Source organism: Kineosporia babensis, assembly GCF_021129305.1.
GTDB classification, from domain to species: Bacteria; Actinomycetota; Actinomycetes; order Actinomycetales; family Kineosporiaceae; genus Kineosporia; species Kineosporia babensis.
The window spans coordinates 344,688-402,358 of record NZ_JAJOMB010000003.1 but is presented as its reverse complement, the minus strand read 5'-3'; the positions used below and the strand labels follow the sequence as shown (position 1 = coordinate 402,358).

The 57,671-nt window shown below is 69.1% G+C and carries 48 protein-coding genes (2 of these 48 cut by a window edge); 28 read left to right on the top strand and 20 right to left on the bottom strand.

Annotated features, from left to right (window positions below; all coding sequences use genetic code 11):
* Together LR394_RS07680 and LR394_RS07675 are read left to right on the top strand one after the other, a co-directional pair.
* Positions 1–1,041 carry the 3' portion of an aminotransferase class V-fold PLP-dependent enzyme gene (locus tag LR394_RS07680; RefSeq protein ID WP_231439945.1) on the top strand. It extends 51 nt beyond the left edge of the window, so the window shows 1,041 of its 1,092 coding nt (coding positions 52–1,092); its start codon lies beyond the left edge, outside the window; its stop codon occupies positions 1,039–1,041.
* Positions 1,042–1,120: 79 nt separating this feature from the next.
* The gene (locus LR394_RS07675) at positions 1,121–1,624 is read left to right on the top strand and encodes a DUF4188 domain-containing protein (RefSeq protein WP_231439944.1); all 504 of its coding nucleotides are present in this window, start codon (positions 1,121–1,123) and stop codon (positions 1,622–1,624) included.
* Here LR394_RS07675 and LR394_RS07670 read toward each other — a convergent pair.
* Positions 1,607–2,452: a helix-turn-helix transcriptional regulator gene (locus tag LR394_RS07670; RefSeq protein WP_231439942.1), complete on the bottom strand. Its 846-nt coding sequence runs from the start codon at positions 2,450–2,452 to the stop codon at positions 1,607–1,609. The genes LR394_RS07675 and LR394_RS07670 overlap by 18 nt on opposite strands.
* A 145-nt stretch (positions 2,453–2,597) precedes the next feature.
* On the opposite strand from LR394_RS07670, the gene LR394_RS07665 reads away from it, so the two are divergent.
* A complete protein-coding gene (locus LR394_RS07665; RefSeq protein ID WP_231439940.1) occupies positions 2,598–3,125 on the top strand; it encodes a YbhB/YbcL family Raf kinase inhibitor-like protein in 528 nt (175 codons plus the stop codon).
* Between the two features lie 42 nt (positions 3,126–3,167).
* Here the strand turns inward: LR394_RS07665 and LR394_RS07660 are convergent, their stop codons facing one another.
* Positions 3,168–3,425 (bottom strand): hypothetical protein, encoded by a 258-nt coding sequence (locus LR394_RS07660; RefSeq protein ID WP_231439938.1) that lies wholly within the window; start codon positions 3,423–3,425, stop codon positions 3,168–3,170.
* Positions 3,426–4,109: 684 nt separating this feature from the next.
* Here LR394_RS07660 and LR394_RS07655 point away from each other — a divergent pair.
* From LR394_RS07655 to LR394_RS07645, 3 genes are all read left to right on the top strand, one after another.
* Positions 4,110–5,117, top strand: a complete 1,008-nt coding sequence (locus LR394_RS07655; protein WP_231439936.1) for a class I SAM-dependent methyltransferase — start codon at positions 4,110–4,112, stop codon at positions 5,115–5,117.
* A gap of 247 nt (positions 5,118–5,364) precedes the next feature.
* Positions 5,365–6,708, top strand: a complete 1,344-nt coding sequence (locus tag LR394_RS07650) for a reverse transcriptase family protein (RefSeq protein WP_231439934.1) — start codon at positions 5,365–5,367, stop codon at positions 6,706–6,708.
* Positions 6,709–6,718: 10 nt separating this feature from the next.
* The gene (locus tag LR394_RS07645) at positions 6,719–7,048 is read left to right on the top strand and encodes a rhodanese-like domain-containing protein (RefSeq protein WP_231439932.1); all 330 of its coding nucleotides are present in this window, start codon (positions 6,719–6,721) and stop codon (positions 7,046–7,048) included.
* A gap of 39 nt (positions 7,049–7,087) precedes the next feature.
* On the opposite strand, the gene LR394_RS07640 is transcribed toward LR394_RS07645, so the two are convergent.
* On the bottom strand, positions 7,088–7,816 hold the full coding sequence (locus tag LR394_RS07640; protein ID WP_231439930.1) for a hypothetical protein: 729 nt from the start codon (positions 7,814–7,816) through the stop codon (positions 7,088–7,090).
* Positions 7,817–8,017: 201 nt separating this feature from the next.
* Between LR394_RS07640 and LR394_RS07635 the strand changes: the two genes are divergently transcribed.
* The 4 genes from LR394_RS07635 (at position 8,018) to LR394_RS42765 (ending at position 17,846) form a co-directional block, all read left to right on the top strand.
* The gene (locus tag LR394_RS07635) at positions 8,018–13,486 is read left to right on the top strand and encodes a DUF3320 domain-containing protein (RefSeq protein ID WP_231439928.1); all 5,469 of its coding nucleotides are present in this window, start codon (positions 8,018–8,020) and stop codon (positions 13,484–13,486) included.
* Positions 13,483–13,764, top strand: a complete 282-nt coding sequence (locus LR394_RS07630; protein ID WP_231439926.1) for a hypothetical protein — start codon at positions 13,483–13,485, stop codon at positions 13,762–13,764. Before LR394_RS07635 ends, LR394_RS07630 begins: the two co-directional genes overlap by 4 nt.
* 154 nt (positions 13,765–13,918) lie before the next feature.
* A complete protein-coding gene (locus tag LR394_RS07625) occupies positions 13,919–16,123 on the top strand; it encodes a discoidin domain-containing protein (RefSeq protein ID WP_231439924.1) in 2,205 nt (734 codons plus the stop codon).
* Positions 16,124–16,292: 169 nt separating this feature from the next.
* The gene (locus tag LR394_RS42765; protein WP_231439922.1) at positions 16,293–17,846 is read left to right on the top strand and encodes a GGDEF domain-containing protein; all 1,554 of its coding nucleotides are present in this window, start codon (positions 16,293–16,295) and stop codon (positions 17,844–17,846) included.
* Here the strand turns inward: LR394_RS42765 and LR394_RS07615 are convergent.
* Positions 17,835–18,065, bottom strand: coding sequence for a hypothetical protein (locus tag LR394_RS07615; RefSeq protein WP_231439920.1), 231 nt, complete (start codon positions 18,063–18,065; stop codon positions 17,835–17,837). The genes LR394_RS42765 and LR394_RS07615 overlap by 12 nt on opposite strands.
* Before the next feature lie 119 nt (positions 18,066–18,184).
* Entirely contained in the window at positions 18,185–18,670 is a 486-nt protein-coding gene (locus tag LR394_RS07610) for an Lrp/AsnC family transcriptional regulator (protein WP_231439917.1), read from the bottom strand.
* Positions 18,671–18,809: 139 nt separating this feature from the next.
* Here LR394_RS07610 and ald point away from each other — a divergent pair, with 139 nt between their 5' ends.
* The gene (gene ald / locus LR394_RS07605; RefSeq protein ID WP_231439915.1) at positions 18,810–19,925 is read left to right on the top strand and encodes an alanine dehydrogenase; all 1,116 of its coding nucleotides are present in this window, start codon (positions 18,810–18,812) and stop codon (positions 19,923–19,925) included.
* 9 nt (positions 19,926–19,934) lie between these two features.
* Here ald and LR394_RS07600 read toward each other — a convergent pair whose 3' ends face one another.
* A complete protein-coding gene (locus LR394_RS07600; protein ID WP_231439913.1) occupies positions 19,935–20,645 on the bottom strand; it encodes a hypothetical protein in 711 nt (236 codons plus the stop codon).
* Positions 20,646–20,777: 132 nt separating this feature from the next.
* On the opposite strand from LR394_RS07600, the gene LR394_RS07595 reads away from it, so the two are divergent.
* The gene (locus LR394_RS07595; protein WP_231439911.1) at positions 20,778–21,755 is read left to right on the top strand and encodes an LLM class flavin-dependent oxidoreductase; all 978 of its coding nucleotides are present in this window, start codon (positions 20,778–20,780) and stop codon (positions 21,753–21,755) included.
* 71 nt (positions 21,756–21,826) lie between these two features.
* Entirely contained in the window at positions 21,827–22,948 is a 1,122-nt protein-coding gene (locus LR394_RS07590; protein ID WP_231439909.1) for an NDMA-dependent alcohol dehydrogenase, read from the top strand.
* A gap of 3 nt (positions 22,949–22,951) precedes the next feature.
* On the opposite strand, the gene LR394_RS07585 is transcribed toward LR394_RS07590, so the two are convergent.
* The 6 genes from LR394_RS07585 to LR394_RS07555 are packed head-to-tail and all read right to left on the bottom strand — an operon-like array spanning position 22,952 to position 28,842.
* Positions 22,952–24,148 carry a WD40 repeat domain-containing protein gene (locus LR394_RS07585; protein ID WP_231439907.1) on the bottom strand — a complete coding sequence of 399 codons (1,197 nt, stop codon included), beginning with the start codon at positions 24,146–24,148 and terminating at the stop codon, positions 22,952–22,954.
* 14 nt (positions 24,149–24,162) lie between these two features.
* A complete protein-coding gene (locus tag LR394_RS07580; protein ID WP_231439905.1) occupies positions 24,163–25,308 on the bottom strand; it encodes an NAD(P)/FAD-dependent oxidoreductase in 1,146 nt (381 codons plus the stop codon).
* Positions 25,305–26,678, bottom strand: a complete 1,374-nt coding sequence (locus tag LR394_RS41330) for an FAD-dependent oxidoreductase (RefSeq protein ID WP_331283050.1) — start codon at positions 26,676–26,678, stop codon at positions 25,305–25,307. The genes LR394_RS07580 and LR394_RS41330 overlap by 4 nt, the downstream gene beginning before the upstream one ends.
* The gene (locus tag LR394_RS07565) at positions 26,675–26,923 is read right to left on the bottom strand and encodes a (2Fe-2S)-binding protein (protein WP_231439903.1); all 249 of its coding nucleotides are present in this window, start codon (positions 26,921–26,923) and stop codon (positions 26,675–26,677) included. Before LR394_RS07565 ends, LR394_RS41330 begins: the two co-directional genes overlap by 4 nt.
* A complete protein-coding gene (locus LR394_RS07560; protein ID WP_231439902.1) occupies positions 26,920–27,801 on the bottom strand; it encodes an aminodeoxychorismate lyase in 882 nt (293 codons plus the stop codon). The genes LR394_RS07565 and LR394_RS07560 overlap by 4 nt, the downstream gene beginning before the upstream one ends.
* 24 nt (positions 27,802–27,825) lie before the next feature.
* Positions 27,826–28,842: a LacI family DNA-binding transcriptional regulator gene (locus LR394_RS07555; RefSeq protein WP_231439900.1), complete on the bottom strand. Its 1,017-nt coding sequence runs from the start codon at positions 28,840–28,842 to the stop codon at positions 27,826–27,828.
* A 256-nt stretch (positions 28,843–29,098) separates the two neighbouring features.
* Between LR394_RS07555 and LR394_RS07550 the strand changes: the two genes are divergently transcribed.
* The 10 genes from LR394_RS07550 (at position 29,099) to hydA (ending at position 41,729) form a co-directional block, all read left to right on the top strand.
* Complete coding sequence (locus LR394_RS07550) at positions 29,099–30,049, top strand: dihydrodipicolinate synthase family protein (RefSeq protein ID WP_231439898.1); 951 nt, start codon at positions 29,099–29,101, stop codon at positions 30,047–30,049.
* A 3-nt stretch (positions 30,050–30,052) separates the two neighbouring features.
* Complete coding sequence (locus LR394_RS07545; RefSeq protein ID WP_231439896.1) at positions 30,053–31,360, top strand: amidohydrolase family protein; 1,308 nt, start codon at positions 30,053–30,055, stop codon at positions 31,358–31,360.
* Positions 31,357–33,396: a hydantoinase/oxoprolinase family protein gene (locus tag LR394_RS07540; protein ID WP_231439894.1), complete on the top strand. Its 2,040-nt coding sequence runs from the start codon at positions 31,357–31,359 to the stop codon at positions 33,394–33,396. The genes LR394_RS07545 and LR394_RS07540 overlap by 4 nt, the downstream gene beginning before the upstream one ends.
* On the top strand, positions 33,393–35,117 hold the full coding sequence (locus LR394_RS07535) for a hydantoinase B/oxoprolinase family protein (RefSeq protein ID WP_231439892.1): 1,725 nt from the start codon (positions 33,393–33,395) through the stop codon (positions 35,115–35,117). Before LR394_RS07540 ends, LR394_RS07535 begins: the two co-directional genes overlap by 4 nt.
* 113 nt (positions 35,118–35,230) lie before the next feature.
* Complete coding sequence (locus LR394_RS07530) at positions 35,231–36,793, top strand: ABC transporter substrate-binding protein (protein ID WP_231439890.1); 1,563 nt, start codon at positions 35,231–35,233, stop codon at positions 36,791–36,793.
* Between the two features lie 68 nt (positions 36,794–36,861).
* A complete protein-coding gene (locus tag LR394_RS07525) occupies positions 36,862–37,905 on the top strand; it encodes an ABC transporter permease (protein ID WP_231439888.1) in 1,044 nt (347 codons plus the stop codon).
* A complete protein-coding gene (locus LR394_RS07520) occupies positions 37,902–38,747 on the top strand; it encodes an ABC transporter permease (RefSeq protein ID WP_231439886.1) in 846 nt (281 codons plus the stop codon). Before LR394_RS07525 ends, LR394_RS07520 begins: the two co-directional genes overlap by 4 nt.
* Entirely contained in the window at positions 38,747–39,565 is an 819-nt protein-coding gene (locus LR394_RS07515) for an ABC transporter ATP-binding protein (RefSeq protein ID WP_231439884.1), read from the top strand. The genes LR394_RS07520 and LR394_RS07515 overlap by 1 nt, the downstream gene beginning before the upstream one ends.
* Complete coding sequence (locus LR394_RS07510) at positions 39,562–40,362, top strand: ATP-binding cassette domain-containing protein (RefSeq protein ID WP_231439882.1); 801 nt, start codon at positions 39,562–39,564, stop codon at positions 40,360–40,362. The genes LR394_RS07515 and LR394_RS07510 overlap by 4 nt, the downstream gene beginning before the upstream one ends.
* Positions 40,359–41,729 (top strand): dihydropyrimidinase, encoded by a 1,371-nt coding sequence (gene hydA / locus LR394_RS07505; RefSeq protein WP_231439880.1) that lies wholly within the window; start codon positions 40,359–40,361, stop codon positions 41,727–41,729. The genes LR394_RS07510 and hydA overlap by 4 nt, the downstream gene beginning before the upstream one ends.
* A gap of 6 nt (positions 41,730–41,735) precedes the next feature.
* Here the strand turns inward: hydA and LR394_RS07500 are convergent, their stop codons facing one another.
* Positions 41,736–45,998: a WD40 repeat domain-containing protein gene (locus tag LR394_RS07500; RefSeq protein ID WP_231439878.1), complete on the bottom strand. Its 4,263-nt coding sequence runs from the start codon at positions 45,996–45,998 to the stop codon at positions 41,736–41,738.
* A 279-nt stretch (positions 45,999–46,277) separates the two neighbouring features.
* Here LR394_RS07500 and LR394_RS07495 point away from each other — a divergent pair, with 279 nt between their 5' ends.
* Positions 46,278–47,327, top strand: a complete 1,050-nt coding sequence (locus LR394_RS07495) for a hypothetical protein (protein WP_231439876.1) — start codon at positions 46,278–46,280, stop codon at positions 47,325–47,327.
* Here LR394_RS07495 and otsB read toward each other — a convergent pair.
* From otsB to LR394_RS07480, 3 genes are read right to left on the bottom strand one after another with little or no spacing between them, the layout of a single operon-like run.
* Positions 47,324–48,097: a trehalose-phosphatase gene (otsB, locus tag LR394_RS07490; RefSeq protein ID WP_231439874.1), complete on the bottom strand. Its 774-nt coding sequence runs from the start codon at positions 48,095–48,097 to the stop codon at positions 47,324–47,326. The genes LR394_RS07495 and otsB overlap by 4 nt on opposite strands.
* 45 nt (positions 48,098–48,142) lie before the next feature.
* Positions 48,143–48,802 (bottom strand): YigZ family protein, encoded by a 660-nt coding sequence (locus tag LR394_RS07485; RefSeq protein WP_231439872.1) that lies wholly within the window; start codon positions 48,800–48,802, stop codon positions 48,143–48,145.
* Between the two features lie 7 nt (positions 48,803–48,809).
* A complete protein-coding gene (locus LR394_RS07480) occupies positions 48,810–48,977 on the bottom strand; it encodes a hypothetical protein (RefSeq protein WP_231439870.1) in 168 nt (55 codons plus the stop codon).
* Between the two features lie 208 nt (positions 48,978–49,185).
* Between LR394_RS07480 and LR394_RS07475 the strand changes: the two genes are divergently transcribed.
* A complete protein-coding gene (locus LR394_RS07475; protein ID WP_231439867.1) occupies positions 49,186–49,662 on the top strand; it encodes an SAM-dependent methyltransferase in 477 nt (158 codons plus the stop codon).
* On the opposite strand, the gene LR394_RS07470 is transcribed toward LR394_RS07475, so the two are convergent.
* The 3 genes from LR394_RS07470 to LR394_RS07460 form a co-directional block, all read right to left on the bottom strand.
* Positions 49,659–50,495: an aldo/keto reductase gene (locus tag LR394_RS07470; protein WP_231439865.1), complete on the bottom strand. Its 837-nt coding sequence runs from the start codon at positions 50,493–50,495 to the stop codon at positions 49,659–49,661. The genes LR394_RS07475 and LR394_RS07470 overlap by 4 nt on opposite strands.
* Before the next feature lie 126 nt (positions 50,496–50,621).
* Positions 50,622–52,847 (bottom strand): glycoside hydrolase family 3 C-terminal domain-containing protein, encoded by a 2,226-nt coding sequence (locus LR394_RS07465; RefSeq protein WP_231439864.1) that lies wholly within the window; start codon positions 52,845–52,847, stop codon positions 50,622–50,624.
* A 35-nt stretch (positions 52,848–52,882) separates the two neighbouring features.
* The gene (locus tag LR394_RS07460) at positions 52,883–54,187 is read right to left on the bottom strand and encodes an MFS transporter (RefSeq protein WP_231439862.1); all 1,305 of its coding nucleotides are present in this window, start codon (positions 54,185–54,187) and stop codon (positions 52,883–52,885) included.
* Positions 54,188–54,340: 153 nt separating this feature from the next.
* On the opposite strand from LR394_RS07460, the gene LR394_RS07455 reads away from it, so the two are divergent.
* The 3 genes from LR394_RS07455 (at position 54,341) to LR394_RS07445 (ending at position 56,495) form a co-directional block, all read left to right on the top strand.
* Positions 54,341–54,961: a TetR/AcrR family transcriptional regulator gene (locus tag LR394_RS07455; protein WP_231439860.1), complete on the top strand. Its 621-nt coding sequence runs from the start codon at positions 54,341–54,343 to the stop codon at positions 54,959–54,961.
* Between the two features lie 51 nt (positions 54,962–55,012).
* Entirely contained in the window at positions 55,013–55,825 is an 813-nt protein-coding gene (locus LR394_RS07450) for a class I SAM-dependent methyltransferase (RefSeq protein ID WP_231439858.1), read from the top strand.
* 109 nt (positions 55,826–55,934) lie between these two features.
* Positions 55,935–56,495, top strand: a complete 561-nt coding sequence (locus LR394_RS07445) for a hypothetical protein (protein WP_231439856.1) — start codon at positions 55,935–55,937, stop codon at positions 56,493–56,495.
* 90 nt (positions 56,496–56,585) lie between these two features.
* Here the strand turns inward: LR394_RS07445 and LR394_RS07440 are convergent, their stop codons facing one another.
* On the bottom strand, positions 56,586–57,671 hold the 3' end of the coding sequence (locus LR394_RS07440; protein WP_231439854.1) for a putative Ig domain-containing protein. 2,034 nt of this gene lie beyond the right edge of the window; the window shows 1,086 of its 3,120 coding nt (coding positions 2,035–3,120); its start codon lies beyond the right edge, outside the window — the gene reads right to left on this strand; the stop codon is at positions 56,586–56,588.

Sequence of the window (57,671 nt, the reverse complement as noted above, 5' to 3'; positions counted from 1 at the left end):
GCCAGCTTCGGGCCGCCGTCCCTGGCCGTGCAGAATGCCATCGGCGCAGCGGTTTCGCAGGCCGTGCTGGGCGGTTCCAGCGCGGTCCTGCACGCGGCCGACCAGCGGGCGCTGGCCGCGATCGCCCGGCTGACCGGTTTCCCGGAGCAGGCCTGCACCTTGGCCACCAGCACCTCGGCCGGGCTGCAGCAGATCGCTTTCGGGATGCCGGCCGGCGAGGTGTTGGTCAGCGGCGACGAGTTCCCGTCCAACCTGTATCCGTGGTGGCGGGCGCAAGAGGCCGGGCTGCTGAGCGTGCGGGCGCTCGAGCGGGCCGAGCCGGAGTGTCCGCTGCAGGTCACGCCGGAGGTGATCGCCGCCGCGCTGCGCCCGGAAACGGTGGCGGTGGCGATCAGCGCGGTGGACTTCCGCACCGGGTACCGCGCCGACCTGGCCGGTCTGCGCCAGGTGATCGGCGATCGTCTGCTGGTGGTCGACGGGATCCAGGGCTTCGGGGTGCTCGATCAGGACTGGACGCACGCCGACGCCTTGGCGGTCGGCGGGCAGAAGTGGCTGCGAGCCGGGTGGGGGACCGGCTTCCTGGCCCTCTCGCCCCGCGGACTGGACCGCATTCGTCCGTTGCTGGGCAGTTGGACCGGTGTCGAGGAACCGTCGGTCTACGACGGGCAGGAGCACGCGCCGCTGGCGGGCGCGCGCAGCCTGTCGGTGACGAACCTGTCGCCGTTCAGTTCGGCTGCTCTGGGCGCTGCGCTGGAACTCTTGGAGACCGTCGGAGTGGCGGCGGTGCAGGACCGGATCGAGCAGTCGGTCAAGGTCCTGCGAGCCGAACTTCAGGATCTGCCGCTGCTTTCGCCCGAGGAGCCGCAGCAGCGAGCGGGCATCCTGGTGGTCGGCGTGGCCGACGCCCAGCAGGCCCTGGCGGCTCTGGCCGAGACCGGGATCACCGCAACCGCGCACGGCCACGACCGGGTCCGCCTCAGCGTGCACGCGACCACCGATCCGGCGGTTTTCCCCCTGGTGGCAAGCATTCTCGGCAGATAGGCCGAAGCCCGGGTGGTTCCTTGACTCCAAGGTCGGGGCTGTCTACGTTAACGTGCGTCACTCTCTGCAAGGAGGCGCGATGGCACGGAACGGTCCCGGGCGGATGATGCACCGGCACGACGGTGACCTTGTCGTCTTCCACATCGGGATGACGCTCAACCGCTGGTGGCGGCCGGACCTGTGGCTGCCGGTGATGCTGGGCATGCCGCGGATGCTGGCCGAACTGGAGCGCGACAAGAATTCCGGGCTGCTGGGGTACGAGGTGCTGATCGGGCGCGGCGGACCGTACACGGTGCAGTACTGGACGTCGGCCGAGAAGCTCGCTGCCTACGCCTCGGCCCCCGGCGCCCAGCATCTGCCGGCCTGGTCGAGGTTCAACGCGATGGCCCGCAAGCATCCGGGGGCCGTGGGGATCTGGCACGAGACGTTCGTGGTCGAGCGGGCCGAGAGCCTGTACATCGGAACCCGGCCGATGGGCCTGCCGAAGGCCACCACGGCGGTCCCGGTCGGCCCGCAGCACCGCCGTGCCCAGGCCCGGCTGAAAGACGGCGCGACCGGCGGCCGGTCAGCCGACCACGCGTAGCCCGCTGGTGCGGGCCACCAGGGAGCGCAGCACCTCCTCGGCGTGCGCGTCGGCCGGGGTGACCACGCTCAGCCGGTGGTCCGAGCCGTCCTGCACGGCCAGCACGTCGTAGCGCAGGGTGAGGACGCCGCCGGCCGGATGCAGCACCCGCTTGGTTCCGCTGGTGCGTTCCTGCACGGTCTGGTCGTCCCACCAGGTGGCGAAATCGGGGCTGCTGCGGTGCAGTTCGTCGATCAGGGTGCGCAGCCGGGAGTCGTCGGGGTGCCTGGTCCGGTTGGCCCGCAGATTCCCGAGGGTCTCGCGGGCGATCCGGGGCCAGTCCAGCTGGAAGTCGCGCGAGGCCGGGTCCAGGAAGAGCTGCTCGGCGGTGTTGACCCCGATGCCGAATCCCGGGCCGAACAGCGCCGTCGCCGCCGCGTTGTGGGCCAGCACGTCGAAGCGGATGTCGATGATCCACGCCGGGGTGGTCGGCATGCTGCTCAGCAGGGTCTTGAGGGATTCGCTGGCCGGGGCCGGCACGTGCCGGGCGGGCGGTACTTCGCCCCGGGCGATCAGGTGCAGGTGGTGGCGTTCGGATTCGGACAGCGCCAGGGCCTTGGCCACCGCATCCAGCACCGCGGTGCCGGGTACGCCCACCCGTCCCTGCTCGAGCCGGATGTACCAGTCGATGCTGACCGCGGCCAGTTGCGCCACTTCCTGACGCCGCAGACCCGGGGTACGGCGACGGCCGATGCTGGGCAGACCGACGTCTTCCGGGCGTAGCTGGGCGCGCTTGGCCATCAGGAACGCAGACAGTTCCGGCCTGCTCTTACCTCTCGGGACTGTCACCGGACCACCTTCCACCCCAGCCGGGGGAGTCGTCGACCGCTGAGGGTGGCACTCCGGGCACCAGCATGCCGAGCATCTGGTTACCGCTCGGGCGGCCGAGCACAGTGGTGCTCGTTCACCACTACTCAGCCCGACAGGGAGCATCATGAACAACCCGTTCCACCGCCTGCCCCAGGTGCCCAGCTTCACCGTGACCAGCATTGCTGTCGAGGACGGCAAGCCCCTGCCGCTCGCCCAGATGTCCGGGGCGTTCGGGGTGCCGGGCGGGCAGGACATCTCACCGGATCTGACCTGGTCCGGCGCGCCGGAGGGGACCAAGAGCTACGCGGTGACGATGTACGACCCCGATGCGCCGACCATGTCCGGGTTCTGGCACTGGGCCGTGGCCAACATCCCGGCCTCGGTGACCACGCTGCCCGCCGGAGCCGGTGACAGCACGGGATCGGGTCTGCCGGCCGGAGCTTTCCAGCTGACGAACGACGCTCAGGCGGCCCAGTTCGCGGGGGCCGCTCCGCCCGCCGGTCACGGTGAGCACCGGTACTTCATCACCGTGCACGCGCTGGACGTGGAGGACATCGGGGTGCCGGTCGAGGGCAGCCCGGCCTACCTGGGCTTCACCATCGCGGGGCACATTCTCGGGCGGGCGACGCTGGTGGCCACCGCGGAGCTCTGATCCTGCCTGCTGGCGGGGCTCCGGGTGGTGATCTGCCCGGGTTCAGGCTCGGGGAGCCACCTGGGGAGCCCGCCGGCCGGCCGTGGCGCGCTGGGGTACGGCGCGGCGAGGGCCCGAAAAACTTGCCGCCGCCAACCAAATCAGATGGGCGGCGAAGAACGCGACGATGACGAAGCCCAGGCTCGCACCGGCCGCGAACGCCACGGTGATGCAGCCTGCGATGCCCAGCTCGACCATCGCCAGCAGCCACAGGCCGGGGCACTCGTCGGTCTGCGAGCAGAACCTCTGCTTGTCGCTCATAGCCGGAGCATAGACAAGGCGCCACCCGACAGGGGGGCCCGGCGACGGAGAGTTCCCCAGGTGGCGGCAATGTCCCCCGGATGGCGGGAAGGATTTCCCCCACCCGGCGGGGTTGTCTTCGACGAGTGACGGGTAACTGGGCTCGCCGGGGGACCGACCGCTGCTTCGGGGTAGCGCTGGGTGACTGCTCCTAAGTGCTGGCAATTGTCTTTTTTCATGCCGGAAACAAAGGTGGTGATGAAAGGGAGCGAAGACCACCAATGGACGAGTGGTCCGGCAAACTCCAGGCAAACTTTCCTTGCGCTCCGCGCGGCTTTGAGTCAACGCCGGATCGGCCGTTCACAGGTTCGCCGGCCGGATTCTGGAATTTGCCGTATGAGAATTAAGGCGGCTCCCGCTATTGACGCAGATCCGGTTGCCATGCAGGGCCGAGATCTGTTCGTTACCTGCCGGGAGTGCCTAAGCACTGGGCGGGCGGGGTGAAAAACCGTTGCGGTGCAGGCGGTCTGGAGGTGCGGTGAGGTGGGTGGCGCGGCGGCGTATCACCCGCGGGGCCGCGGAGATCCGGAGGCGGCTCCATTCAGCCAGCGCTTTTGTCGCACAAGTCCCTAGCGACACTAGCACCACAAGAGTAGGCTTCGTGTCCGATTCGAGGCATTCGCTGACGGGTGGTTGCATAGCCTCATGTCACAGAATTGGGCCCAGCAAACCGCGGTCCGCGCGATCAAGCCTGTCCTCGGCGTGCTCGACCGGCGGATCGAGCGACTTGCCCGGCGCCGCGCGCGTCAGGTCGTCGACGAGAGCCGCGCCGTGCGCGACCTCAAGGGCGAGTCCGAGCAGCTGCGCACCGAGATGCAGAAGATGCATGCGGAGATGGACGAGATGCGCGCCCAGGTCAAGGGGTCGGGCTTCGCCGTCGACCTGCTCCTGGGCAAGCACGGCCGGCGCAGCTCGCGGCTGATGACCGAGGAGAAGCTGAAGGAGCTGGCCGCGCAGGTCAGCAAGGTCTCCGGGGCGCCGGACGCCTACGAGCGGGTGGTCCAGGCCTACCGGATGCTGTTCGAGCTGGAGCTGCGTGGGGTCGGCCGCCTGGCCGGGGGGCCGAGCAACATCCTGGGCAAGCTCACCACCACCCCGCTGCTGGCCCCGCCGAGCGGTGAGGTGCTGGAGATCGGCACGCTGTTCGGCCTGTTCTCCGGCGGCATGGTGCGCCAGGTCAGCCGGATCGGCCTGCGCTACGAGCTGACCATCATCGACCCCTTCGCCTCGGTGCAGCTCCAGGTCAAGGAGCTGAAGGCGGACACCTCGGGCTCCCCGGTGACCGAGACCGTGGTGCGCGAGAACCTGGCCCTGGCCGGGGTCGACCCGCAGCGGCTGCGGCTGATCCAGGGCTTCTCCGAGGACCCGGCGGTGCAGGCTCAGGCCAGCGACCGGCAGTACGGCGTGATCGTGATCGACGGCGACCACTCGGCCCTGGGGGTGGCCAACGACCTGGTCTTCGCCGAGAAGATCATCGCGCCGGGCGGCATCGTGGTGCTGGACGACTTCGGTGACAAGAACTGGCCGGGGGTGCAGGAGGCCACCGAGCGTCACCTGGCCGGCAGCACCAGGTTCGAGTTCCTCGGCGCGGTCGCCACCAGCGCGTTCCTGCGGGCCAAGCCGGCCGAGACGGCTGGGACCGAGCAGCCTTAGTTCTTTCGAAGGGGGTGGTCTCGAAGCCCGCGCGGCAAAGGGCTTCGAGACGCACGCCAACCCTTTAAGCTGCGCGGATGCGGTGGCGCCGGGGACGAGAACGCCGTCCGGCCGGTTCCGGGCGGTTGATCCGGGGTTACCCCGGGCACGGCACCATATCCACGGCACCACGCCGCACGTGCACCGCAGCGCTCCGCGCAGCTCGGCACGCGCACAACCGGTCAGGTCGTTGCCCGGCGTCACCGCAATGAGCGATCCCCGTACCCGGGTGCTGGCCCGGGCTCTTGGCAATGCCTTCCTCACCGCGCCGGAGTGGGCCTTGCGCCCGCTGACCGACAACGCCGCCACCGTGCTGGGCGGCCGTAGACGCTGGACCCGGCGACTGGCCCGCGAGGTGCTCGACGCCTACCCCCGGCCGCCAGCCGACCGTCCGCGCGAACTGGCCGCTTTCATCCAGGCCAGCCCGATCCTGTTCACGGCCGTGCTGCGTTCGGTAGAAACCGGCCGGCCGCTGCGCGTGATCCGGATGCCGCCGGCGCCGGTGCAGATGAATACCCGCCGCCCCTGGCCGGTCCCCAAGATCGACAGCATCCAGGACCTGGCCCGGCTCCTGGACCTCGAAACCGCCCAGCTGGACTGGTTTGCCGACGTCAAGGGCCTGCAGCGCCGTGCGGCACCCGGGCCGCTCCACCACTACCGCTACGCCTGGGCGAGTACCGCGTCCAAACGTCCCCGGTTGTTGGAAGCCCCGCTGCCGCGCCTGCGTTCCCGGCAACGCACCCTGCTGGAACAGATCCTGGCGCGCATCCCCACCCACCCTGCCGCCCACGGATTCGTTCCCGGCCGCAGCGCAGTCACCGGCGCCGAACCGCATGCCGGCGCTGCCGTGGTCATCGGCCTCGACCTGGCCGCCTTCTTCGCCTCGATCCAGGTCGGCCAGGTCTACGGGATCTTCCGCGCCGCGGGCTATGCCGAACCGGTGGCGCATGTGCTGACCGGGCTGTGCACCACCCGCACTCCCGTGCGCGTAATCTCCAACATGCCAGCCACTTCCGACGTGGAATCCCGGGTGCGACTGCGCCGGCTTCTGGCCGGCGGCCACCTACCGCAGGGCGCGCCGACCTCCCCGGCTCTGGCCAATCTCTGTGCCCTGGGGTTGGACCGCCGCCTGAACGGCCTGGCCGCCGCGGTGGGGATGACGTACACCCGCTACGCCGACGACCTGACGTTTTCTGCTGGGGAAGAGGTCAACGCCCGGCGTCTGATCACGGCCGTCGACGAGATCGTGCGCTCGGAAGGCTTCGCCCTGCAGTCGGCCAAGACCCGCATCCGCCGTGACTTCCAGCGTCAGGAGGTCACCGGGATCGTGGTCAACGCCCATCCCAACCTGAACCGCAGGGAGTACGACGAGCTCAAGGCGATCCTGCACAACGCGTTGCGGCATGGTCCGGAGGGGCAGAACCGCGCCGGGCACCGGGACTTCCGGGCACACCTGCTGGGCCGGATCGCGTGGGTGGCGCAACTGAACCCCGAGCGAGGCCGGAAGCTGCGGGAGACCTTCGAGGCGATCACCTGGCCCAGTTTAAGTTAAACTGAAACACATGAGCCTCCGGCACTACCTCCGTCGACCGCCGTCCGTCAGCGCCGCCGATGCCGTCCGCCTGGTCGCCGAGGGCGCCCTCGTGGTGGACGTACGCCGGGACTTCGAATGGCGCCGGGTGCACATCCCGGGCGCGGTGCACATGCCGCTGGAACAACTGCCCACCCGGTGCCTCGAGCTGCCCGAGGACCGGCTGCTGATCGCCTTCTGCACCGGCGGCATCCGCTCGGCGGGAGCGGCGAACCTGTTGGTGGAGAACGGGTTCGAGGCGGTGAACATGAGCCGCGGGCTGGTGGAGTGGCGGGCCGCGGGCGGGCCCTTGTCGTCCTGACCGGCAGCCCCGGGGCGGGCGAGGGCGGCCAGGGGTGAACTACTTGATGTTGTTGTGGATGAACCAGGCCTTCTTCACCTTGTACCGCTTCGGGGCCGGGTAGGCCACGTCCCCGTCACCGACCTCGCCCACACGCACCGACCAGAGGGGCTTGGACCGGTTGACCCCGTGGCCGCCGGCCGAGAGCACGGCCAGGTTCTTGCCGGTGGTCTTCTCCGAGCACACCTTGTTCACACAGGTGTAGATCCCGAGCAGGCCGTCCTTGCGGCCGCTCCGGGTGCCGCTGGTCTTCAGCAGCCACTGACTGCCGTCGGTCAACTCCAGAGCCAGCGGCTGCGGACGCTTGAGCGCCTTCGACTTCGCCGGCAGGACCCGCACCTGGTGATGGTTCAGACTGCGGGACCAGGGCGATTCCAGGCACAGCAACTGGCCTACGTACTTCGGTGAGGACCAGCAGGCGTCCGCCCCGAGCAGCGACGGCGGGCACTGGTACATGCCGTCGTTCAGTGCCCAGGCCGGGCTGGAGCCGTCGCTGCAGTCCAGGCCGTTCTCACTGGCCGAGTCCCTGGGCCGGGCGTCGGTCTGCCAGGCCTTCTTCAGCGCCCCCGAGGGCCGGAACGGCGACAGAGCAACGATCTTCGTGGCCTTCTGCTTCGCCTGGGTCTCGATCGGGGCAGCCGAGGCACTGAGCGGATTGCCCAGCGTGAAGCTCAGGGCCGCCAGTCCGGTCGTCGCGGTGAGCGCGACCGAACGCTTGAGAGTAGACACAACTGATCCTTTCGGGTCGTCGAAACACGTGCCCCGCCTCATCGAACGTCTGCGCGCGGGCTTCACCCCGTAAGCGCCTCGAGCACCCGATCGGATCGCCGCGGCCCGGCACACGGGTGGCAACCGCGCGGGGCGCCTCAAGCCGTTCCGGGGCCCGGCCGATTTTCCCCGGAACGTGTCGTCCACGCAGAGGAGCAGCTGGTGACGGACGTGCTGCGTGCCGATCCGGCCGGCGCGGTCCGCCAGGCGATCGGGCGCTGGCGCGACGAACTGGTCAATCTGACCGCCCGCAACCGGCTCCTCAACTTCAAGCCGACCCGGACCAGCTCGGTGGAGATGGCCGACCCGGACCTGGAACGCACCCTGAGCGTGCTGCTCGCCGACCAGGAGTTCGTCTTCCGCAGCCTGGCCCCGGCCGGGGGAGCCGATCCGGCCTTCGACGCCGAGGTCCCGGGCTGGATCGACGAGGAGAACAGCACCGACGAGGTCCTGCACTCGCGCGCCCCGCTGGCCGACCTCAACGCGGCGCTGCGCTCGCTGCTGCGTAAGTCCGGCCAGGAGTACCTGGACCGCGGAGTCTGGGTGCTCTACCTGGCCTTCGGCAGCCTGGAATGGAAGGACGAGACCGGCGCGCCCTATCGCAGCCCGCTCATCCTGGTGCCGGTCGAGCTCTACAGCCCTGGCCGCCGGGCGGCGCCGCGCCTGAAGCTGGCGCAGGAGGATCCGACTCCGAATCCGGCGCTGGCGTTGCGGCTGGCCCAGATGGACGTCCAGCTGCCCACCTTCGAGGATCTGGAGGGCCTGGACATCGCCTGGTACCTGGCCGGCGTCGAGGCCGCGGTCCGCAGCAGCGAGGAGGACCGTCAGGACTGGCAGGTGCGCAAGACCCTGCACCTGTCCTACTTCTCGTTCGCCAAGGAGGCGATGTACCGGGACCTGCTGGAGAACGAAGGCCGGATTGCCGAGCACGCCGGGATTCAGGCCCTGGCCCTGGGCCCCGGGGAGTCCGGCAGCGACTTCGATTTCGACGAGATCCCCGACGACCGGATCGACGAGCTGGCCCCGGCCGAAGCAACGCCCCTGGTGCTGGATGCCGACTCTTCGCAGCGCGCCTGCGTGGCGGCGGCGCTGGCCGGTAAGTCGTTCGTGATGGACGGTCCGCCCGGAACCGGTAAATCGCAGACCATCTCGAACATGATCGGGGCACTGCTGTACGCGGGCAAGAGCGTCTTGTTCGTCTCCGAGAAGGCCGCGGCCCTGGACGTGGTGCGTAACCGGCTGGGCGCGGCCGGCCTCGGCTCGTTCCTGCTGGAGCTGCACTCGCATAAGGCCACTCGCAAAGAGGTGGCGCTGGCGCTGGGGGATGCGCTCGAGAATGATGTGCAGGTCGATCTCGGGCCGGTCACCGGTGAGGACCGGCGGCAGTTGCGGGCCCGGCAGGACGAGCTCAACGAGTACGCCGCGGCGATGAATCTACCTCGGGCACCGCTGAACCTGACCTTGCACGAGGTTCTGGGACGCATCGCTCAGCTGGACACCGTGGCCGCGGTCTCGGTCAAGCTCCAGGGTGTCCAGGAGCTGACGCCGGCCGCGTTCGGCGAGATCCGCCAGGCTGCCGAAGGCCTGAGCCGTTCCTGGCAGCCGGCTTTGACCGGTGAGGCGTATCTGTGGCGGGGCGTCACCCTGCGCACTTCGTTCGATGCTGTGCTCTACCAGGCGGGCAGCACTCTGCGCGATCTGCGGACGGCCGGCGAGCCCCTCGCCCCACTCGCCGAAGCGTTCGGGCTCAACCGGCCCTCCGACGTCCCCAGGCTCTTCGGGCTGGCCGAACTCGACCGCCACCGACCAGAGGACGTGCCGCGAGACTGGATCACGTCCGGTCACCTGGACGAGCTGGATCAGGTGGTCGGCGACCTGCGTTCCGCCCTGCAGCATCTGGCCCGGATCGATGCCGATGCCGAGCAGGTGTGCGGGGTTTCCTGGACTGCGGTGCCTTCACCCTCGGTGCTTCCGCCACTACCGTCCAATGTTTCGGATCTGTCGGAGATGACGGCTGAGGGTGCGCACGAGATCGCGCGGCTGTTCGGTGCCGCGGCGAACATGCTGACCCAACGCCAGGGCCATCTCGACGACATCGCTACTGCGCTGCACACGCCGACGGCGCAAACCATCGATGAGGCAACCCAGCTCCTGAGTCTGGCCGCCGTCGCCGCTGCCCCGCATCGTCCCGAAGCCGGGTGGTTCACCCCGGACGGGCATCAGCGGGCTCGCACGGCATTGACCGCGATCGGCCGGGCGATGAGCGATCGGGACCAGGCCCGCCGGGCCGCCGAACCGCTCTTCACGCCGTCGATTCTGGCCGGCGACCTGACCGGGCTCGAGCAGAGGTTCACCCAGACCCATCGCGGGTGGCGCAAGCTGCTGGGCGGCTACCGGGCCGACAAGCAGCAGGTCGCCGCCGGGGCCCGGGACGCGGCGAACGTGCGGGCGGCGATCGAAGGTCTACCGCTGGCCCGGGCCTGGCAGCAGGCCGAGCAGAGTCTGCAGCGCGTGCTGGCCGAGCAGGGTCCGGCGCTGGGCCGCTACTTTCGGGAGGGAGCCACCGACCTGCAGCTGGTCTCACACCTTCTGGCCACGAGCGAGCAGATGCTCGGGCTCGGGTTCGACGTGAGCGCGGCCGGGCAGGTGCTCGGTAACGGATCGGTGGTGCCGGCCTGGCTGCCGGGTCTGGCCGCCGAGGTGGAACGCGATCTGCTCACCTGGCAGTCGATGCTGGTGCCCGGTTCGCAGGCGGGCATGCCGCTGCACCTGCAGAACCACTCGTTCCCGGAGATCGTGAGCTGGTTACGCGAACAGCTTGCGCCGGCCGAGGCGGTGGCGGCCTTCACCGGAGCGCTGTCCCAGGCGCTCCACCGCGATCTGAAGTTCCGGCAGGCCCAGCGGATCTTGGCCACTCGCCAGAGCACCGAGGCCGAGCACGTGCGCTTCACCGAGGAGAACGGGCACCGGGCGGCGGTGCTGCGCGGGCTCTACCACGGCGCGCAAACCGATCTGAGCGCGCTCGACGCCGCGGTCGGCTGGGCCCGGGCCGTACGCGCTCATGCCGATCGGCCCGGCGAAGTGCTGACCGAAGTGCAGGCCCAGGCCCTGGAACAGGTGCCGGCCGGGGTTGATCCCACCGATGCCTACGGCCGCTGGGAGGAGGCGAGCGGCGAACTACTGGCCGCGTTCGACAGCGGGCGCCGAGCCGAACTGCAGGTGCAGCTGGACGACTTCGACCGGGCCGCCGACTTCCTGGAAGCCCTGGCCAGTGATCCCGGCGGGCGTGACGAGTGGTTCGCCTACCTGGACAACCGCGCGGTGATGGCCACCCACGGCCTGGATGCGGCGGTCGACTTCTGCATCCGCGAGCGCCTGGCGGCCGACCACGTCCGCCCGGTGATCGAGCGTTGCGTGCTACAGGCCTGGGCCGACCACTTCCTGCTCACCGACCGGGCCCTGCGTACCTCCCGGGCCGCGGACCGCGACGACCTGGTGCAGCAGTACCGCACGCTGGACCGCAAGCTGATCGAGCGCGCGGTGGTGGACATCGTCGAGGCCTGCCGCGGGCGGCGTCCCCGTAGCGACGTCGGGCAGTCGGCGGTGATCCGGCGCGAGGCGGAGAAGAAGCGCAAGCACATGCCGGTGCGCGAGCTGATCAACCGCACCCGCAACGTCACTCAGGCGCTGAAGCCGTGTTTCATGATGTCGCCGCTGTCGGTCAGCCAGTACCTGCCCGCCGACCTCGAGTTCGACGTGGTGATCTTCGACGAGGCCAGCCAGGTCAGCCCCAGCGATGCGGTGAACTGCATCTACCGGGGCCGGTCGCTGATCACCGCGGGCGACAAGGAACAGCTGCCGCCGACCAACTTCTTCGGCACCGGCGGCGGCAACGACGACGACTGGCACGAGGACGAGGAGGGCGAGGAGGCGGCTCCCGATCTGGACGGGTACGAGTCCATCCTCGACCTGACCAAGAGTTCCGGGGTGTTGCGCAGCCTGACCCTGCGCTGGCACTACCGTTCCCGGCACGAGGACCTGATCTCGTTCAGCAACCACTCCTTCTACAAGAACCGGCTGATCACCTTTCCCGGGGCGCAGGAGAGCGGACCGGACATCGGGGTGGAGTTCTTCCCGGTCGACGGCGTGTACCGGCGTAACGGGGCCCGGGACAACCCGATCGAGGCCGAGCTGGTCGCCCAGCGGGTGATGCACCACTTCAGCACCCGGCCGAACCGGTCGCTCGGGGTGGTCGCGTTCAGTGAGTCCCAGGCCGCCTGCATCGAGAACGCGGTGGAACGGGCCCGGGCCGCCAACCCGCACCTGGACCGGTTCTTCGGCGACGGCCGGCTCGACGGGTTCTTCGTCAAGAACCTGGAGTCGGTGCAGGGCGACGAGCGCGACGTGATGATCTTCTCGATCGGGTACGGACCGGACGAGAACGGCCGCACCCTGATGAACTTCGGCCCGCTGAACAAGTCCGGTGGGCAGCGGCGGCTGAACGTTGCGGTCACCCGGGCCCGCTACCGCAACGAGGTGATCGCCAGCATCACCGCCTCCGACATCACCTCGGCCACGACCAGCGAGGGCGCCCGGCAACTGCGCAAGTACCTGGACTTCGCGGCCCGTGGGGCCCCGGCGCTCTACCTGGACGGTGCCACCGGTGGCGATGTGGAGTCACCGTTCGAGGAGTCGGTGATCACCGCGATCCGGCACTGGGGTTATGAGGTGGAGCCGCAGGTCGGGGCGGCCGGGTACCGCATCGACATGGCGGTGCGGCACCCCGACCGCCGCGAGGTGTTCGTGCTCGGGGTGGAGTGCGACGGCTTTCAGTACCACTCCTCGAAGGTCGCCCGGGACCGTGACCGGCTGCGCGAGGGTGTGCTCAACGGGCTGGGCTGGCGGCTGCACCGGATCTGGGGCACGGCCTGGAACCGGAACCGCAGCGGTGAGGAACAGCGACTGCGGGAGGCGATCGAGCAGGCGATTCATCTGCCGGTCAGCGGTTTGCTGACCGAGCCCCCGGTTCCGGTCCTGCCTACGGTCTCGGCCCAGCCGGCTGCTCCGGCCGGGCCCCCGGAGTGGACGGTGCCGTACGAGGTCGCCGACATCGCCCTCAGCCCGGATGTCACGGTGGTACCTGAGGTGATGCGCGCCCTCGAGCAGATCGTCCAGGTGGAAGGACCCATCCACGCCACGCTGCTGGACCGGCGGTTACGCGACCTGCTCGGCGTCGGGCGGATCGGGGCGCGCATCCGCACCACCATCGACCAGGCGATCGACGGTTCCTCGCGGCTGGAACGCGACGGCGACTTCGTCGGCTTCGGCGGGTCCGTCATCGACACCGTGCGGGTTCCGGCCCACGACTGCCTGCGCAAGATCGAGCAGGTGCACGACAGCGAACTGTCCATCGCCGTGGTGAATCTGGTGCGCGACGCGGGCGGGATCGACATCGACAGCCTGATCGAGGCGAGCGCCCGGGTCTTCGGCTGGACCCGGGTCAGCGCCGAGGTGAAGGCCCGGATCAGCGCGGTGGTCGAGACCCAGACGCAGCAGGGCGCCTTGGCCCGGCAGGGAGCAGACCTTGTCGCGGCGGATCCGGACCGAAAGATGGGGAACGGAAGAACATGACTGGAGAAAGCTCAGAGCTCAGTCTCTTGTCGAGCGACGACATCAATGCTCAGCTCATGGTGATCGGACATCTTCTGATGGAGTTGCGGGACAATTCCGGTGACACTGTCTCGAACATGACCTTGGAAGACCTGGCGTCGGACGTGAGCAGGATCGTGGACATCCTTCAAGAGCTTGTGTCGGATGTCGTGTCGCTGCAGAGCGCGGTAGAGGAGCTGGGCTCTGATGTCGACAGCATTCAATCGTCGGTGTTCAACATCGAACTCTCCGCGGACTGACTGACCGGGGCCGTTGGGCGAACCGGCTCGCAACTGCGATCTTCAGTCTTGACGGAAGCCATATATCGGGCGATTCTCCCGGTGAGCCTCCCTGAATGACTCGCGGTCCAGGAGCCGGTCCGCGCCCTCCGTCAAGCTCAGCTAGGAGCCAATGATGACTCCCGTGTCCCGATCCCGCAGACGCCTGCCTGTCCTGGTGGTCGCTGTCCTCGCCCTGGTCGCCGGGGCGCTGGTGACGGCCGGCCCGGCCAGCGCGGCACCCACTCTGCTTTCGCAAGGAAAGCCGGCCACCGCGTCCTCAAGTGAGAACGGTGCCGCCACCGCGGCCGGGCTCGCGGTCGACGGTGACGCCGGAACTCGCTGGTCCAGCGCCTTCTCCGACCCGCAGTGGCTCCAGGTCGATCTGGGCAGCACTCAGGCGATCAGCCAGATCCGGCTGAACTGGGAAGCCGCCTACGCCTCGGCGTTCACGATCCAGACCTCGAACAACGGCACCTCGTGGACGAACATCACGCCCACCACGGCGGGCGTGGCCGGGCTGCAGACCCTCGACGTGACCGGGAACGGCCGCTACGTGCGGATGAACGGCACGGCCCGGGCCACCCCGTACGGCTTCTCACTGTGGGAGTTCCAGGTCTACGGCGGCACCGGCACCGATCCGCAGCTGCCCACCTCGGACACCCCCGACTTCGGCGCCAACGTAAAGATTTTCGATCCCTCCACTCCGACCGCCACCATTCAGTCGGCCTTCGACACCGCGTTCAACAACCAGTTGCTGAGCCCGACCGCGCAATTCGGCCAGCAGCGTCACGCATTCTTGTTCAAGCCGGGTACTTACGGACGGGTGTGGGCCAACTTGGGCTTCTACACGTCCGTTGCCGGTCTGGGCCAGAACCCCGACGACGTGACCATCAACGGCGCCGTGAATGTCGATTCCGGCTGGAACTACGGCGATGTCGCGAACGCGACGCAGAACTTCTGGCGCAGCCTGGAGAACCTGTCGATCGTGCCCGAGGGCGGGACGAACCGGTGGGCGGTCTCGCAGGCAGCCCCGATGCGCCGGGTACACATCAAGGGCAATCTGACGCTGGCGCCCTCGAACCAGGACAACGGGCAGGGCTACTCCAGCGGCGGGTACCTGGCTGACAGCAAGGTCGACGGCCGCATCTCGTCGGGCTCGCAGCAGCAGTGGTACACCCGTGACAGCGCGATCGGCGGCTGGGACGGCGGGGTCTGGAACATGGTCTACTCCGGTGTCCAGGGCGCACCGCCGAACGCCTTCCCGAGCCCGCCGCACACCACCCTGGCCAGCACGCCCGTCACCCGGGAGAAGCCGTACCTGTACATCGACAGCGCAGGTAAGTACCGGGTGTTCGTGCCCTCGCTGAAGCGCAACTCCGCGGGCGCCAGCTGGCCCAACACGGCCGGTTCCTCCATCCCGATGCGCGAGTTCTACGTGGCCAAGCCCAGCGACAGCGCCGCCCGGATCAACCAGGCGCTGGCCCAGGGCCTGAACCTGTTCTTCACCCCCGGCACCTACACCCTCAACGAGACGATCAAGGTCACCCGGGCCAACACCGTCGTCACCGGAATCGGCTACCCGACCCTGATCCCGTCCGGCGGAGTCACCGCGCTGAGCGTGGCCGACGTGGACGGCGTGAAGGTCAGCGGCCTGACGTTCGACGCCGGCACCACCAACAGCCCTACCCTGATGACGGTCGGCACGGCCGGGGCGCACACCGATCACGCCGCCAACCCGACCAGCATCCAGGACGTGTTCTTCCGGATCGGCAGCAGTGTGCAGGGCAAGGCCACCACGACGCTGGTGGTGCACAGCGACGACACGATCATCGACCACATCTGGGCCTGGCGCGCCGATCACGGTGGTGCCCCGACCGGCTGGGGCGTGAACACCGGTGACACCGGGCTGGTCGTGAACGGTGACGACGTGCTGGCCACTGGCCTGTTCGTGGAGCACTACCAGAAGTACGAGGTGATCTGGAACGGCAACCGGGGCAGGACCATCTTCTTCCAGAACGAGAAGCCCTACGACGTGCCGAACCAGGCGGCCTGGATGAACGGCTCACAAAACGGTTACGCGGCCTACAAAGTGGCCGACAACGTCACCGACCATGAGGTGTGGGGCGCCGGTTCGTACGTGTTCTTCAACGTCAACCCGGCGGTGAAACTGGACCACGCCTTCGAGGTGCCGAACCGGGCCGGAGTGAGACTGCGCAGCATCCTGACCGTCTCGCTGGGCGACGTCGGCACGATCAGCAACGTGGTCAACAACACCGGGGGAGCGGTGCCCAACCCGGCCGGGAACACCGTTCCGCGCAACGTGGTCTCGTACCCGTGACGCACGTTCGTTCGCAAGAGCAACAGCAAAGGTCCCCCAGCCCTTGAGGGCCGGGAGGTGCCCCCAGGGGTGGTCGGCGGCCACTGAACGTCACCGGAGCAGTCCCTCCGGAGAGTGAAAATCGCGCGGGTTCGTCCGGCTGCCGGGCGAACCCGCCGATCTCTGCGGGGTGACGGTCGAGGCTGACGGCTCCAGAACCGGGGCCGACCAAGGTGCTGCGCGGGCGTGGTGGCGATGGTCGCTGATCGCCGGGATCGCGCTCGCGGTTCCGGTGGCGTTCTCTCCGACCGGAACCGCCGGAGACCTGGCCACCATCCTGGCCGAGACCGGCATCCTGGTCGCCCTGCTCGCGGTCGCCCGGCAGCTTCCGGCCGGCGAGCGCGCGCCCTGGCTGCTGCTGGCCGCGGCTGACGCGGCCTGGCTGAGCGCCGAGACCGCACAGTTCGTGGTCACCCGAATCGGGCACGAAGACTGGTACCAGCCTCTGGACTGGGTCTGGCTGTCGTCGTACTTGTTCCAGGTGGCGGCGGTGAGCGCGATGATCCGGCGCAAGCGCCTGCCCCGCCCGCTGGTGCGCGACATCCAGCTGGACGTCCTGACCATCACCACGGCCGCCGCACTCGTGGTCTGGCTGGTCCTGGTCCAGCCGGAACTGGAGGCCGGATCGTCGATCGTCGCCTCGATCCTGCCGCTGCTGTACCCGCTGGGCGATCTGATGGTGTTCAGCCTGGCGGTGACGATGCTGCTGATCCCGGGCACGTCCGGGCCCTCGGCCACCTTGCTCATCGTGGCGTTCGGGACCGCCCTGCCGATGGACTTCCTGTTCCGGTTCCTGGCCGTGCAGGTGCCCCAGTTCGAGGTCGAACGACTGCTGGCGGTCTTCCTGGTGCTCAACGTGCTGCTGGCCGCGGCCGCGCTGCACCCCACCCGGTCCCGCCTCACTGCCCCGGCCCCGGCCGGCCTTCACCTGAAGCTCTGGCGGATCGTGGTGCTCGGGCTCTCGCTCGGTGCGGTCAGCGTGGCCAACGCGATCAGCCTGCAGTCCGGGCCGGACCTGATCCCCGGCCTGGCCGCCTCACTGGTGGTGGCGATGACCATCGTGCTGCGCTTCTACCGGATGGCCCAGGCCCAGGAAGCGGCCGCGACCGCGCTGCGTGAGCTGGCCGAGCACGACCGGCTCACCGGCGCGGCGAACCGGGAACTGCTCAGCCGCCGCCTGCCCGACTTCGTCACCGGCCCGCAGGGGCTGCTGGTCTACATCGACCTGGACGGGTTCAAGAAGCTCAACGACACGCACGGGCACCACATCGGCGACGCCGTGCTCTGCGCGGTCACCGAGCGCCTGGCCAGGCGGGTACGCGAGAGCGACACCATCGCCCGGGTCGGCGGCGACGAGTTCGTGGTGCTGCTGAACGGCTGCAGCCCGGCCGATGCGCCGGCCGTGGCCCAGCGCATCCTGGACGACATGTGCGAGCCGATCACCGACGGGCCGCTCACGGTGCAGGTGGGCGCGTCCGTCGGCGTGGTGGTCCTGGAGCACCCCTTGCAGGTGCACGACCCCCAGGAAGTGGCCGAAGACGTGATGCGCTCGGCCGACGCTGCGATGTACGACGTCAAGCGCCGCGGGGGTGGCGTGCACGTGGTGGCCTACGCCGAGCCGGTGGCGCTGGCCGCCCCGGCCGGTTCGCCGCTGGTACCGGCCGAGGAACCGCTACTGCCCTGATCCGCGCCGCTGCTTCACGAACTGGTTCACCGCGCGCACTGCCGCCTCGTCGCCGATCAGGGTCAGGAACTTGGCCGATTCCGGTTCGGAACTGCTCGAACCGGAATCCAGGACCTGCACCCCGTGCCGGGCCGCCTCGCTGCGCAACGGGGCCTCTTCGGCCTGGCTGATGGACAGCGGTCGGTAGACCGTCGGCGCCGTCGGATTCGTCTCGGTCATGCTCCCCGCCAACTCCCTTGTCACGGATCGAGATCAACCGACCTCAGAGTGGCAGCACGGCGAGATCGAATCGAGACCCTGGGGGAAACCTTGAGGTTCCGCCGAAACGGACTCTGATCTCACAGGCCGGCCCCGCCGGCCACGTGCTCGAAGATCACGTTGGTCTCGGTGAACGCCACCTCCCGCCGGGCGCTGAGGTGCCGGACCACGAAGTCCCGCAGATCGTCCGGGGCCTCCACCGCGATGTGGATCTGGAAGTCGTTGGCCCCACCCAGGAAGAAGACGTTCAGCACGCCGTCCAGCGCGGCCATCTCCTGGGCGAAGGCCCCGATGCGATGCCGGGAGGGGGTGGCCAGGCGCACCGCGACCAGGGCCTGCAGACCTCGGCCGAGGGCGGCCGGAGACAGCTCGGCCCGGAACCCGCGGATCACGCCGGACTCCTGCAGCCGGCGCACCCGTAGCAGGCAGGTGGAGGGTGCCACCCCGGCCCGGGCGGCCAGCGCGTTGTTCGGGATGCGGGCGTCGGTGGCCAGGGCGTTGAGGATTTCCCGGTCGATGTCGTCGAGTTCCACCGGAGTCGGGGCCGGGCGACGATTGTTCGGCATGGACCTTCTCTCCGGCAGCGTTTCGTGAATTCTGCGTCAGGTTAGGCCCTGCTGGCCGAACAATCCGCGACGAAACAACCTGTTAACAGAATCGCCTGCATCCTCCTGCTGTCAGCCGCATTCACGAACGGAGCAGAGCATGCTGGTCGGTGTCCCCAAGGAGATCAAGAACCACGAGTACCGGGTGGCGATCACTCCCGCCGGGGTGCGCGAACTGACGCTGCGCGGACACGATGTGCTCGTCGAGCAGGGCGCGGGCGCTGGTTCCGCCATCCTGGACCAGGATTTCGAGGCCGCCGGAGCCAAGATCATCGCCTCGGCCGGAGAGGTCTGGGCGGCTGCAGAACTCGTGCTCAAGGTGAAAGAGCCGATCGAGGCCGAGTACTCGCAACTGCGTTCCGGGCAGACCTTGTTCACCTACCTGCACCTGGCCGCATCGCGCCCGTGCACCGAAGCCCTGCTGGCCGCCGGCACCACCGCCATCGCCTACGAGACCGTCCAGACCGGCACCGGCGCGCTGCCCCTGCTGGCCCCGATGAGCGAGGTCGCGGGCCGGCTGGCTCCGCAGGCCGGTGCTCACCACCTGATGCGCTCGGCCGGGGGCCGGGGCGTGCTGCTCGGCGGAGTGCCCGGCGTGCGCCCGGCCCGGGTGGTGGTGATCGGCGCGGGCATCTCCGGGCTCAACGCGGCCGGCGTGGCGGCGGGCATGGGCGCCGACGTGCAACTGCTGGACCTGAACGTGGAGCGGCTACGCGAGGCCGACCGGCTCTTCGGCGGCCGGGTGCAGACCATCGCCTCCAACGCCTTCGAGATCGAGAAGGCCTGTCTGGAGGCCGATCTGGTGATCGGTGCCGTCCTGGTGCCCGGAGCCAAGGCCCCCACCCTGATCAGCAACGACCTGGTCTCCCGGATGAAACCCGGCGCGGTGCTGGTGGACATCTCCATCGACCAGGGCGGCTGTTTCGAGGATTCCCGGCCGACCACACACGCCGAGCCCACCTACCCGGTGCACAACACCGTCTTCTATTGTGTGGCCAACATGCCCGGAGCGGTGGCCAGCACGTCCACTCACGCCCTCACCAACGTCACTCTGCCGTATGCGGTTTCCCTGGCCGAGCAGGGCTGGAAGGCCGCCCTGAAGGCCGACGCCGCGCTGGCCAAGGGGCTCAACACCCACGACGGCAAGCTCACCTACGCACCGGTGGCCCAGGCGCACGACCTGCCGTTCACCGCGGTTGCCGGCCTTCTCGGCTGATCCGCCGGCTCAGGCGTCGCCCAACGCCCGCAGGACGTCGGACAGCCAGATCAGCGCGTGCTTGATCGTGGCGTCCGGGTCCTCGGCCATGATGTCGAGGTTGGCCAGAGCGTCCGACAACGAGCCGATGGTGAGTTCGCCGGGTTCTTCGGTGACGGTGTAACGCGCGTCGGCCGGGACGGACCAGAACAGGTCGTAGGGCAGGGTCACGCTCTGGCCGGGCCCGGCCTCCCGCTCGAGAAGATCGGCGATCTGGCCGAAGACCGTTCTGATCCGGGTGATGTCGACGGTCGGTTCATCCGGCGAGGGACTCGGACCGGCGGTCGCGGATGCGTGTGGTGAGCGACGCGCACGGACGTGGTCCACGTACTCGTCGCCGGCCATCGATGCGTTCACCCAGCGTCCGGGTACGGCTGCGGTCCGATCTTCCGCCAGCGACAGGGCCTGGGCCGCGTCATCGGCCACACCTACCTCCAGGCCCTCGCCCACGTATTCCTCGTCGGCCGGGTCCAGGGAGACGAGCTGGGTCAGGTCCCCGCAACGATCGTCGTCGGGGTCTTCGACGGTGTGCAGTGAAATGCGGTACCGGCTGGACCGGGGAGTGATCTGGACCCAGCGGATCCCGGCTGCACCACGGACCGAGGCCGGGCCCAGGAACTGCTCGATCCCCCTACCTCGCTGCAGAGCCCCGATGGCGAATTGTCGCGTGAGGTGGCGCATGCGACCGATTCTAGATGTGGTGCCGCGAAACGGGCCCGGGAATGCCGGGTCCTGGTCGGATGACCCGGCATCATGGTCTCGGCGCAGGGAAACGGGCTGCGTGATGATGGTCTGCCGCGTTGGGGGGGACGCATGCCGAAACTTTCGGTACTGGACATGGGGGTCGCCTCGAGCGGCACGACCGTGGCCGAGTCGATCAACGACATCCGCGATCTGGCCCGGACCGCCGAGCGGTTCGGGTACGAGCGGTACTGGGTGGCCGAGCACCACGGAGTACCGGCCTTTCTGACCTCGGCCACCGCCGTCCTGATCCAGGCGGTCGCCGCGGCCACCTCGACGATCCGGGTCGGGGCGGGCGGCATCATGCTGCCCAACCACGCGTCCCTGCTGGTCGCCGAGAACTTCGGGACCCTGGAGACGCTGCATCCGGGCCGGATCGACCTTGGCCTGGGCAGCGGGGTGGGTGGGCCGGGCATCGTCAAGGAACTGCTGCGGACCCGGCCGCCCGAGGACTACGAGGAGCAGCTCACCGAGCTCCTGGCCTACTTCCGGCCCGGCGGCGGCAAGACCCGGATGCCGCTCTCGGTGCGGGTGGCCGAAGGTCATCGGCCGCAGATCTGGGGCCTGGGTTCCAGCTCGGGCGGGGCCCGCCGGGCGGCCACTCACGGCCTGCCCTTTGTGTATGCCCAGCATCTGAACGCCGACGGGATGAACGAGGCACTACGGGTGTACCGGGAGGAGTTCCGGCCGTCCAAGACGTTCCCCGAGCCTTACGTGATGGTCTGCGTGAGCGTGGTCTGCGCCGACAGCGACGAGCAGGCCCAGTTCCTGGCCGGGCCGGCCGTGCACATCGGGTACGAGAAGGCCAGCGGTCACCAGCCGGGCCCCCTGCCCACGCCCGAAGAGGTGGCAGCGGCCGGCTATCCGGACGATCAGCTGCCGGCGGTGGACGCGATCCGCTCGGAGATGGTGGTCGGCTCACCCGGCACGGTGGGCAAGGAGCTGGACCGGATCTTGACCGAGAGCAACGGCGACGAGCTGATGATCACGACCAGCGTGCACGCCGTCGAGGACCGGGTCCGGTCGCTGGAACTGCTCAGTTCTCTCTGAAAGCCGGTTCTACCGGTAGGTATACGGGACGCTGGGGCGGCGCCGCTGATGCCCGACCGAAAGGAACCACGATGCCGACCACCACGCGGGTCTCCCTGGTCCGCCAGACCCCGGGTACCTTCGAGACCGCCACTGTCGAGCTGGACGACCCGCGCCAGAACGAGGTCACGGTCAAGCTGGCGGCCTCTGGTCTGTGTCACTCCGACGACCACATCGCGACCGGCGACATCCCGGTGGCGATGTACCCCTTCGCCGGTGGGCACGAGGGCGCGGGCGTGATCACCGCGGTTGGACCCGACACCCCGGGTTACGCGGTCGGTGACCACGTCGTCTTCTCGTTCTTGCCGGCTTGTGGGCACTGCGAGTTCTGCGCCCGAGGGCTGAGCAACCTCTGCGACCTGGGCGCCTCGCTGCTCAGCGGGGCGCGGCCGGACGATCCCACGAGCTTCCGGATGCACGAGAACGGCAGCCCGGTCGGCCAGATGTGCGGGATCTCCACCTTCGCCGAGTACACCACTGCCTCGGTGGACGCCGTGGTGAAGATCGATCCGGACATCCCGCTCAAGCTGGCCGCCCTGATCGGCTGCGGGGTGCCCACCGGCTGGGGTGCGGCGACCCGGTCGGCGAAAGTCCGAACTGGAGACGTCGTGATCGTCGCCGGAATCGGTGGGATCGGCGCCAACGCTCTGCAGGGCGCGCGGGCGGCGGGAGCCCGGGCGGTGATCGCGGTCGACCCGGTGGAGTTCAAACGGGAGCAGGCGCCCACTTTCGGGGCCACCCACGCCTGCGCCACCATCGGCGAGGCCACCGAGTACGCCAAATCGCTGACGAACGGCCAGGGCGCCGACTCGGCGATCGTCACCACCGGCGTGGTCACCGGCGAGCAGGTGGCCGAGGCGATGGCCTCGATCCGTAAGGCCGGCACCGTGGTGGTCACCGCGCTCGGCAACCTGCTGGACTCCAGCGTCCCGCTCTCGCTGGCCGACCTCACGCTGATGCAGAAGCGGCTGCAGGGTTCGCTGTTCGGGGAGTCCAACCCGCGGTTCGACATCCCGAACTTCCTGCGCCTGTACCGCACCGGCGACCTCAAGCTGGCCGAGTTGATCACCCGGGAGTACACCCTCGATGAGGTGGCGCTGGCCTACCAGGACCTGCACGCGGGCAAGAACATCCGCGGGGTGGTGGTGTACTGAGCTCTACCGGGGCGGTTCCTGCTGCAGGGCCTGGTTGATCCCGGCCCGGGCCCGCAGCCACATCGGGTCCGTGTCCTCAGCGCTGGTCACCACGGCCAGTTCCGAGCCGTCCCAGCTGCGCCGGCCGTCGTGCAGGGTCAGGCTGTCGGGGAGGGCGCTGCCTTCCGGCAACGCCTCGGTACCGGCGATGAAAGCCTGGACCAGGGCCGGATCCGCCTCGGCCGCCTCGGCCGTCGGTTCGGTCGGTTCCACCAGAACCAGGTCCCGCTCGCCGGTCACGAGCAACTGGCCGGTGGCCAGTAGAGCTACCCCAAGTACCGGGAAACCGCCCGGCACCGGAAACTTCTCCGCGTTGTCATGCTCGAGGTCTAGTAGAACGATTTCGCCGACGGGTGTTCCGATCCACAGCGTGCCGTACCGGTCGAAAGCGATCTCGTTGCCCGACCAGTTCCCCTCCGGATGACCTTCGGGCAGCAGCGCGTCCAACGGGAGCCGGACGATCTCCTCCAGCGTGGGAAAGGCATACAGACTCAGCAGGTCCTGGTAGGCATTGCCCCGGATGGCCAGGAACCTTCCGTCCGGGCTGAACACGGGCTTCCGGTAGCCGTCCGCGTCCAGGATCAGGGCGGCCCGCAGGCGTTGCCCACCGGTTTCGGCGAAGATGCCGTAGCTTTCACCTTGGTCACTCACCAGGGTGAGCAGCAGTCCACCGGCGGGATGCTCGACGATTCCGGTGTCCCAGTACGGCGCCGAACCTACGATGCCCTGGTCCAGCGCGATCACGTCGCAGCGCTCGTACTGGTCGTCATCGGCAGCCGGGCAGGCCCAGACGGTAGAGCCGTCCGGGCTGAAAGCCACGTCCCGGTAACCGATCGTGGCGGGCAGGTTCGCGACGTCCTGGAGGCCCTGCGGGCTCCAGAGCCTCAACCGGCCAGGAGTGCAGATCAGCAACTGCACGGCATCCGGATGCCAGGCCAGTTCTGGTGTCAGGCCGTAGAGCAGCCAGCGCTCGGACGGGTAGGGCGCGGCCTGCTCGTCGATGACGGCGACCAGCCGGATCTGGTCCGAGCTGCAGTCCCAGACCCGGATCACCGGCCGGTCGGCGTCCAAGGTCGCGACCCAGGGCCGGCCAGGATGGCTGAAGAGACCTTCCAGGGACACGTCCGGTCCGGCCTGGATCTGGGCCACGCTACGAATCACGGGCGAAGTATGCCCTATTTTGCGCCCATGATGAGCCGGTCCGGGCCTAGGTCTCTGACGTCGATCGGGCTGGGTTCGCCGAGGACGGCGGCGGCCAGGACGTCGGCCCAGAGCGGGGCAAAGGTGAAGGCGTAGGTACCGCCGGCCACCAGGAGGCCGTCGGCCCCCGGCACTGCTCCGATCACCGGCATCTCGTCCGGGGTGGCGGCCAGCGGGCCGGCCCACATCCGCAGCAGCGAAAGGCGGCTCAGGGGAGGGAGGATGCGGATCGCTTCGGCCAGGTTGCCGGCCATGGAGTGCAGGGAGGCGTGGCTGCGGGCGTCGAGGTCGAGGGATTCGGCGGGCCAGCCGCCGCCGATCAGGACGTTGCCCGCGGTCACCTGTTTCACGCTCAGGCCCCGGCCGATGTGCTGGACCAGGCAGGGCAGCAGGGGCGGGACGCGGACCGTGACGTGCATCTGGATGGCCACCGGGCGCATGCGCAGTTCGACGCCGGCCAGGGCGGTCAGGGGCTGGATCCAGGGGCCGGCGGTGTTCACCACCCAGCGGCAACTGGTTGTGCCGGTGGGGGTGGTGACCTCCCAGCCCTCACCCCGGCGCTCCAGGCCGGTGACCGGGGTGCCCGGGCTTAGTTGCACGCCGAGGCGCATCCCGGCCCGGAGCCAGGCGGGGCCGGCCAGCAGGGGGTTGGCGTAACCGTCGTCGGGGCACCAGGTGGCGGCGCGCACGCTGGGGCCCAGTACCGGTAGCTCGGCCCGGGCCGTGTCGCCGTCCAGGATCTCGGTCTTGATCCCGACCTCGCGTTCCCAGACCGCCTTGGTGGTGAGCTGGTCCAGGTCGTCCTCGGTCTCGGCGACCATGAAGCCACCGGGCCGACGGACCTCGAGTTCCTCGCCCAGCTCCGCCTCGACCGTGCTCCACCGGTCGCTGGCGGCCTTCTGCAGGGGCAGGAAACGGCGGCTGTCGACCGGTACGGCCTGGCCGGGGCGGCGGGTGTGGATGGCCTGGATGTGCAGGTTGCCGGCGGTGGTGCCGGAGCCCTCACGGTTGGGTGCTCCGCGTTCGAGTACCTCTACGCTGAATCCTTTTTCGGCCAGCCGGTAGGCGGCGGACGCACCGAGCACCCCGGCCCCGATCACCACGACGTCTACGGTGCTCATCGGGTCTCCTGAACGGTGTCGGTGAGTTCGCCGGCCTGCATCAGGGGTGAGGCGGCCAGGTCGGCGAGCGGGACCGGGCGTAGCGGAGTGCGGGAGGCCAGCGACTCCGGGGTGGTGCCCCGCAGCGCGCACAGGGCGGGTGCGCAGTAGCGGCCTTGGCACGGCCCCATCCCGGCCCGGGTCAGGGTTTTGGCGGCGCTGACGTCCTGCTGGGACCCGGCGTCGGCGGCCCTGACCTGGCCGACGGTGGTGCCTTCGCAGCGGCACAGCTGGGTCTCGTCCGGCGTGTGCTCCAGCACCCTGTGCGCCAGTTCGGCCGCGCCGGGGTACAACTCCCGGCTCAGAGCGGCGAAGGCGTGCTCGCGCCGGGCCTGCCGGACCGCTTTGGCCGGCGGATTGACCGGGGTGGACGTGGCATCGGCGATGACGGCTGCGGCAACCAGGGAGCCCTCGGCCCGGGCGGCGAGATTGCCCGCAATGCCGGTTGTTTCCCCAGCCGAGTACCAACCCGGCACCGACGTACGTCCGTAGTCGTCGACGTCTATCATCAAGTCGTTGTCCCGCTCGTCCACCCGGCATCGTGCGCCGACCAGGCGCAGCAGATCGACCTGAGCCCGGAAACCGTAACCAACGACCAGCGTGTCGGCGGAAAAGGTCTGGCCGGAGGAGAGTTCGACGGACTCCAGCTCGGTAGAGGCCTGAATCCTGCGCACGACCGCGCCCTGTACCAGCCGGGTACCCGTGCGCAGCAACGGCCACAGTTCCTGGGCGAACTGCATGAGCTTGCCCGGATGCTGCGCGGATCGGATCTGCGCCCGACCCAGCCCGTAGGGGCGACCCGCCTCGACCAGGGCGACGACGCGTCCCCCGGCTCGGGTGATCGCCGACGCTACCGGCAGCAGGAACGGGCCGGAACCGGCCACCACCACACGTGATCCGACGGCGACACCGTCGGAAGAGGCCAGATGCTGGGCGAATCCACCCGATACCACGGACGGATGTTGCCAGCCCGGGAACGGCAGTGATCGTTCGGTGGCGCCGGTGGCCACCACGACCCGCTTGGCTGCAACCGCGTACACCCCCTGCTGCGGGGAACGTACCCACAGCGTCTCGCGCTCGGCGGTGAAAACTGTGGTCCCGGTGAGGACCCGAACCCCGGCCCGCAGGACCCGATCGGCCAGAGCTCTTCCCTCCGGCCGATATTCACCCAGGCGAGCCCGAACCGACTCGGGGCGGGCGTGGAAGTACTGGCCGCCGAGTTCGTGGTGCTCGTCGATGAGAGTGACGCTCAGCCCGGCCTCGGCCATCGCCCAGGCGGCTTCCATCCCAGCCGGACCACCACCGACCACGGCCACGTCGACGGGCGTCACCGGCTGGTCCGGATGTCGAGGCCGTCGCGCACCGGCGTCAGGCAGGCGCGGGTCTCGGGCTCTCCGTCGATCTCGACCAGGCATTCGAAGCACGTCCCCATCCCGCACCACGGCCCACGCGGTTCACCGGTGACCAAATGGGTTCGGACGGCTGCGGTTCCGGTGGCGCGCAGCGCGGCCGTGACCGAGATGCCGGCCTCCACCTCGTGCGTAGCGCCGTCGATGCTGATCCGGGCCGGGCTCATCGGGTGCGCCGCAGCAGCTGGTCGTTGATCCGGGCGGTGAGTTCGCTGTCGACCTTGACGGCGGTGCCGTCGAGAGTGTGCACCGGTGCGGCCAGGCGCTGCGAATTCGTCATCCACAGGGCGTCGGCGTAGGGCAGCTCGCCGAGCTTCACGTCGCGGATCTGAGTGGCGAAACCTTCGGCCTGCAGAAGGTTCAGCATGTCGATCTGGGCGGTGCCGGGCAGGATCCCGCTCTCGGGCGGGGTGGTCACGAAGGTGTCCCCGAAGCGCAGAACAACGGACGAGGTGGGCCCCTCGAGCAGGTAGCCGTCGGTTGTGGTGAACAGGACGTCGTCGGCTCCCCGCCGAGCGGCTTCCCGCAGCACAGACCGGTTCACCGCATAGGAAACCGTTTTCGCCCCCTGCAGCAGCCAGGGAGCGGTTTCGGCGATGTCGCGGGCGTACCCACGCGAGAGCGTCACCACGCTGACACCGGTGCTGCGCTCCCGGCTCCAGGCCGGGTTGACGTCGAGGTGGATGAAGCCACGGGCGCCGGGCGTACCGCTGTACTCCTCGCCGCGAGTGAGGACGTACTTGGCGAAAGCGTCCGGAACCGGGCCGAGTTCGCGGATCCCGGCCTCGAGTGCGGCGCGGTAGACGTCCAGGTCGGGCTCGGGCAGGTCGAGCATCCGGGCCGAGCGGGCGAAGCGCTGCAGGTGGGCCTCGCCGGCGTGGACGAAACCGTCGTGAATGGCCACGGTCTCGAAGATTCCGTCGCCGCGGGTCACGCCCAGGTCGGTTGCGGTGATCACCGGCGTGCCGACCGGAAGACTGCGGAAGGCCGCACCTTCGCCGGTCATGCCGATCGCGGGGCGGTCGATGAGGATGAGCGCGGGCAACGTTTCCTCCGGGGGTGCAGAAGGTCAGGGTCTGGGGGGAGCGCAGGAGGACCGCAGCAGCAGTTCGGCTCCGACCCGGTACGTCCGGGTGTCGCGCTGGGCCGGGTCGCGGCGGCGCAGTTGGTCCAGCAGCAGGTTGACGGCCAGGTCGGCGATGGCCTGGGCGCCGTTGTCGACGACGGTGACCGGTGGCTGCCACATCTGCAGGACGGGCATGTCCTCGTAGCAGACCAGCGACAGGTCGTCGGGAATGTGCACACCGCGGGCGACCAGAGCGGGCAGGACGCCGAAGGTGGCCTCGTGGTTGGCCGACAGCAGGGCGGTGATGCGGTGTGGTCCCGAGAGTAGCTGATCCACGGCCGCAGTGCCGAACTCCGGAGTGAAAGTTCCTCGCAGGACGAGTGATTCGTCGAGCTCGAGACCTTCGCTCTCCAGAGCGTCACGGTATCCGCGCAGGCGTTCGCGGCCGGAGTCGGCGGTGTCCGGGCCACCGATGAACCCGATCGAGCGGTGACCCAGCTCGAGCAGGAACCGGGTGGCCTCGTAGGAGCCGTCGCGGTCGGCGGCCAGAACGGTGGGCGAGGTGCTCCGGCGGGAAGAGCGGATGACGTTGACCACTGCGGTTCCGGACGCCTGCAGGGCATTGGTGATCTCGGCGTTCTGTCCGGAGCCGATCACCAGCACTCCGTCGACGCCGTGGTCGGCCAGGGTCTCCAGCAGATTGCGCTCGGTGGTGACGTCGGCGTCGGTGGTGCAGAGGATGAGCTGGTAGCCCTCGGCGGCCAGGCGCCGCTGCACGACCTGGGCGATGGTGTGGAAGGACGCGTTGAGCAGGTTGTTGAGCACCAGCCCGATCAGGCGGGACTCCCGGGAGCGCAGCGAGCGGGCGGCCCGGTTGACCCGGTAGCCCAGGTCGCTGGCCGCGCTCATCACCCGGGTCCGGGTCTCCTCGGAGATCGAGGTGGAGCCGCCGAGTGCGCGGGAGGCGGTGGAGACCGAGACGCCGGCGTGCTCGGCGACCTCGCGCATGGTCACGGCCATCGGGTGCGGACCCCCAGGGGAAAGTCGGACATCAGGGACGAGTGGCAACGTGCTGGCCCTATCCCTATCACCGTCCGCAAGGGCCGTGCAATCGTTTCCACAAGAGGCGCCGACAGCCGTCGGTTAACGCTTATTTCCTCGTGTAAACATCGAGTTTCGGGCCTTGATTGCCTGCTCAAGGGCCGTGCAAGAGTGTGCAAACGTTCCCACCGACCAGCCGGTAGGGGGACGGAACGCCCCGAACCCGAGAGGGAGCATGAACCGCGACGACGTGACCTGGAGCGGCTACTGGCCCGCTGCCCCCACCCCGTTCACCGCCGATCTGGAGCTCGACGAGGCCGCCCTGGCCGCGATGCTGCAGATGTACGCCGGCCAAGGTGTGCACGGGGTGCTGCTGAACGGCAGCACGGGGGAGTGGTTCGCGCAGAGTCCGGCCGAGCGCCGCCGGGTCACCGAGGTCGGTGTCGAGGCGGTTGCCGGTCGCTACCCGGTGGTGATCGGCGTCTCCGCCTTCACCGCCGCCGAGGCCGCCGAGCTGGCGCGTCACGCCGCAGCCGCCGGCGCGGACGGAGTGCTGGCCACGGTGCCGCCGTACGCCCATCCGTCACCAGCCGAGACGCTTGCCTTCTACCGCGAGGTCAGCGAGGCCACCGACCTGCCGTTCATGGTCTACAACTGGCCGCGCGGGGTGGCCGTCGACCTGGCCCAGACCCCCGGGCTGATGTCCCAGCTGGCCGACCTGCCCCAGGTCGCCGCGATCAAGGACTCCACCGGGGACTGGAACGCCATGGTCGCCACGATCGAGGCGGTCGCCGAGCGGGTAAGGGTTTTCGGCTCGCTCAGCCACCGTCGCGGCCTGGCCCTGATGACCGGTGGCCTGGGTGGTGACGGCGCTATCGACGGCGGTGGCATCGGCGCTCCCTACGCAGTGCCGTTCTTCGAGGCCGCGCAGGCCGGGGACCTGAAGACCGCCCGGACCTGGGTGGAGCGCTACCAGAAGCTCTCGGCCGGGATGATCGCGCCTGACTACAGCGGCCGTTTCGCCTCGCCGATCAGCCAGCTCAAGGCCGCGATGAACCTGCTCGGCCAGCCCGGCGGCGGTGCGGTGCGGCCGCCTCTGCTGCCGGTCACCGATCCCGAGCTGCTCCAGCAGATCACCGCCGTGCTCACCGAAGCCGGCTTCACCCCGCTCGCGCAGGAGGCCTGAGTAATGCGCAACACCAACCCTCGTCCGGCCCGGCCGGGCATGCCCGGGCACCCGGCCACGCTGTGGCTGCGCGGCGGCCAGGTCGTCGACGTGGTCACCGGCACGGTCAGCACCGCCGACGTAGCGGTGTTCGACGGCAGGATCACCACCGTCGGTACCGCCGAACCGCAGCCCGGCGACTCGGTGCTCGAGCTCGAAGGCCGTTACGTGGTACCCGGTCTGGTCTCGGTGCACACCCACCTGACCATCGTGTACCCGTTCGACGACACCGACGTGAACGAGAGCTCGGCCGCCTCCGCCCTGCGGGCCGCCAGCCGGGCCCGGGACGCGCTCTGGGCCGGCGTCACCACCGTGCGCACCCTGGACGAGCAGAACCGCGCCGACATCGAGCTGCGCCGGGCCGCGGTCAGCAACGGCTGGGCCCTGGACGTGCCGCGAATCCTGGCCTCGGGCCGGGCGATCGGCATCACCGGCGGCCACGGCAAGGGCATGGCCTGCTCCTACGCCGACGGCCACGACGAGTTCCTCAAGGCCGCCCGGCAGGAGCTGGAGGCCGGCGCCAACCACATCAAGGTGTTCATCACCGGCGGGATCGCACACGCCGACGAGTCGTTCAACGGCGCCCAGATGACCACCGACGAGATGCGCGCCGTGGTCCGGGCCACCCGCGAGCACAACACCTACGTGGTGGCCCACGCCGGTGGCGGCGAGGCGATCCGCGAGGCGATGACGGTCGGGATCAACCGGTTCGAGCACGGTTACGACCTGGACGAGCAGACCGTCACCGAGATGGCCGCCAACCGGGCATATCTCACCCCGACCCTGTCGGTGACCAGCTGCCCGCAGTGGATGCTGGATCACGGATTCACCCAGTGGCAGGCCGATCTGGCGCAGAAGGTGCACGTCACCCACCTGGCCTCGATCCAGCGGGCGTTCACCCGGGCCGTGGTCAAGGCCGACGAGCTGGACGGCGACGGGATCCGGATCGTGGCCGGCACCGACTACCTGCCCGGTGAGCCCAACGACGGCACCTCCTGCGCGGTCAAGGAGATCGAGTTGCTGGAGCAGGCCGGCCTGCCCACCGAGGCGGCGCTGCGGGCCGGCACCTGGGAGGCCGCCCGGTTGATGGGCCGCGAGAACGAGTTCGGCTCGGTGCGTGAGGGCCTGGCCGGCGACCTGCTGATCCTCGAGGAGGACCCCACCGTGACCGTTTCCGCGCTGCGGACGATCGGGACCGTGATCCAGGCCGGGCGTCTGGTGCGCTCGGACCTGACCGGCACCCAGGAGCTGACCAAGGCGGTGTTCGCGTGAGCGTCAAGGTCGCGGTCGACATCGGCGGCACGTTCGTGGATGCCGTCGCCTACGACACCACCACCGGCGCGATCCGGGTGCACAAGGTCTCGACCACCCCGGCGGCTCCGGCCGAGGGTGTGCTGCGCGGGGTGGCGGCGCTTCAGGCGGACCTGTCCGAGGTCGAGTCCTTCGCGCACGGAACGACTCTCGGCCTGAACGCGATCCTGCAGCGTAACGGCGCCAAGGTCGGTGTGATCACCACCGAGGGCTTCGCCGACGTGCTGGAGATCGCCCGCGCGGGTATCCCGGCCGACCGGATGTACGACTTCGTCTACCAGCGGCCCCGCCCGCTGGTGCCGCGGCGCCACCGCCTCGGCGTACCCGAGCGGCTCGACGCCTCCGGCGCCGTGGTCACCCCGCTGGACGAGGCGGCGGTGCTCGAGGCCGGGCGCAAGCTGGTCGAGGAGCAGGGCCTGCGCTCGATCGCGGTGTGCTTCCTGCACTCCTACGCCAACCCGGCGCACGAGCAGCGCGCCGCCGAGGTGCTGCGCGAGGCGTTCCCGGGCGTGGCGGTCTCGGTCTCCAGCGACCTGACTCGCGAATACCGAGAGTACGAGCGCACTTCCACGGTGGTGCTGGACGCGTACATCCGCCCGGTGCTGAACGACTACCTGGACATGCTGGAGCAGGGTCTGGCCGGGCAGGGCCTGACCGAGCACCTGCACATCATGCGCTCGGGCGGCGGCGCGATGACCGCGGCCCTGGCCAAGCAGGCGCCGCTGCACACGGTGCTGTCCGGCCCGGCCGGCGGCGTGGTCGGCGCGACCTTCCTGGCCCGGGAACTCGGGCTGGACAACGTTCTGAGTTTCGACGTCGGTGGCACCAGTGTGGACGCCTGCGTCATCGTCGACGGCAGCCCCACCGAGGTGCACGAGGCCGAGATCGACGGTCTGCCGCTGCTGATCCCGATCTACGACATCCGCACCATCGGTGCCGGCGGCGGTTCGATCGCCTGGATGGACGCCGGGCTGCTGAAGGTCGGTCCGCGCTCGGCCGGTGCCGTGCCCGGCCCGGTCGCCTACGGCAAGGGTGGCACCGAGCCCACGGTCACCGACGCCGCCTTCGCGTTGGGCTGGCTCGACCCGGGCGCCTTCCTGGGCGGGCAGATGACGGTCAGCGCCGATGCTGCCCGCGCGGCGATCGGCGAGAAGGTGGCCACCCCGCTGGGCCTGGACGAGACCGCCGCGGCCGCCAGCATTCTCGAGATCCTGGTTGCCCGTACCGTCGGCGCGATGCGCGAGATCACCATCGAACGGGGCCTCGATCCGCGCGAGTTCACCCTGATGGCCTTCGGTGGGGCCGGCCCGCTGATCGCGCCGATGCTGGCTCGGGAGATGGACCTCGGCACCACGCTGGTCCCGGCCGTGCCGGCGGCGTTCTCGGCCTTCGGCATGCTGATGTCCGACCTGGAGTACGAGTTCGCGGCCACCACCATGGTCTCGCTGAGCGACGAGTCGCTGGCCGCGCTGTCCCCGACCTTCGCCGAGCTGGAGGCCCGGGCCGTCGAGGCCCTGGACACCCAGCACGTGCCGCAGGAGAGCCGGCGCCTGGTGCGCACGGTCGACGTGCGCTACCTCGGCCAGGAGCACTCCCTGCCGGTCGAGCTGCGTGAGGGCGACGCGGCCGCCGACATCCTCAAGCGCTTCGGTGAGCTGCACGAGGCCCGCCACGGGCACGCGATGGACGTGGCCGGGCAGATCTTCTCAGTGCGGCTGCGCGCCGTCGGTGAGGAGCCCAAGCCAGGGCTGGTCACTCTGGAGGCCGGGGAGGGCACGCCCGAACCGGTCGGCAGCCGCAGGGCCTTCGACATGGCCGCCCGAGACTGGGCGCAGTTCCCGGTGTACGAGCGTGGCACCTTCCGGGCCGGGCAGAGCGTGGCCGGCCCGGCGATCGTCGAGGAAGGCACCTCCACCACCGTCTTCTTCTCGGACCAGAGCCTGACCGTGGACGCCTACGGTCACCTGCTGATCACCTCGAACGGAGCCTCCCAGTGACCGATAACAGGCTTGACGGCGCCACCGTCGAGGTGATCCGCAACTACGTGGTCTCGGCCGCCGAGCAGATGCGCCGCACCCTGGTGCGCAGCGCGTTCAACCCGGTGATCTACGACGTGCTGGACTTCGGCATCTCGATCTACGACGGCGCCCAGCAGTTGATGGCCGAGGCCAGCGGGATCACCCACTTCCTCGGCGCCAACGACCGGGCGCTGGTGATGGCCAGCGAGTACATCGGGATCGCGGCGATGGAGCCGGGCGACGTGTACCTGCTGAACTACCCGTACTGGAACGGCGCCCACGCCTACGACGCGATGCTGTTCTGCCCGGTCTTCGCCGAGGGCCGCAGCGAGCCGGCCGCCTTCCTGGCGGTGCGGGCGCACTGGATGGACCTGGGCGCCAAATCGCCCGGCTACGTGCTGGACTCGACCGACATGCACCAGGAGGGCCTGATCTTCCCGGGCACCCGGATCGTGCACCGCGGCGAGATCGTGCGCGACATCACCGAGCTGATCCGGTTCAACTCCCGGCTGCCCGACCTCACCCTCGGCGACTTCCACGCCCAGCTGGCCGCGCTGCGGGTGGGCGAGCGCAACCTGCACCAGATCTGGGGCAAGTTCGGCATCGAGACCGTCGAGCAGGCCATGCGCCAGGTGATCGAGCACGGCGAGCAGGTGGCCCGGCGCGCGGTGGCCGCGCTGCCCGACGGCACCTGGACGGCCACCGACTACATCGACGACGACAACATCACCGACGACCTGATCGAGATCACCGTGCGGGTCACCATCGACGGCGACCGGATCATCGTCGACTACACCGGCTCCGCAGCGCAGGTGCTCGGCCCGGTCAACCTGCCGATCGGCTCCACCGAGGGCATCGTCAAGGCCTCGTTCAAGGCGCTGACCACCCCCTGGGAACCGACCAACGCCGGGCACTTCGCCCCGGTGGAGATCATCGCCGAGCCCGGGTCGATCTTTCACGCCGAGTACCCGGCGGCCACCTTCACCCAGTGGAGCGCCATCGTGGCCACCGAGCTGATGCACAAGGCGCTGGCCCAGGCGATGCCCGAGATCCCGGCGTCCTCCGGCGGGGACGAGCCCGGCTTCATGGCGGTCGGCCACGACCCGCGCACCGGGCAGGACTTCGTGGTCTCGAACAACGAGGGCATCGGCTGGGGCGCCACCCGCGAGCACGACGGCGGCGACGCCCAGCAGCACCCCTCCCAGACAACCGTGCGCAACACCCCGGTCGAGGTGCTCGAGCACAAGGCACCGCTCCTGCACGAGCGCCTGGAACTGATCCCCGACTCGGCCGGCCCGGGTCGCTTCCGCGGCGGCGTCGGGGTGCTGCGTCAGGTGCGTTACACCGCGCCCGGCGAGGTGCTGTCGATGAAGAAGAAGACCAAGACCAAGCCGTGGGCGCTGGACGGCGGCCACGAGCCCGAGCCCAGCGAGATGGTGCTGTGGCCGGGCACCGACAAGCACCAGCGGGTGGGCATGTACCGCGCCTCCATGGAGGCCGGCGAACGGTTCATCAACCGCACCGCCGGTGGTGGCGGCCACGGCAACCCGCTTGACCGCGATCCGCAGGCCGTGGTCGAGGACGTGCTCGACGGCTACGTGTCGGCCGAGGCGGCCAAGGACGCGTACGGCGTCGTGGTCGCGGCCGACGGCACCTGGCAGCCCACCCCCGAACGCCAGGCCCGCACCGAAGCGAGCTGACGCACCCGAACGGTCAGTCTTACCGCACCGACGCGAGCTGACGCACCGAACTGGCTCACCCCGTCCGCAATTTCGCATTACTGCCCGCACCTCCCAGTGGAAGCAGGTCCCCCATGCGTTCCCGTACTCTCCTCAGAGCCGGTGCCTTCTTCGGCGCCGCCGCCCTGCTCGCCGCGTGTTCCGGTGGTTCCTCCTCCAGCGAGGGCGGTTCGGCCCGGGACGAGGCCCTGGTCATCGCCGAGAACGAGCCGCCCGCCTCGTTCGACCCGGTGCAGGCCGACAACTCCACCGTCGACGAGGTGGTGATCCCGGCCTACGACAGCCTTCTCACCTACGGCGACGACGGCGAGCTGGCCGGGGTCCTGGCCAGCGAGTGGAAGGTCGCCGACGACGGCCTGGGCGTCACCCTGACCCTGCGCGACGACGTCACCTTCCACGACGGCGCGAAACTGACCGCCACCGACGTGAAGTACACGCTGGACCGGATCAAGAGCCTGAACATCGGCGTGGCCTCGTTCCTGACCTCCTACGACTCCTCGGAGGCGGTCTCCGACACCGAGCTGCAGATCACCCTCAGCACCCCGGACGCGGTGTTCCTGCCCGCCCTGACCCGGGTCTACGTGCTGAACTCGGCGCTGGTGGAGCAGAACGCGGGTTCCGACCAGGGGCAGTCCTGGCTGGCCACCAACGACGCCGGCTCGGGCCCGTACCAGCTCACCGGCTACCGGGCCAACCAGAGCGCCGACTACGAGCAGTACGCCGACTACTGGCAGGGTTTCACCGGCCAGGCCAAGTCGGTCCAGTTCCAGTACATCTCGGACGCCTCCACGCAGAAGTCGGCGCTGGAGTCCGGTGACGTGGACGTGGCGATGGACATCGCGCCGACCGACTGGAGCGCCTTCGAGGGCCAGGACGGCTTCGCGGTGGACAAGGCCGACACCAACGTCGTGCTCTACACCTTCTTCAACATGGACGACGCGACCACCAAGAACGTGGCGCTGCGGGAGGCGATCGCGTCCTCCTACAACTACCAGGAGCACATCGACCAGATCCTGCTCGGCGCCGGCAAGGCGGTGACCGGCCCGCTGCCCAGCGGAATGCAGTGCGCCACCGCCGAAGTCACGCAGCCGGCCTACGATCTGGACAAGGCCAAGCAGATCGTCGCCGACAACAACCTGGACGGCACGTCGGTCACCATGACCTACCTGGAGGCCACCGCGGAGATGGAGCAGGCCGCCACCCTGCTGCAGTCCAACCTGGCCGAGATCGGCATCACCCTGGACCTGCAGGCGGTCACCTACCCGCAGTACGTGGAGATGAACTCCAGTCCGGAGACCCGCCCGCAGCTGGGCATGATCTACGCCTTCCCGGCCTTCCCCGACGCCAGCGCGATCATGTACCAGAACTTCAACTCCAAGATGATCGGCTCGCAGAACTGGGGTGGCTACAGCAACGCCGAGGTCGACAAGCTGACCGACGCCGCGCAGACCGAGTCCGACCAGGCCCAGCGCTGCGCCGACTACGAGGAGGCGCAGAGCATCGCGTCGGCCGAGTACCCCTCGATCAACATGGCCAACGCGCAGACCGTGGCGATCATGAACGAGCGGGTCCAGGACTTCACCTACCGCTCCTGGCACCACCAGACGGTCAACGTCTACGCCATTCAGGTCAGCTGAATTCCTCTGGCGGGGGCGCCTGCTCGCGCCCCCGCCCCGATCCGTGAAGGAAGGAGGACGGATTGAACGTGGCACGCTACGTCGCCCGGCGGCTCCTGCTGTCGGGGGTGGTCTTCTTCGGCCTCGTCGTGCTGGCCTTCGTGCTGGTCACGGTCCTGCCCGGAGACCCGGCCCGGGCCGCCGCCGGCCGCAACGCCACCGCGGCCCAGGTCGCCGAGGCCCGGGAACGACTCGGCCTGGACGACCCGGTCCTGGTCCAGTTCTGGCACTACCTGACCAACGTCCTGCAGGGCGACCTCGGCAACTCGGTGTTCACCCACCGCGCCGTGCTCGCCGACATCGCGGACGTCCTGCCCTCCTCCCTGGAACTCGTGGCCGCCGCCATGCTGATCAACATCGTGATCGGCGTGCCCCTGGGCGTTCTGGCCGCCTACCGGCGGGGGCGCACGCTGGACGTGATGGCCCGGATCGTGGCCCTGCTCGGCGCCACCATGCCGGTGTTCTGGCTCGGGCTGCTGCTGCAGCTGGTGCTCTCCAGCCGGCTGGGCCTGTTCCCGCTCTACGGCCAGCTCGGCTTCGGCGAACGGGTTCCGGACATCACCGGCGTCATCACCATCGACGCGTTGCTCTCGGGTGATCCGGCGCTGTTCTCCTCGGCGCTGGCCCACCTGATCCTGCCCGCGCTCACCCTGGCCGCCAGCTTCATCGCGGTGATCGCCCGCACCGTGCGCTCGTCGATGATCACCTCGCTGGACGCCGACTACGTCACCCTGGCCCGGGCCACCGGCGCCGGTGAGCTGCGGGTGGTGGTGCGGCACGCGCTGCGCAACGCCCTGGTCCCGATGTCCACCATCCTGGGCATGCAGCTGGGCTGGATGCTCGGCGTCACCGTCCTGGTCGAAAGCACCTTCTCCCGGCAGGGGATCGGCGCCTACATGGTGGATGCGGTGCTGCAGAACGACCTGTACGCGGTGATCGGCTCGATCCTGGTGATCGGGGTGGTCTTCATCGTCACCAACCTCGTGGTCGACCTGGTGCAGCTGTGGATCAACCCGCGCCTGCGCGACGGTCTGGCCCCTGCTCGCCCAGCTGCACCGGAGGCGGTCCGATGAGTACTTCCGTTGCTACGAGGAAACGCCGGCGGATCCCGCTCGTCGACCGGATCGCTCTGATCATCTGTGGCCTGGTGCTGGCGATCGCGGTGATCGGCCCGTGGATCGCCCCGCACGACCCGTACGCCGTCAACCTCAGCCAGCGGCTGCTCGGGCCTGGCCCGGAGCACTGGCTGGGCACCGACATCAACGGCCGCGACGTGCTCTCCCGCATCCTGACCGGGGCCCGGACGACGTTGCTGGCCACCGCTGTGGTGCTTGCCGTCACGGTGGTGATCGGGGTGGTGGTGGGCACTTTGGCCGCGGTCGGGGGACGCGTCGTCGACGAGATCATCATGCGGATCACGGACGTCGGGCTCGCGGTTCCCTCGATCGTCCTGGCCCTGGGGTTTGCGGTTGCGCTCGGGCCGGGCATCGGTTCGGCGATCATCGCGGTCAGCGTGAGCTGGTGGCCGGGGTACGTCCGGCTGATCCGGACCGTGGTCCGCGAGACCATGCAGTCCGAGTTCGTCGAGTCGGCAGTGGCTCTGGGGGTCGGCCGGCGTCGGCTGATCCTGCGGCACGTGCTGCCGAACTCGCTCGACATTCTCTACGTCCAGGTCACGCTCGACGTGGCCGCGGTCATGCTGGTCATTTCCGGCCTTTCGTTCATCGGCGTGGGCGCGCAGGTGCCTTCGGCCGAGTGGGGCGCGATGATCGCGGCTGCCGCCGACAACGTCACTTCCGGCTGGTGGGCGCTGGTCTTCCCGGGCCTGGCGATCGCGATCACGGCGATCGCGTTCTCGCTCGTCGGCGACTGGCTGCGGGTGCTGCGCGACCCGACTCTGAAGCAGGAGAACTGATGACACTGCTGGAGATTCGCGATCTGAAGGTCTCGTACGGTGAGCGCGAGGTGGTGCACGGCGTCAACCTCTCGGTCGGCGCCGGCTGCCGCACCGCGCTGGTGGGGGAGTCCGGCTCGGGCAAGTCCGTCACCGCCCGGGCGGTGCTGCAGCTGGATGTTGCGGCCTCGCTGTCCGGGTCGGTGTCGCTCAAGGGCCAGGAGCTGGTCGGGGCCAAAGCCTCTGAGCTGCGCTCGGTTCGGGGGTCCCGGGTGGGACTGGTCTTTCAGGATCCGCTGACCTCGCTGAACCCGGTGATGACGATCGGCTGGCAGATCATGCAGCCGCTGGTGATTCGCGGGGTGAAGAAGAAGGAGGCGCGCGAGCGCGGGATCGCGTTGCTCGCGCGGCTCGGAGTGAAGGACGCTTCCCGCCGGTTCGACGACTACCCGCACCAGTTCTCGGGCGGGATGCGGCAGCGGGTGGTGATCGCGATCGCCGTGATCGCGGAGCCGGAGCTGCTGATCGCGGACGAGCCGACCACGGCCCTGGACGTGCGGGTGCAGGCCCAGGTGCTGGATCTGCTGCACGAGGTGGCGGTCGAGCGGGGGATGGCGGTGCTGCTGATCACCCATGACCTGGGTGTGGTGGCCGGTTTCGCGGACGACGTGGTGGTGATGCGGCACGGGCGGATCGTCGAGACGGCGCCGGTCGCGCAGCTGTTCGCCGATCCGCAGCATCCGTACACCAAGGGTCTGCTCGGGGCGGTACCGCGGCTGGACCGGGATCCGGCTCAGCGTCTGGTGTCGGTGGAGGAGATCGAGGCGGTGGCAGGGTGAAATCTGTTCTTGAGGTTGACGGGCTGACCAAGAGCTATCCGGGGGCGTCCCGTCCGGCCGCGGCCGATGTCTCGTTCAAGATGGCCGAGGGCAGCGCCCTCGGGCTCGTGGGGGAGTCCGGTTCGGGCAAGTCCACCACGGCCCGGATGATCGCCGGCCTGGAGAAGCCCGACAAGGGCTGGGTGGTGCTGGGCGGCAGGCAGATCGACGGTCTGTCGCGCCGGGCGATGCAGCGGGTGCGGCGGGACATGCAGGTGGTGTTCCAGGACCCGTACTCGTCGCTGAACCCCCGGATGAACGTGGAACAGCTGGTCGGTGAAGGCCTGCTGGTGCACAGCATCGAGACCGACCGCGCGGCCCGCCGCCGTGAGGTCGAGCGTCTGCTCGGTCTGGTCGGGCTCGGGCACGTCGATCTGGGCGCCTACCCGCGCTCGTTCTCCGGCGGGCAGCGTCAGCGTCTGGCCATCGCGCGGGCCCTGGCCGTGCGGCCGAAGCTGCTGATCTGCGACGAGCCGGTCTCGTCGCTGGACGTCTCGGTGCAGGCACAGGTGCTGAACCTGCTGCGGGATCTGCAGAGCGAGCTCGGTCTGTCGATCCTGTTCATCGCGCACGACCTGGCGGTGGTGCGGTACCTGTGCGATCAGGTCGTGGTGATGAGCGACGGCCGCGTGGTCGAAAAGGGCAGCCGTGAGCAGGTTTACGGCGATCCCCAGCATGAGTACACCCGGGATCTGCTGGCCGCGGTCCCGGTTCCCGATCCCTCGCACTCTCGGCGCAGCGTTACGGAGGAAAAGTGAGCGACCTCGTGGTCCGGGGCGGGACCTTGGTCCAGCCGGACTGGTCCGGCCCGGCCGACCTGCATCTGTCCGACGGCGTGGTGAAGGCGGTCGTCGCCCCCGGTACCGCGCTGCCCGATACCGAGGTGCTCGACGCCACCGGCAAACTGGTGATGCCCGGCGGGGTGGACCCGCACTGCCACGTGGGTTTCACCAGCGGTGAGTTCACCTCGCTGGACGGCTACGCCGAATGCACCACGGCGGCGGTGCTGGGTGGCACCACCACCATCGTCGACTTCGCGATCCCGCGGCCGGGCCAGCGTCCGATCGATGTGGCCGCCGACCAGCAGGCGAAGATCTCGCAGGGCTTGTGCGACGCGGCTCTGCACGCCTCGGTCGTGGAATGGGACGACACCACCGCCGAGCAGTTGCGCAGCCTGGCTGCCGACGGCTTGGTCACGGTGAAGATGTTCACCACCTACCGTGGTGAGACGATGGCCAGCGCCGACACCATCCTGAAGACCATGCAGGTGCTGAAGGAGTCCGGTGGCATGGTGGTGATCCACTGCGAGGCCAATCCGATCATCGAGGAGGATCAGCGCCGCGCTGCCGACCGCAACCAGATCGACGCCGCAAACATGGCCGGCACCCGCTCGGAACTGGCCGAGACTGCGGCCGTGGCCGAAGTCCTCGCGATCGCCGAGACTCTGGACGCACCGGTCTACTTCGTGCACCAGTCCACTCCGGCCGCCGTCGAACTGGTCGCCGCCGCCCGTCGTCGTGGTCTGCGGGCCTACACCGAGTCCGTGGCGCATCACCTGGTGCTGGACGACTCGCTCTACTCCGGCCCGAATCCCGAACGCTGGGTCTGCTGCCCGCCGCTGCGCGATCGCGCCACTGTCGAGGCCCTGGGTGGTTACCTGGCCAACGGCGAGATCACCACCGTCGCCTCCGACCACTGCTGCTACGACACTGCGCAGAAGGTCTCGCACAAGCACGATGTGCGGCACATGCCGAACGGGCTTCCCGGCGTGCAGACCCGCCTGCCCGTAATCTTCTCGAAGTACGTTGCCGGGGGCCGCATCACGCCCTCACGCTTCGTCGAGCTCACGGCCGCCAACCCGGCCCGCACGAACGGCATCTACCCCCGCAAGGGGACGCTGGCCCCCGGAAGCGACGCCGACCTCGTCCTCTGGGACCCACAAGCCCGCTGGACCATCACCGCCTCCGAATTGGCCCAGGCCACCGACTACACGCCGTACGAGGGCATGGAAGTGACCGGGCGGCCGGAGACCGTGGTGGTGGGCGGACGGGTGATCGCTGCCGGCGGCCAGATCGTCGATGCGACGCCCCGAGGTCGATTCCTGCCGGGTGCTATCGCCCGCTGACCGGGTTCAGCGGCAGGGTGATTCGGCGACGCGGAGGCCGAGCAAGCGCCAGTCTTCCTCGGCGTGGTCTCCGGACAGGTCCGCGCAGATCGCCCTGACCGCTGTGGCCGGGTCGACCTTCCAGACTCCGACTGTGCCGTCGACGCCGCTGCTGTACAGGGTCTTGCCGTCCGGGGCGAATTCGACCCGGTTCAGGCTGTCTTCGTGGCCGATCAGTTCGGCGTCCAGGGCACCGGTGCCGGTGCTCCAGAGGCGGATGACGTGGTCGATCATGGTGGCGGTGGCGATGGTGGCGCCGTCGGGGGAGAAGCTCAGGGCGCGGATGCCGTTCGGGTGACGGCCGAACGTCTTCTTCGTCACCCCGGTGCTGGTGTCGAAAAGCCTTATTTGGCCGTCATTTCCTCCGACGGCCAGGGCGCGCCCGTCGGGGGAGAGCGCGGCGCGTTTGGCTCCTTGATCTTCCGGCGGCTGAATGGTTCGGTACGGCTCGGCGTCGGAGTTGCGCAGATCGGCTGTACGGTAGAGCAGGATCTGGTCCTGCGGCTTGCGCTTGTCGTCGCTGGTGGAAGTGAGCAGGACGGCCAGATGCTGCCCGTTGCTGCTCAGGGACATGCTGAGGGTGGTCTGGTCGGGGTACACATGATCGGCCAGCGGTTTGAGCGTGGTCAGGTCCCAGACCTGCAGGCGTGGGTCGATGCTCTTGCGGGTCATGGTGTTGTCGAGGGTCGGTCCGCTGCCGGCGAACAGGAGTTTCCCGGCGTCGGAGAATCTCAGACCGTTGACCTGGCGGTCCTTTCCGACGTTCAGTGTCACCCGGTGTTTTTCGTCCGGGTCGAGGATGATGATCTCGCCGGCGTCGCTTCCGGCCGCGATGCTGCCGTCCGGGGACCGGGCGACCTCCCAGATCGGGCCGTGACCCTGACCCAGCTTGCGGGCGAGCCGGCCCGGGCGATCCTGCCGCCAGAAGGCTCCGTCTCCGTCACCGACCACGAAACCTTGCCGATCCGCGGACAGCCCGATCAGCGCGGACTCCAGCGGTCGCACCCACTCGCTGCTCCACCGCATCAGCATGGTGTTGTTGGCGCCGGTTGCAGCGACCAACGAGCCGTCGGTGGACTTGGCGAGGTCGAAGACGACGCCAGTGCCCCGATGTTCGGCTGAACCGAAGAAAGCGGTTCCGGCCCAGTCTCCTTGGGAGACGTTCCAGACCCGGACCACACCGCCGCCGGCGATCAGAACGTTCCGCCCACTGGCGGAGTACACCAGGCTGGAGATGCCCGGAACAGCGACCTTGGCAGTGGCGACCTTTCCTTCGGCCTGGCCGGTTCGGCCGTCCCAGAAACTGACCTCGGCGGAGTCGCCGAGGCCGAAGGCCAGTTGGCCCTGCGGAGAGAAGGCCAGAACCGGAAGGAGGGCGGACCTGACCGGCGGCAGATCGGCGATGTTCTTGCCTGCCTTGACGTCGATCAGTTTGACCACGAAGGGGCCGTCTTCACCCTTGCGGGTGGCCAGGGCAAGGAGGCCGTTCTCGCGAGAGAATGCCATTTCCATCGCAATCCGGCCGGGTTCCAGCGTCACGTATCGCTTCTGCCGATGCCCGTCCCGGACGTTCCAGGTTCCGATCTCGGACCGTTCGTTGTCCACCGTCATCAGGATGATGGCGGAGTCGGAAGCCCAGGCGGTATGAAAGTTACCGGGGAACGAGCGCTTTGGTTCTCCGGTTGCGACGTTCCAGATCTGGACCTTGTCGCCAGCGCCGGCCGACAGCATGGTTCCGTCGGGGGAGAAGCCCATCTGCCAGATCGAGGAGGACAGCTTGCCCAGTTCGCGGACCATCGTGTGCGTCCGGTTGTCCCACAGGCGTACGGCGCCGTCCTGCCCTCCGGTCGCGGTCCAGCGTCCGTCCGGGCTGAGCGACACCTGCTTCTGAACAGTGCCCGTGGCCAGAACGCCTGCGCTGTCCAGCATGTGGCTGCTGAACAATGCGCCACGCGCTTCGGGAGTCTGCGCCTCGGCCCACCCGCGAAGGGCCAGGAGTTTGGCCTGGCGCGGGTTGGTTGCGGCGGCCTGCAGCGACTGGGCCGCGTACCTCTGCGACTGCGCGACGGATCGCTGGGACTGAGCCAGAGCAGTCTGTTCACGAGCCGCCTGCGTCTGGGAGTAAGCGTATCCTCCGGCCCCGACCGCAACGATCAGGAGCACAACGAGGGACGCAGCGAGGCGGCGAAGTCTGCGGGTGCGGCTTTGCTCGGTAAGTAGTTCCTGCTGCGCGGCTTTCAGGGAGGCGTCGATGAATTGTCGTTGCTCGGGTGTCAGGTCGTCCCGATCGGCCGCCCAGTCCTGGATCGCGGCCAGCCGGGCGCCCCGGTACAGGGCGCCCGGGTCGTGCGCGTTGGCCTGCCAGTAGCGCACGGCCTCGGTGAGTTGCTGCTGCAGTTGCAGGTTCTCGCGCTCGGCAGCCACCCAGCCGGCCAGGCGGGGCCAGGCCCACAGCAGGGCCTCGTGCGAGATCTGCACGCTGCCCTGGTCGGCCGTCATCAGTCGCCGCTCGACCATTGCGTCCAGCCAGCGCCCGGTTGCTTCGGGCCGGGGGACACTGCGGCGCGTGACCTCGTGCCCGGTCACCACCACGCCGCGCAGCAGCAGGCGGCGTAACTCCTGCTGCTCGTCACTGTTCAGGTCGGCGTAGACCTCTTCGGCCTCCTGCGTCACCGCACCGCTGATCCCGCCGCCGGCGCGGTAAGCGTCTACCGTGAGGTCACCGCCGTCGCGCCGTTGCCAGGTCGTCTTCAGGGCATGGGCCAGCAGCGGCAGGGAACCCGGATCGTACGTCCCGGCGCCACCGACGCCCAGATCGGCCAGCAGCAACTCCACCAGCGCGGGCTCCACCCGTACCCCGACCCGGCCCGCGGGGTGAAGCACCGCCTGCCGTAGGTTCTCGGGGGACATCGGGCCCAGCACCACCTGCTCACCCGGCAGGTACCCGGCCAGTTGCTCCATCCGCACGCAGCGCTCGTAGAAGTCTGCGCGCACCGAGATCAGGACCACCGCGGGCGCGGCACTCACCAGGGCGGTCACGAACTCGCGCCGATGCTCTTCGCTGACCGTCGCGGTGTCGAAGACCTGCTCGAACTGGTCCACCACGATGAGCAGATTTCCCGGGGTGGCCGCGGTGAACGCGCCGAAGTGCTCCGGGTTGCCGAGCACTGTGTCGATGCCGGAAGCCGCCCCGACTCGCCCGGCCAGTTCCACCAGGGGACGCACCGCTCGGGGAGCGGAGGCACCCACGGTGCGCACCTCGTCCGTACGCCCTGTAGGAGTCATCACCACGACCTGCCACTGCCCCACACCCGCCCGTTGGGACTCCTCGCGCCGCAGTGCCGGCACCACGCCGGCCCGTAGCAGGGAGGACTTGCCCACCCCGGAGACTCCGACCAGCAACAGCGGTCCCCGTGGGGCGTGCGCGGCCTGCGTGATCCGCCCGACGAGCTCGTTCACCACCCCGGCCCGGCCGGTGAAGAAATCCGCGTCGCGGGCCTCGAAACTGTTCAGGCCCGGATACGGGCACACATCGATGCCCGGTCGGACGAACGCTCCGTTCCAGGTGGTGTCCCCACGGCGCAAAGTGCCGACCAGGTCGGCGAACAGGCCTGTCATGGTCACCAGTTGCTCGTGAGCCCGGTCGTTCTCCTGACGCTGCTGCGCACCCCTCACCGCCAGTTCGTCGGTGACCCGGCTCAGGGCGCGGACGATGTCGTCACGCAAGCGCTCGACGTCACCTCCCAGCCCACAGACCGCCAGGAGCACGTCACGCGCCAGCGCGGTCGAGGACTCGCCGGCGGCCTGAACGGTCGCCTCGATCGCCCCCAGCGACTGCAGCAGAGCAGCGACCTCGCTCTGCAGTGCCTGCGAGTGCTCCAGTTGCCCGGCCAGGGTCTGTGCGATTGCCGAGCACCACTCTTCCTCGGAAGGATCGTCTTTCAGCCTCGAGGCGGCCATCGACACGGCATCGGGCAGAAATCCGCTCCCGAGGTCACTGATGCCCCGGAACAGGCCGGCGTAGTCGCCCCCGACGGCCGAACCGACCAGTGGCGCGATGGACGACGCCGTCAGGCCCGCCACCAGCGCCCAGGGCCCGGCCGCCCGACTGGTGTCGCCGGCCCGCTGCATCCACCGCTGGATGCCGCCGCGGGCAGCGTCCTTGCGGTTCTGTGGCCGGCCGTCGCCGAGCAGACTGAGCCCCTCGAGCGGATCTGTTTCCTGACTCAAACCGTGCACCCCCGTCAGGCGCTGATTCCCCCGATCGGCGCCCGCGGCATTCTGGCGCGTGATGGACCGGCAGTGTTGGCGATCGCGACCGGGCTGCCTGAAAGGGTGGTGTGCTCCCACGACGAGGGGGCGGCTTGACGGCGTCCGGGTTGATTGCCAATGTCACATCGTGCAGGCATCTGTGACGACCTGAACCTGTTCAAGTCGTCCCAGCGGGTCCGGGCCGACTGCCTGAGCCCCTGCCGAGATCGTCGCCGGAATCGTCAAGGAGATGTCGTCATGATGGTCGCGGTGATCGGGAGCGCCGAGGCCGGGCGGACGTACGAACCGGAGATGCCGGATCCGGCGGCGGCGATCCAGGCGGCCGAGGAGATCGGCCGGGAACTGGCCACGCGGGGCCATCAGTTGGTGGTCTTCAGCAGCGACTCGGCCTTCATCGAGGGTGCGGCGGTCCGCGGCTACGTGGGCTCCGGCCAGGCCCGACCGGGTTCCGTCCTGGTGCGTAACACGGTGCGGCAGAGTCTGGACGTGTTCCCGGAGCACGCCGATCACGAGGACCTCTTCGACCATGCGCCGGCTCAGGGTGGCTGGGAGGTGGCCTACTACCGCGCCTTGTTCGAGGTGGACGGCGTGATCCTGATCGGCGGTGGGCGCTCCACCATGATCGCGGCCATCATCGCGCTGGCCAGGCGCACGGCGATCGGCCCGCTCACCGCATTCGGGGGCGCGGCCGCCCGGGCCTGGGAGCGCCTGGACCACTCGCCGAACACGGCCACCCGGGAGGACCTGTCCGCCTTCACCGGGCGCTGGAGCCCGGACAAGGCCGCGGAAGCCGTTCTCGCGGTGGAACGTCAGCACCAGGCTCGACTGGTCGATCTGGCGAAGGACGGTCGGCGCCGGCGGACCGAGACGTGGATCAAAGTGGCCGGTCTGCTCAGCGCATTGCTGTTCCTGCTCCTGGGTCTGCTCACGGTGGTGCTGGCGGCGACCTGGAAACCCGAGGGCGGGGGAGCGATAGCCCTGCTGGTCTTCGGGCCGGTGCTGGCCGCGATGAGCGGTGGACTGATCCGCCGGCCGACCGAGCCGTCCGAGTCACGCCTGCAAGCAGCGGTTTTCGGCGCGGCGGCCGGCGGTATGTCCGCGTTGCTGTTCATCGGCGCCCAGTTGCTGACCGACCCGGAACTGCTGCAGGGCGAGAGCGCGGCCCGGTTGTGCATCTACGTGGTGCCAGTCGGTTTCATCGCCGGTCTGGCCTTCGACGCGGTCCTGACCAAACTGCGCGGCACCGACGTGGTGCAGACCAGTTCCGTGCAGTCGCCGAAGGTTTAGGCGTCGGCCAGCGCCCCGAGCCATGCGGCGAAGTCATCCGGGTTCTCGAAATGTACGCCCGACACGGCCGCCACCTCTGGTGCGGTCTCACGTCCATGTACCACCAGGGCAGTGCCGCCGGCCGCCCGCACCGCCGTAAACGCTGGTAGGTCACCCTTGTCGTCGCCGGCGTAGGCCACGTGATCCAGGCGCTGTTCCTGAACCAGCTGACGCAGAGCCGTTCCCTTGTCCACCGGCAGGGGCGGCCGCAGTTCCTGCACCAGCTTGCCCGGCTCCGGCGCCAACCCGGTCTCGGCCGCCACCCGGGCGACCACCTCGTTCACCCGAAGCCCCGCACCCTCCAGGTCCGGTGCGTTCCTCCAGTGCACTGCCACAGCGACGCTTTTGGCCTCGACGTGAACGCCGGCGGCATCACCCAGCGCCTGCGTCAGCAATTCCCGGGCCTTCTGCACAGCGCCCAGCCACTCCTGCACACCCGGCCCCGTAACGCTGGAACCGTCCACCTGGCGCTCCAGCCCGTACGACCCGAGCAGCACGAGACCCGGAACCGGAACCCGCTCGGCCAGGAACGCCACCGGACGTCCGGACAGCAGGGCCACCAGGTCAAGGCGCCCGGCCAGGCGCTCCAGCGTGGCCGCCAGCCCCGGCAGCAGTTGACTGGCGGCCGGGTCGTTGATGATGGGTGAGAGGACGCCGTCGAAATCCATGACGATCCCGGTACGGCTTCCGCTGGTGTTCAGGCGAGCGATGACGTCGGCGCGTTCGTCCATGGGCCCGACCCTTTCAGGCCGGTGAAGACCCGGCAAGACGAACCCTCAGTGTTCCATCACGACGGTCTCGCCCCGCTCGGCCACGAGTTGGCCGGCGCTCGCGGCGGCCAGGGACGCGTCCAGTTCGCTCAGGTGGTCCGGCGGTACGAGCAGGGTGATGACGGCGCTCGCGGCGTAGCTGACGTCGGCCACCTGAGCTTCGTGGTTGTCGGCCCAGTCCCGCAGCACACCCTGAATCCGTCCGGCATCCTGATGCGGGACGTCCACGGTGACCTGAACAGCCGGGGTGCGGCGGACGATCTGGGCCAGGTCGAGAGCCTCGGACACCGAACCGGAATACGCGCGGACGAGTCCACCGGCTCCCAGCTTCACCCCGCCGAAGTAGCGGGTCACCACGGTCACCAGATCGGTGAGCTCGCGGCGGCGCAGGACTTCGAGCATAGGGACGCCCGCGGTACCGGACGGCTCGCCCCCGTCCGACGAACGCTGCTGGTCGGCCTGGGTGCCGATGATCAGTGCGACGCAGTGGTGCCGGGCGTCCCAGTACTGCTTACGGACCGCGGCGATGACGGTCTCGGCCTCTTCGGTCGTGCGGGCCGGGGCCACGTAGGCGATGAACCGGGACTTCTTCACCACGAGCTCGTGCTCGAGGGCGGTCGCGATGGTGGACGGATAGTTCGTCGTACGGGTGCCGGGGTCGTCCACGCGTCGGTTACCGCTTGCCCTTGCCGAAGAAGATCGTGACGATCGCGGCCATCGCGGCCGCGAACAGCGCGGTCGAGGCCCAGGAGCCCTCGTCACGGGCGAACATCAGGCCGATGATCGGCAGGGCGAAGCAGAAGGAGACAACAAACCAGGTCAAGCGGTTGATGGAGAGCATCTGCGAACCTTTCGAGCAGCCCTTGGTGCGGGCGATGGACCATTCGTCGGGACGGCGCTCACAGCCTTGTGAGTCGTCCCGACGGTGATCCACTCTCGCTCAGTCCGGACCAGGCCTCAAGTGCGCTCCTCGCTCCCCGGCGAAACCACCGAGACTCTCCCCGGCCTGGGGGTGGAGATCGGCCCGAACCGCACCCAGACTGACCTCTATGGCTGAACCGAGGACGTTCGAGGTCACCCCGATCGGTACCGTCCACAACCAGCGGACGGACGTCCAGAACTCCGATCACTGGGGTGCGGTTCGCAGCACGATCACCATCGACGAACGCTTCGGCGACGCCGCCCTCCAGGGCCTGGAACTCTTTTCCCACGTCGAGATCTACTTCGTCTTCGATCAGTTCCCTGACACGAACGACCACCGCGAACCCCGCCCCTACCGCGGACGTCCCGAATTGCCGCCGGTCGGAGTCTTCGCCGGCCGTGGTCCCCGCCGCCCCAACCGGATCGGCGCCACGTGCTGCGCCATCGAGTCAGTCCGAGCCCGCGAACTCGTCGTCACCGGCCTCGATGCGGTCTCCGGAACCCCGGTGATCGACCTGAAGCCGGTGCTGACCGTGTTCCTTCCGCGCAACGTCCAGGAGCCGGAATGGGTCAGCGAACTGATGGCCAAGTACTTCCAGCCCTAGTGCCCGAACGCGTCCGAGTCGGCCACCACCGACTCGCCCTGGTCCAGCGCCGACAGTTCGTGCACCTGCTGCTCGGACAGCTCGAAGTCGAACACCTGCAGATTCTGCCGCAGCCGCTCGGGGTTTGCCGACTTCGGGATCGGGACCAGGCCGAGCTGAACGTGCCAGCGCAGCACTACCTGAGCCGGTGTGCGCTCCACCGCGCGGGCGATCTCGAGCACAGCGGGCGCCGAGAGCACCTCGGTGTCCTTTCCGCCGATGGGCGACCAGGACTCGGTCAGGATGCCGTGCTCGGTGTGGAAGGTGCGCACGGAACTGCGGGTGGCGGCCGGGCTGAGCTGGATCTGGTTGACGTCCGGGGCGACCTGGGTGGCGGCGATGATGCGTTCCAGGTGGGACTGCTTGAAATTGCTGGTGCCGATGGCCTTCACGAGCCCGGACTCCAGCAGGTCCACCAGCCCTTCCCAGGCTTCGAGGTAGCGGTCCTGCGAAGGGTTGGGCCAGTGGATGAGCAGGAGATCGAGGTACTCCAACCCCAGGGACTCGAGGCTGCGCTCGGCGGCCGGGCGCACCAGGTCCTTGCCGTGCCAGCGCTTGTTGAACTTGCTGGTGACGAACACCTCGGAGCGCTCGACTCCGGAGGCTTTGAGGCCGCGGCCCACGCCGGTCTCGTTGCGGTAGTTCTCGGCGGTGTCGACCAGGCGATAGCCGGCCTGCAGGGCGTCGGCGACCACGCGCTCGGACTGGGCGTCGTCCAGCGGCCAGGTGCCCACTCCGATCGCCGGGATCTGCGCGCCGTGGAGTAGACGCCGGGTCGGGACTGCGTTGCTCATCTGGTCCTCCGCTCGTGAAGCTCTTGAAGCCTGACCGTTCTGACCGGCGGCATCAACCAGGAGCGTAGACGCTGAATTCCGCACAGTGAGAGACCGCGTGGAGCCGAAGCCCCACGCGGCCGTGCATCAGACCTGGGCGAGCAGGTCCGCCACCACAGCCTTGCTGTCCACCGACGAGCCGAAGCTCAGCAGCGCCCGCAACGGCATGGACGCGACCATGGTGCGCATGTGCTCGTCCGCGAACATCGCTGCGGTGGTCGGGGCGTCCTGGTTGGCCATGTGCTCGTGCAGCACCGCGGCGCCGGTGGGGTGCTCCAGCCAGTCACCGAGCGTGGAGTCCGCGTCCAGGTCCGGCACGACAGAGGGAACTTCGAGGGTGATGACCTCGTGCGCAGCGAAATCGCGGGAGGAAGTGGCGACGTCGATGGTGAATTCACCCGGTTCGACCAGCCAGCCCTTGGGGGACCAGAAGGCGAAGTCCCGCTCACCCAGTTCGAAGGTGAGCGTGCGCTTCTCGCCCGGGGCCAGATGGACCTTGGCGAAGGCCTTCAGTTCTCGCACCGGACGATCGACGGACGCCTTGGGGTCGCCGACGTAGATCTGCACGACCTCGCTGCCGTCCCGGTCTCCGGTGTTGGTGACCACCGCGCTCACCACCGCCTTCGCCGCAGCTGGATCGGCCACGGCGACCACAACGTCACTAATTTCGAAAGTGGTGTAGCTCAGACCGAAACCGAACGGGAAGGCCACGTTCCGCTCGGTCGCGTCGTACCACCGGTAGCCGACGTAGATGCGCTCGCCGTAATGCACCTTCTGCGGGGTTCCGGGCCAGTTGACGTGGGCCGGGTTGTCGGCCAGTGACAGCGGGATCGTCTCGGCCAGGCGACCACCGGGCTCGGCCGTGCCGAACAGCACGTCCGCGGTGGCCGATCCGCCGGCCTGACCGCCCAGCCAGGTCTCCAGGATCGCGCCGACCTTGCCGATCGCCGGGCTCAGATCCACCACCGAGCCGTTGCTGAGCACGATCACCACGTCGTCCCGGACCGCGGTCAGGGCCTGCAGCAGCGCCAGCTGAACGGCGGGCAGATCGATGTGGGTGCGGTCGAAGCCCTCGGACTCGTCCCGATCGGGCAGACCCAGGAACAGCACCACGTTGGCGGCGTTCCGGGCGGTCTCCACGGCCTCGGCCAGCAGGGCGTCGTCCTCGGTACCGTCGAGGAGGAACCCGGCGGAGAAGACCACCTCGCGGGAGGTGGCGGCCTTGACCGCATCCAGGGCGTTGTCCACCTGGGTCGGAACGATGTGCGAGCTGCCGGCGCCCTGGAACCGCGGAGAGCGGGCGAATTCACCGATGACGGCGAGCGTTCCGCCGTCCTGGACGTCCAGTGGCAGCACCTGCTTGCGGTTGACCAGCAGCACGGTGCTCTCCGCGGCAATCCTCCGGGCCAGTTCGTGGTGCTTGGCCCGGTCGAAGCTCTCCTGCGCCTGCTGGGCCGCCCGCAGCCGGTCCAGAACGGTGAGCAACCGTGAGACCGCGCGATCGACCACGGACTCGTCCAGTTCGCCGTTCTTCACCGCGGCCAGAACCTCGTCGGCGTGCCCGTCGGCCGCCGGCATGGCCAGATCGGTGCCCCCGGCGACGGCCTTGGGCGGGTTGCTCACCGCGCCCCAGTCGGAGACGACGTACCCCTCGAAACCCCAGTCGTCCCTCAGTACTTCTTCCAGCAGCCAGTGATTCTCGGTGACATACACGCCGTTGAGCCGGTTGTACGAGGCCATGATCGTGGCGGGCTGAGCAGTCTTGACGATGTGCTCGAAGGCCGGCAGATAGATCTCGCGCAGGGTGCGCTCGTCCACCTCGGCCGAGACCCGCATCCGCTCGGTCTCCTGGTTGTTGGCCGCAAAGTGCTTGACCGAGGCGCCGACCCCCTGCGACTGCAGACCCTGTACCCAGGCGGCGCCGAGAGCACCGGCCAGCAGCGGGTCTTCGGAGAAGTACTCGAAGTTGCGCCCGCACAGGGGAGACCGCTTGATGTTGACTCCGGGGCCGAGCAGCACGTCCACACCGAAGCTGCGCGACTCCCGGCCGAGCGCCTCGCCCATCTCCTGAAGCAGCGAGGGATTCCAGGTGGAACCGGTGGCCGCCGCCGTCGGAAAGGCGGTAGCCGGCTCGCTCTGGTTGAAGCCGAGGTGATCGCCGAAGTCGAGCTGCAGCCGTACCCCGTGCGGGCCGTCGGTGAGCAGACTGGCGGGAATGCCGAGGCGCTCGACTGCGGGGGTGTTCCACAGGGAGGCGCCCGACAGCAGCGTCACCTTTTCCTCGATGGTCAGCTGGGCTACCAGGTGGTGCATCGAAACTCCTTGCTGAGTAGGAAGACTCTGGGATTTCACCGGGCTCCCTTGATGAACATGGTGGAGACCGCGCCGACGGCGACGACAACCGCACCGACGCCGAACAGCAGCCCGTAGTTGTTGCCGCCGGCACCGATGGCCAGAACGGCCGGGGCCACGGCCGGAGCCAGAGACTGGGGCAGCGCGTTGGCGATGTTGAAGACGCCCATGTTCTTGGCGGCCTCGGTCTCCTTGTTCGGCAGGACGTCGGTGACCAGCGCCAGGTCGACCGCGAAGTACATGCCCATACCGGCCCCGGCCAGCACCGCGCCGACGTAGAGGTAGGACGGGTTCTGGGTGGCGGCGAGGGCGAGCAGACCGGCCGCGGCCAGTACCGAGGAGAGGATCACGAAGACCTTGCGGCGGCCGGTGCGGTCGGACAGGTAGCCGCCCACCGAAGCGGCCACGACCAGGACGGCAGCCTGCGCGACCATCAGCCGCAGCTGCCAGCTGAGCGCCTCACCGTCGTCGAAGCCGAACCGGTCCTGCAGGAAGTACACCTGGTAGGCGTTCCAGAAGGCGAAGCCGAACAGCAGCAGGAACCGGCCGGCGAAAGCCCAGCCGAAGTCCGGGAACTGGCGCGGGCTGATCCAGAAACCCTTGAGGAACGAGCCCAGGTCGAACCGCCCGACCTCCTCGCGGGTGGCGGTGCGGTCCTTCAGCACGGCGACCAGGAAGAGGACGCCGGCCAGGGCGATCGTGGTCGGGATCAGGAACATCCACATCGCCGGGACACCGGCGTTGGTCAGGCTCAGCGCGATCCCGATACCGGCCAGCGGCGCAACGTTCTGGGCGATGCCGAGCCAGCCGGAGACCTGCGCCCGCTGGGCCTCGCCGACCTGGTCGGGCAGCAGGGCCTGCAGGGCGGCCTGGGCGCCGTTGAAGGCGGTCTGCGTGATCGCCCAGCCGATCACCACCACCGGGACGGACGGTGCCACCGCGATGATCATCAGGCCGACGCTGCCGCTCAGCACACCCCACAGCAGCCAGGGCCGGCGCATCCCCAGCCGTGAGGTGGTGCGGTCGGACAGGGCTCCGGCCAGCGGGTTGGCGATGAACGCGAAGAAGGCGCCGACCCCGGTGACCAGGGCCAGGTCACCGGCCCGGCCGGCCTCCGTGGACAGGTCGCTCACCCGCAGCGCCAGCGTGCTCACCACCGGGGTGATCAGCGCGATGTACATGGTGAAGTAGGCCGCGATGTAGGCGGCGATCAGGATCCGGGGCGCGTTCTCCTCCGGCGCGGCCGGGCCGCTTCGGGAATCGCCGAAGGACGGGCTGGGCTCGCTGTGCACGGTTGCCATCGTGAGACCTCTCTGTCTCCTGCTGAGTGCTTTCGGACGTGCGGGACCGGCGGGCGGGATCCGTCACCGAATCCCTACCACTTGGTAAGCAATGGAAAACTACCAAGTGGTCGACGTTCGTGGGAAGAGGACCAACGGCGGTACCGTCGCGTCATGCTCATCACCTCCGGTCCTGATCCGGACACAACGGCCAAGACGGGCTATGCCCGGGGGAGGGTGAAGCGTCGGCAGATCCTGGAAGCCGCGACGGCGGTCTTCGCCGACGTGGGTTTCAACGGGGCCTCGCTGCGCGAGATCGCGGCGCGGGCGGGCATCTCGCACCCGGGCCTGCTGCACCACTTCCCGACGAAACCGGCCCTGCTGGAGGCCGTGCTCAAGCATCGCGACGAGGTGGACACCACCGCCTTCGACGCCGACATCGCGCGCGGCGTCTCGAAGTTCGAGGCCCTCCTGCTCCTGGCCGAGCGCAACCAGCAGCGCCGGCCACTGGTCGAGCTGTTCATGGCGGTCGGCGCCGAGGCCACCTCGCCGGCCCACCCGGCCCATGAGTATTTCGTCAACCGCTATGAGCAGGCTGTGAGCTTCTTCCGGGAGTGGTTCGAGTCCGAGGAACTGCGCGCCGGCCTGCAACCGGAAGACGCGGCCCGGCACATGGTCGCGCTGATGGACGGCCTGCAGGTCCAGTGGCTGATGTCGCTCGGCGGTCCGCCCGAGCGCGAGGTGGACATGGCCGCCTGCCTGCGCTCGTACCTCCACCTGGTTCTGCCGGCCTGAGCCAGCACTTATCCATTGCCGTTCCCGGTCCGGCGCCTTGAGAATCCGTGAATGACGGCCAACTACGGCATGGAACGCACCTCCGAGGAATACCAGCGCCTGCGCTTCCAGGCCCGCTACTGGGAACCCGCCACCGCCCGGCTGATCGACCGAATCAGCCTGCCTCCAGGGGCCTCCTGCCTGGATGCGGGATGTGGCCCGGGCGAGACCATGCGGTTGCTGGCCGAGCGGACAGGCCCGTCCGGACAGGTCGTCGGCCTGGACTCGGACGTTTCACTCGGCGTGGCCGCCCAGCAGATGCTGCACGAGCTCGGCCACACCAACACCCAGGTGCTCGCCCACCAGATCCAGCCCGACGAGCCCCTGCCCGGCGGCCCGTACGACCTGGTGGCATCGCGCCTACTGCTGCTGCACCTTCCCCAGCGGGTCGAGGTGCTCGCCCGCCTTTGGGAGGCCGTGGCTCCGGGCGGACACCTGCTCATCCAGGACTACGACATGGCCGTGCTCGGCGACGCCCCGCTCTCACCCGCCATGGACGCGTACAAGCAGGTCATGGACGACGCTTTCGGTGGGCTGGGCGTGGACCTGCGCACCGGGACCCGCCTGCCCGTGCTCTTCGCCGAAGCGGGTATCGGCGCTCCGGACGGCACCGACATCGCTGGCGAGGTAGGCACTTTGGCGTCAAGCCAGCCCATGCTCGAGCAGGTGGTCCGCGGGGTACTTCCGGCGGCGGTTGCGGTCGGAGCAATGGACGCGATGCGCGCCGAATCCGTTCTGCGCGGGCTTGCGCAGGAGGCGGCCGAGTTCCCGGACCGCCCGATGCTGCCGCCGCTCCTGGTCGGGGCCTGGAAGCGTAAAGGCTGAGTAGGCTGATGCTGTGAGTTGGGAGGACGTGCGCAGACATCATCGGTCGCGAGTGAACGACGTCTTGCGTCGGCCGGGCATGTACAGCCAGGACGAAGTGGTCGAGCAGATGCTGATCGAGGCGCTGGCCGCGGTCGACGGTTTGCTGGATGCCTGGGCTGCCGAATTGCAGGGCCTACGTGAGCGCGGTGCCTTCCGTCCCACCGGGGTCCGCGGTGCGTACCGGAACCTGCTCCCGGCGGCTCTTCTTCGTGAAGCAGCAGCCTCGGTATACGCCGAGAGTGCTCACCGGATCGGTCTTCTCGATCTTGACCGGTCTCTTCCGGTCGGCGAGCTCGCTCGGTTGAAAGAGCGTGTGGAGGGCTGGACGGCCGAGGACCGCTCAGCCTCGGACGTCATAGCGTCGTTCGGGGAACCGTCGATCTGGACCGGTTCGCGCAACCCGCTGCATTCCCGGAACATCAGCTACGCCGCAGATCAGGCGTCGGCCGGGTTCGTCTGCTTCCATCTCTGGAACACGCCCGATGAGAACCGTCCGGAGCCGGTACTTCTGGCCGTGCGGAACCGCAGTGGCCCGTTCTCAGAGGCCTTCTCGTTCACGCCAGAAGGAATGCGTCAGAAGAATGCTCTGGTTGCGCCGACGGTGCCCAGCCCCGGAAAAGTATCCTGAGACCTCAATGTCTGTCTTCCCCGATCGGGACGGGCGTTCGCAAAGCGTGAGAAGGGCTGCCCCGCAGACGGGGCAGCCCTTCTCCGGGTTCTATCGGACGGTCAGGGTGAACGTCTGCGTTGTGGCGCCGGAGGTGCTCAGCGCCGAGATCAGCACCCGGTAGGTGCCCCGCAGGGTCGGGGTACCGGACAGGGTGGCCGTGCCGTCGTTGTTGTTGACGAAGCGCACACCGGGCGGCAGGAGCCCGAGCGAGTTCAAGGATGCGGCGGGGTAGCCGCTCGTCGTGACGGGGAACGTGAACGCCGTGCCGCGGGTGGCGGTGGTGTTGTTCGCGCTCGTGAAGGCCGGGCTCTGGCGCACGGTGATGGTCAGCGTCTGGGTGGTGGTGCCCCCGGTGTTGTTCGCGGTGACGGTGACCTTGTGGCTACCGCCGCTGCCGGCCGCCGGGCGTCCGCTGATGGTGCCGCCGCCGTTGGTGTTGGCGGTGAAGGTCAGGCCTGCGGGCAGGCCCTCGACGGTGACGGCCGGGGTGGGCGAACCGGTGGTGGTGATCGCCTTGGTGAACGCCAGGCCGACCATCGCGGTGGCGGTGGCCGAGGAGGTGATGACCGGGGCCTTGGTGACGGTCAGGGTGAACGCCTGGGTCGCCGTGCCGGCGCTGTTGGTGGCGGTCAGGGTCAGCGGGAAGGTGCCGGTGCTGGACGTCTTTCCGGCCAGGACGGCGGTGCCGTCGGTGCCGGGGGTGAGCGTCACGCCGGAGGGCAGATTGCCGGAGCGGCTGATGGTTGCGGCCGGGAACCCGGACGTCTTCACGGTGTAGGTGAAGGCGGTCCCGGCGCTGGCCTGGGTGCTGGCCTCGCTGGTGAAGGCCGGGGCACCACTGACGTTCAGGGTGAAGGCCTGGGTCGTCGTCCCGAGCGCGTTGGTGGCGGTCAGGAGCAGCGGGTAGCTGCCCCCGGTGCCGGCGGCCGGGGTCCCGGACAGGGTTGCGGTGCCGTTGCCGTTGTCGGTCACGGTGATGCCGTTGGGCAGGTCGCCGATGGCCGTGACGCTGGTGGCGGCCGGGGCGGTGGTCACTGAAAAGGTGCCGGCCTTGCCGATGGCGAAGGTGGCGTTCTCGGCGCTGGTGAAGTTCGGGCCGTCGGAGGGCAGGGTCAGCTTGGTGGATCCGTTGAC

What these genes read in the sequence shown, in the direction of transcription:
- LR394_RS07675 (WP_231439944.1), top strand. Translation starts at nt 1,121, where the DNA reads ATGGCACGGAACGGTCCCGGGCGGATGATGCACCGGCACGACGGTGAC.
- LR394_RS07665 (WP_231439940.1), top strand. Translation starts at nt 2,598, where the DNA reads ATGAACAACCCGTTCCACCGCCTGCCCCAGGTGCCCAGCTTCACCGTG.
- LR394_RS07660 (WP_231439938.1), bottom strand. Translation starts at nt 3,425, where the DNA reads ATGAGCGACAAGCAGAGGTTCTGCTCGCAGACCGACGAGTGCCCCGGC.
- LR394_RS07655 (WP_231439936.1), top strand. Translation starts at nt 4,110, where the DNA reads ATGTCACAGAATTGGGCCCAGCAAACCGCGGTCCGCGCGATCAAGCCT.
- LR394_RS07650 (WP_231439934.1), top strand. Translation starts at nt 5,365, where the DNA reads ATGAGCGATCCCCGTACCCGGGTGCTGGCCCGGGCTCTTGGCAATGCC.
- LR394_RS07645 (WP_231439932.1), top strand. Translation starts at nt 6,719, where the DNA reads ATGAGCCTCCGGCACTACCTCCGTCGACCGCCGTCCGTCAGCGCCGCC.
- LR394_RS07630 (WP_231439926.1), top strand. Translation starts at nt 13,483, where the DNA reads ATGACTGGAGAAAGCTCAGAGCTCAGTCTCTTGTCGAGCGACGACATC.
- LR394_RS07625 (WP_231439924.1), top strand. Translation starts at nt 13,919, where the DNA reads ATGACTCCCGTGTCCCGATCCCGCAGACGCCTGCCTGTCCTGGTGGTC.
- LR394_RS07615 (WP_231439920.1), bottom strand. Translation starts at nt 18,065, where the DNA reads ATGACCGAGACGAATCCGACGGCGCCGACGGTCTACCGACCGCTGTCC.
- LR394_RS07610 (WP_231439917.1), bottom strand. Translation starts at nt 18,670, where the DNA reads ATGCCGAACAATCGTCGCCCGGCCCCGACTCCGGTGGAACTCGACGAC.
- ald (WP_231439915.1), top strand. Translation starts at nt 18,810, where the DNA reads ATGCTGGTCGGTGTCCCCAAGGAGATCAAGAACCACGAGTACCGGGTG.
- LR394_RS07600 (WP_231439913.1), bottom strand. Translation starts at nt 20,645, where the DNA reads ATGCGCCACCTCACGCGACAATTCGCCATCGGGGCTCTGCAGCGAGGT.
- LR394_RS07595 (WP_231439911.1), top strand. Translation starts at nt 20,778, where the DNA reads ATGCCGAAACTTTCGGTACTGGACATGGGGGTCGCCTCGAGCGGCACG.
- LR394_RS07590 (WP_231439909.1), top strand. Translation starts at nt 21,827, where the DNA reads ATGCCGACCACCACGCGGGTCTCCCTGGTCCGCCAGACCCCGGGTACC.
- LR394_RS07580 (WP_231439905.1), bottom strand. Translation starts at nt 25,308, where the DNA reads ATGAGCACCGTAGACGTCGTGGTGATCGGGGCCGGGGTGCTCGGTGCG.
- LR394_RS07565 (WP_231439903.1), bottom strand. Translation starts at nt 26,923, where the DNA reads ATGAGCCCGGCCCGGATCAGCATCGACGGCGCTACGCACGAGGTGGAG.
- LR394_RS07555 (WP_231439900.1), bottom strand. Translation starts at nt 28,842, where the DNA reads ATGGCCGTGACCATGCGCGAGGTCGCCGAGCACGCCGGCGTCTCGGTC.
- LR394_RS07550 (WP_231439898.1), top strand. Translation starts at nt 29,099, where the DNA reads ATGAACCGCGACGACGTGACCTGGAGCGGCTACTGGCCCGCTGCCCCC.
- LR394_RS07545 (WP_231439896.1), top strand. Translation starts at nt 30,053, where the DNA reads ATGCGCAACACCAACCCTCGTCCGGCCCGGCCGGGCATGCCCGGGCAC.
- LR394_RS07530 (WP_231439890.1), top strand. Translation starts at nt 35,231, where the DNA reads ATGCGTTCCCGTACTCTCCTCAGAGCCGGTGCCTTCTTCGGCGCCGCC.
- LR394_RS07520 (WP_231439886.1), top strand. Translation starts at nt 37,902, where the DNA reads ATGAGTACTTCCGTTGCTACGAGGAAACGCCGGCGGATCCCGCTCGTC.
- LR394_RS07515 (WP_231439884.1), top strand. Translation starts at nt 38,747, where the DNA reads ATGACACTGCTGGAGATTCGCGATCTGAAGGTCTCGTACGGTGAGCGC.
- LR394_RS07495 (WP_231439876.1), top strand. Translation starts at nt 46,278, where the DNA reads ATGATGGTCGCGGTGATCGGGAGCGCCGAGGCCGGGCGGACGTACGAA.
- otsB (WP_231439874.1), bottom strand. Translation starts at nt 48,097, where the DNA reads ATGGACGAACGCGCCGACGTCATCGCTCGCCTGAACACCAGCGGAAGC.
- LR394_RS07480 (WP_231439870.1), bottom strand. Translation starts at nt 48,977, where the DNA reads ATGCTCTCCATCAACCGCTTGACCTGGTTTGTTGTCTCCTTCTGCTTC.
- LR394_RS07475 (WP_231439867.1), top strand. Translation starts at nt 49,186, where the DNA reads ATGGCTGAACCGAGGACGTTCGAGGTCACCCCGATCGGTACCGTCCAC.
- LR394_RS07470 (WP_231439865.1), bottom strand. Translation starts at nt 50,495, where the DNA reads ATGAGCAACGCAGTCCCGACCCGGCGTCTACTCCACGGCGCGCAGATC.
- LR394_RS07465 (WP_231439864.1), bottom strand. Translation starts at nt 52,847, where the DNA reads ATGCACCACCTGGTAGCCCAGCTGACCATCGAGGAAAAGGTGACGCTG.
- LR394_RS07460 (WP_231439862.1), bottom strand. Translation starts at nt 54,187, where the DNA reads ATGGCAACCGTGCACAGCGAGCCCAGCCCGTCCTTCGGCGATTCCCGA.
- LR394_RS07455 (WP_231439860.1), top strand. Translation starts at nt 54,341, where the DNA reads ATGCTCATCACCTCCGGTCCTGATCCGGACACAACGGCCAAGACGGGC.
- LR394_RS07450 (WP_231439858.1), top strand. Translation starts at nt 55,013, where the DNA reads ATGACGGCCAACTACGGCATGGAACGCACCTCCGAGGAATACCAGCGC.
- LR394_RS07445 (WP_231439856.1), top strand. Translation starts at nt 55,935, where the DNA reads ATGCTGATCGAGGCGCTGGCCGCGGTCGACGGTTTGCTGGATGCCTGG.